56 protein-coding genes and 2 tRNA genes (1 of these 58 only partly in view) are annotated in these 57,276 nt (G+C 42.7%); 37 read left to right on the forward strand and 21 right to left on the reverse strand.

Features of this window, described 5'->3' with window-relative positions:
* Positions 1-77 precede the first annotated feature (77 nt).
* The 3 genes from ABMY45_RS20610 to ABMY45_RS20620 all read left to right on the forward strand — a co-directional run bounded on the left by ABMY45_RS20610 (position 78) and on the right by ABMY45_RS20620 (position 2,215).
* Positions 78-153: transfer RNA gene (locus tag ABMY45_RS20610), tRNA-Asp, on the forward strand.
* Positions 154-254: 101 nt separating this feature from the next.
* A tRNA-Glu gene (locus ABMY45_RS20615) sits at positions 255-330 on the forward strand.
* Between the two features lie 295 nt (positions 331-625).
* Positions 626-2,215 (forward strand): PAS domain-containing methyl-accepting chemotaxis protein, encoded by a 1,590-nt coding sequence (locus ABMY45_RS20620; RefSeq protein ID WP_349289447.1) that lies wholly within the window; start codon positions 626-628, stop codon positions 2,213-2,215.
* 121 nt (positions 2,216-2,336) lie between these two features.
* On the opposite strand, the gene folE2 is transcribed toward ABMY45_RS20620, so the two are convergent.
* The gene (gene folE2 / locus ABMY45_RS20625; RefSeq protein WP_102057492.1) at positions 2,337-3,257 is read right to left on the reverse strand and encodes a GTP cyclohydrolase FolE2; all 921 of its coding nucleotides are present in this window, start codon (positions 3,255-3,257) and stop codon (positions 2,337-2,339) included.
* A 321-nt stretch (positions 3,258-3,578) separates the two neighbouring features.
* Between folE2 and arcB the strand changes: the two genes are divergently transcribed.
* Complete coding sequence (gene arcB, locus ABMY45_RS20630; protein ID WP_010607596.1) at positions 3,579-5,900, forward strand: aerobic respiration two-component sensor histidine kinase ArcB; 2,322 nt, start codon at positions 3,579-3,581, stop codon at positions 5,898-5,900.
* Positions 5,901-5,906: 6 nt separating this feature from the next.
* Here arcB and arcA read toward each other — a convergent pair whose 3' ends face one another.
* From arcA to trmB, 5 genes are all read right to left on the reverse strand, one after another.
* Positions 5,907-6,626 (reverse strand): two-component system response regulator ArcA, encoded by a 720-nt coding sequence (gene arcA / locus ABMY45_RS20635; RefSeq protein ID WP_010379411.1) that lies wholly within the window; start codon positions 6,624-6,626, stop codon positions 5,907-5,909.
* A 107-nt stretch (positions 6,627-6,733) separates the two neighbouring features.
* Positions 6,734-7,255: a YfiR family protein gene (locus tag ABMY45_RS20640; RefSeq protein ID WP_010607597.1), complete on the reverse strand. Its 522-nt coding sequence runs from the start codon at positions 7,253-7,255 to the stop codon at positions 6,734-6,736.
* Positions 7,252-8,874 carry a HAMP domain-containing sensor histidine kinase gene (locus ABMY45_RS20645; protein ID WP_010607598.1) on the reverse strand — a complete coding sequence of 541 codons (1,623 nt, stop codon included), beginning with the start codon at positions 8,872-8,874 and terminating at the stop codon, positions 7,252-7,254. The genes ABMY45_RS20640 and ABMY45_RS20645 overlap by 4 nt, the downstream gene beginning before the upstream one ends.
* Before the next feature lie 164 nt (positions 8,875-9,038).
* Positions 9,039-10,067, reverse strand: a complete 1,029-nt coding sequence (locus tag ABMY45_RS20650; protein ID WP_174169733.1) for a methyltransferase — start codon at positions 10,065-10,067, stop codon at positions 9,039-9,041.
* 80 nt (positions 10,068-10,147) lie between these two features.
* Entirely contained in the window at positions 10,148-10,873 is a 726-nt protein-coding gene (gene trmB / locus ABMY45_RS20655) for a tRNA (guanosine(46)-N7)-methyltransferase TrmB (protein WP_174169734.1), read from the reverse strand.
* Between the two features lie 143 nt (positions 10,874-11,016).
* On the opposite strand from trmB, the gene mutY reads away from it, so the two are divergent.
* A complete protein-coding gene (gene mutY, locus ABMY45_RS20660) occupies positions 11,017-12,078 on the forward strand; it encodes an A/G-specific adenine glycosylase (protein ID WP_239422865.1) in 1,062 nt (353 codons plus the stop codon).
* A gap of 65 nt (positions 12,079-12,143) precedes the next feature.
* A complete protein-coding gene (locus tag ABMY45_RS20665; protein WP_010379401.1) occupies positions 12,144-12,416 on the forward strand; it encodes an oxidative damage protection protein in 273 nt (90 codons plus the stop codon).
* A 49-nt stretch (positions 12,417-12,465) separates the two neighbouring features.
* Here the strand turns inward: ABMY45_RS20665 and ispB are convergent, their stop codons facing one another.
* Positions 12,466-13,437 carry an octaprenyl diphosphate synthase gene (ispB, locus tag ABMY45_RS20670; protein WP_174169736.1) on the reverse strand — a complete coding sequence of 324 codons (972 nt, stop codon included), beginning with the start codon at positions 13,435-13,437 and terminating at the stop codon, positions 12,466-12,468.
* 417 nt (positions 13,438-13,854) lie between these two features.
* On the opposite strand from ispB, the gene rplU reads away from it, so the two are divergent.
* The 7 genes from rplU (at position 13,855) to glsB (ending at position 18,661) form a co-directional block, all read left to right on the forward strand.
* A complete protein-coding gene (rplU, locus tag ABMY45_RS20675) occupies positions 13,855-14,166 on the forward strand; it encodes a 50S ribosomal protein L21 (RefSeq protein WP_010374575.1) in 312 nt (103 codons plus the stop codon).
* A 19-nt stretch (positions 14,167-14,185) separates the two neighbouring features.
* Positions 14,186-14,443, forward strand: coding sequence for a 50S ribosomal protein L27 (gene rpmA / locus ABMY45_RS20680; protein WP_088529763.1), 258 nt, complete (start codon positions 14,186-14,188; stop codon positions 14,441-14,443).
* A 169-nt stretch (positions 14,444-14,612) separates the two neighbouring features.
* Positions 14,613-15,770, forward strand: a complete 1,158-nt coding sequence (gene cgtA / locus ABMY45_RS20685; RefSeq protein ID WP_349289448.1) for an Obg family GTPase CgtA — start codon at positions 14,613-14,615, stop codon at positions 15,768-15,770.
* A 380-nt stretch (positions 15,771-16,150) separates the two neighbouring features.
* Complete coding sequence (gene folA, locus ABMY45_RS20690; protein ID WP_349289449.1) at positions 16,151-16,642, forward strand: type 3 dihydrofolate reductase; 492 nt, start codon at positions 16,151-16,153, stop codon at positions 16,640-16,642.
* Positions 16,643-16,721: 79 nt separating this feature from the next.
* Positions 16,722-17,093, forward strand: coding sequence for a DUF3718 domain-containing protein (locus ABMY45_RS20695; protein WP_010607605.1), 372 nt, complete (start codon positions 16,722-16,724; stop codon positions 17,091-17,093).
* A gap of 207 nt (positions 17,094-17,300) precedes the next feature.
* On the forward strand, positions 17,301-17,657 hold the full coding sequence (gene raiA, locus ABMY45_RS20700; RefSeq protein ID WP_010374586.1) for a ribosome-associated translation inhibitor RaiA: 357 nt from the start codon (positions 17,301-17,303) through the stop codon (positions 17,655-17,657).
* Positions 17,658-17,743: 86 nt separating this feature from the next.
* On the forward strand, positions 17,744-18,661 hold the full coding sequence (glsB, locus tag ABMY45_RS20705) for a glutaminase B (RefSeq protein ID WP_102057483.1): 918 nt from the start codon (positions 17,744-17,746) through the stop codon (positions 18,659-18,661).
* 83 nt (positions 18,662-18,744) lie between these two features.
* On the opposite strand, the gene ABMY45_RS20710 is transcribed toward glsB, so the two are convergent.
* A complete protein-coding gene (locus tag ABMY45_RS20710) occupies positions 18,745-20,049 on the reverse strand; it encodes an inosine/guanosine kinase (RefSeq protein WP_349289450.1) in 1,305 nt (434 codons plus the stop codon).
* A gap of 259 nt (positions 20,050-20,308) precedes the next feature.
* On the opposite strand from ABMY45_RS20710, the gene tadA reads away from it, so the two are divergent.
* Positions 20,309-20,809, forward strand: a complete 501-nt coding sequence (gene tadA, locus ABMY45_RS20715) for a tRNA adenosine(34) deaminase TadA (protein WP_349289451.1) — start codon at positions 20,309-20,311, stop codon at positions 20,807-20,809.
* Here the strand turns inward: tadA and ABMY45_RS20720 are convergent.
* Together ABMY45_RS20720 and mltF are read right to left on the reverse strand one after the other, a co-directional pair.
* Positions 20,806-20,988 carry a hypothetical protein gene (locus ABMY45_RS20720; RefSeq protein ID WP_010374594.1) on the reverse strand — a complete coding sequence of 61 codons (183 nt, stop codon included), beginning with the start codon at positions 20,986-20,988 and terminating at the stop codon, positions 20,806-20,808. The genes tadA and ABMY45_RS20720 overlap by 4 nt on opposite strands.
* 129 nt (positions 20,989-21,117) lie before the next feature.
* Positions 21,118-22,548 (reverse strand): membrane-bound lytic murein transglycosylase MltF, encoded by a 1,431-nt coding sequence (mltF, locus tag ABMY45_RS20725; RefSeq protein ID WP_235368307.1) that lies wholly within the window; start codon positions 22,546-22,548, stop codon positions 21,118-21,120.
* A gap of 201 nt (positions 22,549-22,749) precedes the next feature.
* On the opposite strand from mltF, the gene purL reads away from it, so the two are divergent.
* The 4 genes from purL to ABMY45_RS20745 all read left to right on the forward strand — a co-directional run bounded on the left by purL (position 22,750) and on the right by ABMY45_RS20745 (position 29,804).
* On the forward strand, positions 22,750-26,634 hold the full coding sequence (purL, locus tag ABMY45_RS20730) for a phosphoribosylformylglycinamidine synthase (protein WP_349289452.1): 3,885 nt from the start codon (positions 22,750-22,752) through the stop codon (positions 26,632-26,634).
* 104 nt (positions 26,635-26,738) lie between these two features.
* Positions 26,739-29,291 carry a YdbH domain-containing protein gene (locus ABMY45_RS20735; RefSeq protein WP_227386857.1) on the forward strand — a complete coding sequence of 851 codons (2,553 nt, stop codon included), beginning with the start codon at positions 26,739-26,741 and terminating at the stop codon, positions 29,289-29,291.
* A gap of 3 nt (positions 29,292-29,294) precedes the next feature.
* Positions 29,295-29,474 carry a YnbE family lipoprotein gene (locus ABMY45_RS20740; RefSeq protein ID WP_010374602.1) on the forward strand — a complete coding sequence of 60 codons (180 nt, stop codon included), beginning with the start codon at positions 29,295-29,297 and terminating at the stop codon, positions 29,472-29,474.
* A gap of 9 nt (positions 29,475-29,483) precedes the next feature.
* A complete protein-coding gene (locus ABMY45_RS20745) occupies positions 29,484-29,804 on the forward strand; it encodes a YdbL family protein (RefSeq protein WP_010607614.1) in 321 nt (106 codons plus the stop codon).
* A 66-nt stretch (positions 29,805-29,870) separates the two neighbouring features.
* Here the strand turns inward: ABMY45_RS20745 and ABMY45_RS20750 are convergent, their stop codons facing one another.
* Both ABMY45_RS20750 and waaA read right to left on the reverse strand, forming a co-directional pair.
* Complete coding sequence (locus ABMY45_RS20750; RefSeq protein WP_174169742.1) at positions 29,871-30,413, reverse strand: DUF1415 domain-containing protein; 543 nt, start codon at positions 30,411-30,413, stop codon at positions 29,871-29,873.
* A gap of 3 nt (positions 30,414-30,416) precedes the next feature.
* Positions 30,417-31,685: a lipid IV(A) 3-deoxy-D-manno-octulosonic acid transferase gene (gene waaA / locus ABMY45_RS20755; protein WP_174169743.1), complete on the reverse strand. Its 1,269-nt coding sequence runs from the start codon at positions 31,683-31,685 to the stop codon at positions 30,417-30,419.
* A gap of 145 nt (positions 31,686-31,830) precedes the next feature.
* Between waaA and ABMY45_RS20760 the strand changes: the two genes are divergently transcribed.
* Genes ABMY45_RS20760 through hldE form a run of 3 tightly spaced genes read left to right on the forward strand, consistent with a single transcriptional unit; the run spans position 31,831 to position 35,358 of the window.
* Complete coding sequence (locus tag ABMY45_RS20760; protein ID WP_174169744.1) at positions 31,831-33,276, forward strand: capsule assembly Wzi family protein; 1,446 nt, start codon at positions 31,831-31,833, stop codon at positions 33,274-33,276.
* Between the two features lie 40 nt (positions 33,277-33,316).
* Positions 33,317-33,913: an SIS domain-containing protein gene (locus ABMY45_RS20765; RefSeq protein WP_010374612.1), complete on the forward strand. Its 597-nt coding sequence runs from the start codon at positions 33,317-33,319 to the stop codon at positions 33,911-33,913.
* The gene (gene hldE / locus ABMY45_RS20770; RefSeq protein WP_227386858.1) at positions 33,910-35,358 is read left to right on the forward strand and encodes a bifunctional D-glycero-beta-D-manno-heptose-7-phosphate kinase/D-glycero-beta-D-manno-heptose 1-phosphate adenylyltransferase HldE; all 1,449 of its coding nucleotides are present in this window, start codon (positions 33,910-33,912) and stop codon (positions 35,356-35,358) included. The genes ABMY45_RS20765 and hldE overlap by 4 nt, the downstream gene beginning before the upstream one ends.
* On the opposite strand, the gene ABMY45_RS20775 is transcribed toward hldE, so the two are convergent.
* Positions 35,355-36,068, reverse strand: coding sequence for a 3-deoxy-D-manno-octulosonic acid kinase (locus ABMY45_RS20775; protein WP_010607619.1), 714 nt, complete (start codon positions 36,066-36,068; stop codon positions 35,355-35,357). The two genes, hldE and ABMY45_RS20775, sit on opposite strands and share 4 nt — an antisense overlap.
* 107 nt (positions 36,069-36,175) lie before the next feature.
* Between ABMY45_RS20775 and ABMY45_RS20780 the strand changes: the two genes are divergently transcribed.
* The 6 genes from ABMY45_RS20780 to glpG all read left to right on the forward strand — a co-directional run bounded on the left by ABMY45_RS20780 (position 36,176) and on the right by glpG (position 41,528).
* On the forward strand, positions 36,176-37,243 hold the full coding sequence (locus ABMY45_RS20780) for a glycosyltransferase family 9 protein (RefSeq protein WP_174169747.1): 1,068 nt from the start codon (positions 36,176-36,178) through the stop codon (positions 37,241-37,243).
* The gene (gmhB, locus tag ABMY45_RS20785; protein ID WP_010607621.1) at positions 37,236-37,790 is read left to right on the forward strand and encodes a D-glycero-beta-D-manno-heptose 1,7-bisphosphate 7-phosphatase; all 555 of its coding nucleotides are present in this window, start codon (positions 37,236-37,238) and stop codon (positions 37,788-37,790) included. The genes ABMY45_RS20780 and gmhB overlap by 8 nt, the downstream gene beginning before the upstream one ends.
* 225 nt (positions 37,791-38,015) lie before the next feature.
* Complete coding sequence (locus ABMY45_RS20790; RefSeq protein WP_349289453.1) at positions 38,016-39,212, forward strand: glycine C-acetyltransferase; 1,197 nt, start codon at positions 38,016-38,018, stop codon at positions 39,210-39,212.
* Between the two features lie 44 nt (positions 39,213-39,256).
* Positions 39,257-40,282, forward strand: coding sequence for an L-threonine 3-dehydrogenase (gene tdh / locus ABMY45_RS20795; protein ID WP_010607622.1), 1,026 nt, complete (start codon positions 39,257-39,259; stop codon positions 40,280-40,282).
* Positions 40,283-40,386: 104 nt separating this feature from the next.
* On the forward strand, positions 40,387-40,704 hold the full coding sequence (gene glpE, locus ABMY45_RS20800; RefSeq protein WP_010374619.1) for a thiosulfate sulfurtransferase GlpE: 318 nt from the start codon (positions 40,387-40,389) through the stop codon (positions 40,702-40,704).
* A complete protein-coding gene (gene glpG / locus ABMY45_RS20805; RefSeq protein WP_349289454.1) occupies positions 40,701-41,528 on the forward strand; it encodes a rhomboid family intramembrane serine protease GlpG in 828 nt (275 codons plus the stop codon). The genes glpE and glpG overlap by 4 nt, the downstream gene beginning before the upstream one ends.
* A gap of 53 nt (positions 41,529-41,581) precedes the next feature.
* Here the strand turns inward: glpG and ABMY45_RS20810 are convergent, their stop codons facing one another.
* On the reverse strand, positions 41,582-41,977 hold the full coding sequence (locus ABMY45_RS20810; protein WP_010607624.1) for a flagellar basal body-associated protein FliL: 396 nt from the start codon (positions 41,975-41,977) through the stop codon (positions 41,582-41,584).
* 157 nt (positions 41,978-42,134) lie between these two features.
* Here ABMY45_RS20810 and ABMY45_RS20815 point away from each other — a divergent pair, with 157 nt between their 5' ends.
* A complete protein-coding gene (locus tag ABMY45_RS20815) occupies positions 42,135-42,662 on the forward strand; it encodes a chorismate lyase (protein ID WP_227386861.1) in 528 nt (175 codons plus the stop codon).
* Entirely contained in the window at positions 42,655-43,518 is an 864-nt protein-coding gene (gene ubiA / locus ABMY45_RS20820) for a 4-hydroxybenzoate octaprenyltransferase (protein ID WP_227386862.1), read from the forward strand. Before ABMY45_RS20815 ends, ubiA begins: the two co-directional genes overlap by 8 nt.
* An 80-nt stretch (positions 43,519-43,598) precedes the next feature.
* Here ubiA and ABMY45_RS20825 read toward each other — a convergent pair whose 3' ends face one another.
* From ABMY45_RS20825 to ABMY45_RS20835, 3 genes are all read right to left on the reverse strand, one after another.
* Positions 43,599-44,501, reverse strand: a complete 903-nt coding sequence (locus ABMY45_RS20825; protein ID WP_010607627.1) for a LysR family transcriptional regulator — start codon at positions 44,499-44,501, stop codon at positions 43,599-43,601.
* Between the two features lie 108 nt (positions 44,502-44,609).
* Complete coding sequence (locus tag ABMY45_RS20830; RefSeq protein WP_010607628.1) at positions 44,610-46,133, reverse strand: DUF3369 domain-containing protein; 1,524 nt, start codon at positions 46,131-46,133, stop codon at positions 44,610-44,612.
* Positions 46,134-46,191: 58 nt separating this feature from the next.
* Positions 46,192-46,590 (reverse strand): DUF2721 domain-containing protein, encoded by a 399-nt coding sequence (locus ABMY45_RS20835; protein WP_010374626.1) that lies wholly within the window; start codon positions 46,588-46,590, stop codon positions 46,192-46,194.
* Positions 46,591-46,699: 109 nt separating this feature from the next.
* On the opposite strand from ABMY45_RS20835, the gene ABMY45_RS20840 reads away from it, so the two are divergent.
* The 3 genes from ABMY45_RS20840 to tsaD are packed head-to-tail and all read left to right on the forward strand — an operon-like array spanning position 46,700 to position 48,687.
* Positions 46,700-47,047: a DUF2007 domain-containing protein gene (locus ABMY45_RS20840; protein ID WP_010607629.1), complete on the forward strand. Its 348-nt coding sequence runs from the start codon at positions 46,700-46,702 to the stop codon at positions 47,045-47,047.
* On the forward strand, positions 47,031-47,624 hold the full coding sequence (locus tag ABMY45_RS20845; RefSeq protein ID WP_010607630.1) for a YjaG family protein: 594 nt from the start codon (positions 47,031-47,033) through the stop codon (positions 47,622-47,624). Before ABMY45_RS20840 ends, ABMY45_RS20845 begins: the two co-directional genes overlap by 17 nt.
* A gap of 49 nt (positions 47,625-47,673) precedes the next feature.
* The gene (gene tsaD / locus ABMY45_RS20850; protein WP_010607631.1) at positions 47,674-48,687 is read left to right on the forward strand and encodes a tRNA (adenosine(37)-N6)-threonylcarbamoyltransferase complex transferase subunit TsaD; all 1,014 of its coding nucleotides are present in this window, start codon (positions 47,674-47,676) and stop codon (positions 48,685-48,687) included.
* A 261-nt stretch (positions 48,688-48,948) separates the two neighbouring features.
* Here the strand turns inward: tsaD and plsY are convergent, their stop codons facing one another.
* Positions 48,949-49,539: a glycerol-3-phosphate 1-O-acyltransferase PlsY gene (gene plsY / locus ABMY45_RS20855; RefSeq protein WP_029215929.1), complete on the reverse strand. Its 591-nt coding sequence runs from the start codon at positions 49,537-49,539 to the stop codon at positions 48,949-48,951.
* Between the two features lie 124 nt (positions 49,540-49,663).
* On the opposite strand from plsY, the gene folB reads away from it, so the two are divergent.
* The 3 genes from folB to ABMY45_RS20870 are packed head-to-tail and all read left to right on the forward strand — an operon-like array spanning position 49,664 to position 51,307.
* Positions 49,664-50,014: a dihydroneopterin aldolase gene (gene folB / locus ABMY45_RS20860; RefSeq protein ID WP_227386863.1), complete on the forward strand. Its 351-nt coding sequence runs from the start codon at positions 49,664-49,666 to the stop codon at positions 50,012-50,014.
* Between the two features lie 7 nt (positions 50,015-50,021).
* Complete coding sequence (gene folK / locus ABMY45_RS20865) at positions 50,022-50,510, forward strand: 2-amino-4-hydroxy-6-hydroxymethyldihydropteridine diphosphokinase (RefSeq protein ID WP_010607634.1); 489 nt, start codon at positions 50,022-50,024, stop codon at positions 50,508-50,510.
* Complete coding sequence (locus ABMY45_RS20870; protein ID WP_227386864.1) at positions 50,507-51,307, forward strand: undecaprenyl-diphosphate phosphatase; 801 nt, start codon at positions 50,507-50,509, stop codon at positions 51,305-51,307. The genes folK and ABMY45_RS20870 overlap by 4 nt, the downstream gene beginning before the upstream one ends.
* A gap of 67 nt (positions 51,308-51,374) precedes the next feature.
* On the opposite strand, the gene ABMY45_RS20875 is transcribed toward ABMY45_RS20870, so the two are convergent.
* A complete protein-coding gene (locus ABMY45_RS20875; protein WP_010374634.1) occupies positions 51,375-52,331 on the reverse strand; it encodes a methylenetetrahydrofolate reductase in 957 nt (318 codons plus the stop codon).
* Between the two features lie 270 nt (positions 52,332-52,601).
* On the opposite strand from ABMY45_RS20875, the gene ABMY45_RS20880 reads away from it, so the two are divergent.
* Complete coding sequence (locus tag ABMY45_RS20880) at positions 52,602-55,478, forward strand: pitrilysin family protein (RefSeq protein WP_349289455.1); 2,877 nt, start codon at positions 52,602-52,604, stop codon at positions 55,476-55,478.
* A 75-nt stretch (positions 55,479-55,553) separates the two neighbouring features.
* Here ABMY45_RS20880 and ABMY45_RS20885 read toward each other — a convergent pair whose 3' ends face one another.
* The gene (locus ABMY45_RS20885) at positions 55,554-55,961 is read right to left on the reverse strand and encodes a diacylglycerol kinase (RefSeq protein WP_010374636.1); all 408 of its coding nucleotides are present in this window, start codon (positions 55,959-55,961) and stop codon (positions 55,554-55,556) included.
* A 243-nt stretch (positions 55,962-56,204) separates the two neighbouring features.
* Here ABMY45_RS20885 and cysE point away from each other — a divergent pair, with 243 nt between their 5' ends.
* Positions 56,205-57,026 carry a serine O-acetyltransferase gene (gene cysE / locus ABMY45_RS20890; protein ID WP_010607638.1) on the forward strand — a complete coding sequence of 274 codons (822 nt, stop codon included), beginning with the start codon at positions 56,205-56,207 and terminating at the stop codon, positions 57,024-57,026.
* A gap of 48 nt (positions 57,027-57,074) precedes the next feature.
* On the opposite strand, the gene xseA is transcribed toward cysE, so the two are convergent.
* Positions 57,075-57,276 carry the final stretch of an exodeoxyribonuclease VII large subunit gene (xseA, locus tag ABMY45_RS20895; protein ID WP_349289456.1) on the reverse strand. 1,136 nt of this gene lie beyond the right edge of the window, so 202 of the gene's 1,338 nt are visible here — the last part of the coding sequence; the start codon falls outside the window, past its right edge; the stop codon is at positions 57,075-57,077.

The following is a 57,276-nucleotide window of genomic DNA, read 5'->3' on the forward strand; positions in this document are numbered from 1 at the left end:
TTAGCAAGAGTATAAACCGCTAAATCAAGTCCTAGTGACACAGAAATAGCAAGTCTGTGATTTGCAAAAAATTCTGCGTCCCCTTCGTCTAGAGGCCTAGGACACCGCCCTGTCACGGCGGTAACAGGGGTTCGAATCCCCTAGGGGACGCCACTTACATTAGTAAGTAACTCGGTTAGCAAGAGTATAAACCGCTAAATCAAGTCCTAGTGACACAGAAATAGCAAGTCTGTGATTTGCAAAAAAAATTCTGCGTCCCCTTCGTCTAGAGGCCTAGGACACCGCCCTTTCACGGCGGTAACAGGGGTTCGAATCCCCTAGGGGACGCCACTTACTTTCCATCTTCTATTCTAATCATATTCATATTGCCTTTCTTAGTTGTTTAAGTTCAGAACTCTGCTAGCTTTTATATTAACTTTCTGTTGTTCGTTAAGCATTCATACCAATTTGTCTTAGTACTTGATCCTTCAAAATAGCACACTTAATTGTGTAAATTGGTATCAAATCATATTTCACTATGATCTCAATCAGTCTTTTGGTGAAATCTCTTACGGTTTTTAAGAAAGTAATAATTTATTATCTATTGCCCTTTTTAATTATTGCCCTTTTTAATCGAGAGCGAGCTATGACAAAAGGTAGAACTGATTACACAGGAAAAGAGAATGATTATCCAAGTTCTTACAATCTACTTTCAACGACAAACGTAAAAGGTCAGATAAAGTATGCGAATTCGCAGTTTTGTGAAGTTGCAGGGTTTTCACTTAGCGAGTTAGAGGGGAAGCCTCACAATATCGTTAGGCATCCAACAATGCCTAAAGCCGCTTTCAAGAACCTATGGGATTATATTGAAGCGGGTAAACCTTGGATGGGAATGGTTAAAAACCGCTGCAAGAATGGTGATCACTATTGGGTTAATGCTTTTGTCACTCCTATTAAAGATGCATCCGGTAAGATTGTCGAATATCAATCAGTGAGGACAAAGCCAAGCCGGGAAGTTGTCAACCGTGCAGAGAGCATCTATGCCGATTTAAATAATGGTGTTTCACCAAGTAAATTTACTCGAGCCTCTTGGTCCTTATCAGCTCAAATGATGGCAATAATAATTGTTTTCTATGCCTTAACCATGTTGATCTCAGCTTTATCATCACCTTGGAATTACCTCGCTGAAACTCTACTTACTCTTGCTGTTTTATTTATTACTTATTCTCGCCTTGCTCCAGTGCGGTCGCTCAGCGAAAAAGCAAAAAAAGTATACGATAACCCTCTGATGCAAAAAGTGTATCTCAATAAGGTTAATGATGTTGCATCTATAGAGCTTGCTTTACTCGCTAGAGAATCCGAGCTTCGGGCTGTGCTTGGGCGTGTTAAAGATGCTAGTGCCACCGTTTCAGAATACGCAACCAAAACGATGCAAGAATGCAAAACGAGTTCTGATATTTTAAATCGACAGCAAGCGCAAACCGGCTCCTTAGCAACAGCAATTAATCAGATGTCTGTTTCGATTGGTGAAATAGCCTCTAATACTAACAATGCAGCGCAGCAATCCGAAGCGGCGCTTGAATCCGTTGTGAGAGGCAACAAAGCCGTTGATGACAATATGGAGAATAATTATGCTTTATCGGAAGAGCTATCTCGCACTCAAAAAGACATAGAAGATCTTAATGCGCAAACGGTTAACATCGAAGGGGTTGTTGATGTGATCCGTGGGATCTCCGAGCAAACCAACTTACTCGCTTTAAATGCTGCTATCGAGGCTGCACGTGCAGGGGAACAAGGCAGAGGGTTTGCGGTTGTTGCTGATGAGGTAAGGGCGCTTGCGCAAAGGACACAAGATTCGACAACCGAGATTAATGGTATTATTGCCGATCTGAGGCAACGAGCAGAGAGGGCAGTTACTGCAATTCAAAGTGGAGTAGAGCGTTCTTCTGAATGTGTAGTAAAGGCAGAAGGCACTAAAGTGAGCCTTGAAACGATCAACACAATAGTAAATGAAATATCAGGTTTGAACTATCAAATTGCGACATCGACAGAAGAGATGTCGAGTGTTTCTAATGAGCTAAACGCAAATGCAGTGGCAATTTCAGGCCTTGCGGATGAGTCTATGAAAAGTGCGCGCAAGACGCATGAAACGATGAAAAATACAGAGCAGGCTTTAGAAAAGCAAGAAGTGCTCGTCGAGCAGTTTATTCGCAAATTAAACCGTGCCCACCGTTGAGTGGATAACTTACGGTAATACAGCACTTACTTCGTTGTGTATGGGAGGAGATTAATCAGAGCTATCTAGCTCTGATTAATAATAGTAGTCAACGGAGTGGCTCTAATACCAATTGCTATAATTAAACGTTGTAGCCGTCTTCAACCCCTTTCACGGCATAAGCTACAGCATCATGGGCGTGAAGGGATTCGTAATGGTTGATTTTAACGTAGAAATCTAAATAAGTTTGCTGGTTTAGCAATGCTTTTAACTTCCTCGCTGCATCTTCACAAAACATTAGGTTTTGGCCGTTAAGGCGCGCAAATTCTTGTTCATCTTCTCGTTTTACTGCGGCTTGAACAGGAGTTTTTAACTCGTTTTCAACCAATTCGATCAGATCTAAAATCTCAAACTCACTACTATTATCTGTGAGCTTAACTTTTATATTTGCAATCGAGCGCTGAGAGTGGGGGGTTGCAACGATCCCTTCTGTGCTACCTAGCCAGTCATGCACACTATGGAAATCTAATTGTTTACCATCAAAAGCTTGTTGGAAAGCGTTTTGGATCAGTTGACGAGACAGTGCAGCTGAACAGGGGCAAGTAGACGAGTAAGCAACGTCAAGCGCCAGTTCTAGCTTGTAAATACCGTTTATCAACGTCGCATCAAGGGTAATTGGGTATGATTTCCATCCCATTTTTTTACTTAAAAGCGAAGGGCGTCTGATAGGCAATTCAAACTGTAGTGTTACTTTTGCACCTGTACTTAAGTCGTTATGCGTACTTAAAAAGTTATCTAACAACTGTTTTAGAGTTTTTGGTGTAAGTATTTGCTCACAAGAAAGCGTGTCAAGAGCAAGAAAGAGGCGTGACATGTGAATGCCTTTTGCGTCTTCTTTTTGCAAATTAACAAAAGCATCGGCTTTGGCTGTAACAGTAACTTGATTTAGGCCTTTGCTTTCTAATACTAAAGGCAACTCTATGTTACCCATGCCTACCCAGTCTAAAGTTCCCGTTTGTAACGCACTAGCACTGTGTGCAATGTCTGGCATGTTATTTTGCATCGACGTTCTCTTTTCTCACGACTTAAAAAACGGGCATATTACACGAAATCAGATTAAGTTGGGATGGTGAGCTTAAATCTATCCGCACTAAATTAGATGATTTGTGCATTTAGTGATACAGAGTCTCATTTCTGTTATCTATCATTCTGCTTTGCGTACATGAAATTGACTGAATGATCTGACCCTGCAATTTCTATACTCGCTTATTACTAGGGCTTTTGTATAATATTTACTTTGAGGGCTTGAAAAGCAATTCAGTCAGGCTCAAGCGGTAGAATATAAACTTGCCTGACAAGTGTTTAACAATGGTGAAGTAATAATATGACAGAAAATTCGTTTGGCTCATGGGCTCGAATTTTATCAAACTTGGTAGAAAAATACGGCAACAAGCGGGCGTTTGCCATCGCTTATGCTTTTACGCTCTTCGTTGCAGTTATTCTATCTTGCATGTTTTACTATGTTGCATTAGGTGTAGTTGAAATTGTCGATATATCGGCACTCTTTTTCTTAACTGCTGTTATTGCGCCCGCTCTCATCATGATGTCCGTCGCAGCAATGCGGGAGGTACATTCATCCAAGGCTTATTTGGAGTCGGCAACACAACAAGAAAAGATGCTGAACCAAACGCTAAAGGACAATATTAATCGTTTAAATAGTGAGATTGACGAGCGTAAAATTGCTCTGCATGCTAAACACCGCGCGATAGATGAATTAAGAAAAGAAATTGCAGAACGTAAAAAGACCCAACAAGAACTTGCGCAGCAAGGTATGTTGCTGCGGAGTATTGTTGATTCATCTCCTGATCTGTTCTATTACCGAGATGAAAACGGTGTATTCGCAGGTTGTAACAAGATGTTTGAATTAGTGATGGGCAAAAGCAGTGAAGAACTAATTGGTAAGTCAGTCGAACAGATATATTCAAAGCAATATCTTCCAAAAGTACTAGAAACAGATAGCCAGGTATCAGAAACACAGCAACCATTAACACTTGACGTTGAGTATCCTGTTGAAGGCGAGTCTCGTTGGTTTGAAATGCGTAAGCTGCCATTTATCAACGATAACGGCGAATATATAGGCTTGCTGGCCTTTGGCCGTGATATTACTAGTCGTAAAGAAGCTGAGCAGGCGTTAGAAACTGCGTATAAGGATAAAGGAAAGTTTATTGCTACGCTAAGTCATGAATTAAGAACCCCGCTTAATGGTATTGTTGGTCTGACGCGCATGATGTTAGACACTGATCTGACGGCGCAACAAAAAAGCTGGTGTAATACCGTGTTTTCAAGTGCGGAGACGCTTGGCAATATTTTTAACGACATCATTGATTTAGATAAAATTGATAGGGAGCAGCTAGATATAGCAACGGACAGTATCAATGTCTCTGATTTTATAAATGATGTGGTCAACTTTGCAGGCCTAATTGCTGATCAAAAGGGCCTAGAGTTTACTATCAATCGCTCTGGAATATTGGACGTTTACGCATTACTCGATCCGACACGTTTGCGTCAGGTACTCTGGAATCTAATTAATAATGCGGTGAAGTTTACCCACAAGGGTAATGTGACGCTGGAATGTCGCCGCGAGAATCGAGATGATGGGCCATGGCTGACAATTAGTGTTATAGATACTGGTATGGGAATATCTGGAGATCAGCTTGAGCGGATCTTTGAAATGTATTACAAGGCTCCGGATGCATCTGGTAGCAATGCAATTGGTTCAGGAATTGGCCTTGCTGTTACTAAAGCTCTCGTTCAGGCTATGAAAGGAACGATAGCGGTTACTAGCCAAGAAGGTAAGGGGAGTCGTTTTGATGTTGAGATCCCATTACAGCTATGTAATGCACCGAAAGAACAGAGCTATGCTGGTAGAAGTTTGTACATTTTACTTGTTGAGGATGTGCCGTTAAACGCGGAGATTGCGACAAACTTATTAGAGCAGCGTGGACATGAAGTTATTTGGGCTGAAACTGGCGAGGATGCACTCTCATTTGTTGAGACTGAGGATGAGCTAGACCTAATTCTATTGGATATGCAGTTACCAGATATAAATGGTGACGTAGTCGCGCGTCAAATAAGAGAAGACAGTCACTTCGATCACTTACCGATTGTAGCCTTAACCGCGAATGTTAGAAGCGCTGAGCAGGAGTTAGAGGGGATCAGTGTTCAGGGGGCTTTGGCCAAACCAATAAATACCACTAAACTCGACAAAATGCTCGCAGAATTATTTGGAATTGAGGCACAGAAAAACAAACAAAGCATTGATATTCGAGAAGCATTGTCACAGCCCGAATACTCAGATTTAGATATAGAGACCATTTGCGATTTTGTTGAGTCTATGGGGGCTGCTGCATTCCAAAGAAGCTGTGACCTATTTACCAAGCTCAATCCTAAGTACTGTCAAGAACTCAGAGAGGCTGTTGCACAAAATGATATTGAGGAATACGGTGCGGTTGCACATAAAGTTAAAGGTGCTGCTGGCTCTGTAGGGTTGCAACTTGCCCAATTACAAGCAAAGAAAATGGAATTAGAGTCAGAGGGTAAAGAGGAAGCGACACTATTGGATTGGGTATCTGAGTTAGAGGTTAAAATAGAAGAAGGGCAAGAAGCCCTTCATCCATTAATTGCAAAACTCGCTGAAGATCAGTAAAAACGATTATTGAGCGTCGAGTTTACCAATGAAACGGTAACCTTCACCGTGAATTGTACTGATTAATTCAGGCGTGTTGTTATCAGTTTCGAAATGCTTACGAATTCGACGAATAGTAACGTCAACAGTGCGGTCATTTGCGCGAAGTTCACGACCTGTCATGTGCTTGATAAGCTGTTCACGGCTAAAAATACGGCCTGGAGAATCTAGCATTAGACGGAGTGCTCGATATTCACCTTTTGGTAGGCGCTTTGAATCACCTGTTGGGGATGTTAAACAGCGACTGTTTTCATCTAGCTCCCAACCATTAAAAGTAATAACGCCGTTGCTATCAATTGTTGACTCTTCTGCAGACGTGCCAGTACGAGAGATCAGGTTGCGAGCACGAATCGTTAGTTCACGCGGGTTAAATGGTTTTGTGATGTAATCATCAGCACCAATCTCAAGACCAAGAATGCGGTCAACATCATTGTCACGACCTGTTAGGAAAATAAGGCCGATGTTTTTCTTCTGGCGTAATTCACGCGCCAAAATTAAACCATTTTTACCAGGAAGGTTGATATCCATGATTACAAGGTTTACATCATCATTTGATGTCAACTTGTCATGCATGTCATCGCCATCAATGGCTTCGATTACTTTGTAACCTTCCGCTTCAAATAAACTAACGAGGTTCAGTCGAGTTACGTCTTCATCCTCTACAATTAGAATGACTGGCGTTTGCATTATTAATTAACCTTTTCGGAATATATAATTTACAATGTGTCCGGACTTATATAATAAATCCGAATATTTACGATTATAGGAGCTTATCCAATTGTTAACAAGTAAAATCAGTTGGGATGAAACTTGGATACGGCAAGCAGCCTTGAGCGCACGATGAAGTACTGTTTTTCTAGGGCTTGCTTATTTATATACAGTCGAATTTTGCTCCCTTCTTGGACCAAAGAAGCAATCCCGCCTCTTTCTAAAAACTCAATACTTTCGCCCACGGTCAACATGTTTGACTCTATTGTATCGGTCCAAGCGGACAGTATATCATTTTCGTTAGTTTCATCAATGTATGTGATATCGCAAGCGCTGGAAAGTTCCTTATAGCTCCACGTTTTTTTTGCTTCTACGAGTTTAATCGGTTTTCCTCGCACGTTCAGCTTTGTTGCACTTTTTAGTTCAGAAGCGGGTCCTGATTCGAGAGAATAAAAACAGAATTGGAAACTGGACTTTGTGTTTTCGTCGGGAAACTCGACGAATTTTGCCATCTGATAGAGAAAAGCTGAGCGAACCTGATCTGGGGATTTTGCAGCTGAATATAAGGAAACAAATAAAAGCAAAATAGTCAGATTAATCAACCTCATTTTAGATCACCTGAAAGTGGGAGCGTTATAATAAATTTGGCACCTTGGCTAAATTCTTCATCTAAGGTGATTGTTCCCCCAAGTGCTTGAGTTACTAAGTTATAAACTAAATGCATACCTAGACCGCTTCCACCCTCACCTCTACGAGTGGTTACAAACGGATCGAAGATACGCTTTTTAATTGCTTTGGGAACACCCATCCCGTTGTCTGCATATTCAATCGCGAGTTGCCCCATTGATGACTTTACTGTAATTGAAATGCTGTTGTTTTGTTGGTCTTTAAAGCCATGGAGTAAGGAATTAGATATAAGCTGCTCTAGCACTTGTTGTAATGGCCCTGCTTTACTCTCGATGGCAAGTCCAGTGTCACAGTCAATGGTCACTTCAGGCTGTTTCGTGGAGAGTTCAGCTCGCATAGATGCTACGACTTCAGTAAGCAGGTTTGACAAATCTATTCGTGAGTTCACTTCTAGATCCTGGCTTACGGCAAGGCGCTTAAAGCTAGAAACCAACTCAGCCGCTCGGTTTAGGTTGCGGTAGATGAGATCAAGGTTTTCAATTCCATCGTTAACAAAGCGCTCTAACTGCTTGGAGGTTAAAGACTTTGTTTGAAACGCTTCGCGAATATCAGATAATTTATCTCTTAATAGCGTAGATCCTGTAATACCCAAGCCGATAGGGGTATTTACCTCGTGCGCAACGCCAGCCACCATCTGCCCCAGCGAAGCCATTTTTTCGTTCTCGATGATTTGGTTTTGATATTGATGCATACGCTCTAAAGCGTTCAGCAGTTCTTGGTTAGCCTCTCTTAGCGCAATTGTGCGTTGATTAACTTTTTCCTCCAAGCTCTGATTGAGTTGTTTTATTTCTTGCTTGTCAGCTTTATGACGCTCTAGTTGATTTTCGGTGCGAGCTAACATGATATTTAAATTATTCGCCAGCACGTTTAGTTCTGCGATATTGCTGCCAGGAGCTCTTGCACTGTAATTATGGTTCTTCGAAACGTCTTGCAATAGCGTTGAGAGTTCTTCAATTGGCGTCGCTATACGCTTTTGGATCCCTCTTGAAACTAGCAATACAAGGAGCAGGACGAATAAGGTGAGTGCAATATCTACCAGTATTTTTTTATTAATATAGTTAGAAAGTCGCTCAAGACCCCCGCGAACATACACATAACCTTCAATATTGCCTTCATAAACAACAGGTTTGATTAGTTCAATGTAATCTTCTGAAACCTTAGGGGTCTTCAACTCCTCTATTTGATTAACTTTTAGCGGTACCGGTGGTGTTCGACTAGCGTTGTAACTGGTAAAAAATACAGGGGTGTTGGTTACGTCATCCATAGCATATATATGGATGTTTTTAATTATGTCTACTTGCTGAAAAGATTTGAGGCGTGCATCTTCGGTCTTTCGATCATCGAACAAAATAGTGATCTGAGAATTAAAAGCAACGATGTCAGCTATCATCTCTATCTTATTGATGATTAATTGCTTTTGTTCTTTTACATCAAGGTAAGTGGAAATAGAAATGGATAAAGAGAGACACAGCGCAGTTACAAGCATCACTGCGCTGATCAATACTTTTCTAATGCTTGTTTTTGTTAATTGCTTACTCATTCTTATTCCAGCTGTATGATCAGCCTTGGCTGCGGCTACAGAGCTTTTGAGATTCAGTAACTCATTATAATAAAGTAGAGCAAATCTTTGAAAATGAAAAGATAAAAGGTCGGTTTGAGTGAAGGTTTACTTGATATATGCAAGTAAACCTTAGAGCTAGTAAACTACTGCGCTTTATAGATGGCAAATTTAGTGTTTTTAGTGACAACTTCAAACTGTTCAAATTGAGCTTCTAAAATAGGAGGATATTTTAGGAAGCTATTTGCAACCAACTGAATATTAGACTTGGTATCCATATGACGCTTGATGTTATGTAGAAATTGTTCAGCGATATCATAGTCTGTTGAAAGGCCCGTATGAAATGGTGGGTTGCTCAATATAAGGTTGAATTTACCGTTTAGCTCACTTAAACCATCGCTAAGCAGCAAAGTTGCACCGAGGTTGTTCAAAGCCAAAGTTTGCTGCGTAGCATATAGCGCAAGTGCATTGACATCTAAACAGGTGAATTTAAGTGTTGGGCTGTTCAATAAGGCGTAGCAGGCGATAAGCCCGGCACCACAGCCAAAATCTAACACTTTGCCTTTATAGGGAAGGATGACATTTTCCAGTAATAGCTGAGTCCCAGCGTCGAGCTTCCCATGATTAAATACACCGGGCAAACTCGCGGCGGTGAACTCGGTCTTGGCGATACGCACTGAAAATGTCTGTATGTAATGGCTTACGTCAAAATTTGGGTTAGTAGTAAGCTGATCAAACTCATATAAAATACAGTGTTTTGCGCTTTCTAATTTATAACAGTGTGCAGCGTGCTCTTTAAGTTGCTTTTCTGCACTTTTAACCCCACTTTTGTTTTCGCCAACAACGAGTAACCTAGTTTCAGCCGTGCTCAAGTGGCGGATGTTATCAAATACCATTTGCGCTTCAGGTTTTGATTTAGGGTAATAATAAATAACTAAATCAATATCTTGCAATTGCGGTAGTTGATGGTCTACATAACTCTTAACATCGGCGATTTTATCGGCGTGAAGGTGGTCTGCAAAATCGAAACTAAACGCATGAATTGCCGAACTTGGATTGAGCGCTTTTAATTCACGTAGGAAGCCATCGCGCTGATGGTTAATAACCAGAATATTGTTGGCAATAAGCTCTTCTTCATTACGAAGTAGTAATAAACTCGGGTTGGTAAACTGCAACGCTAACTCCTAGTGAATGTACTCAAATAGATGGGCGATGAAGCAGCCTGTTGAGCCGCTCCATTATAAAGCGGGGTTGTTTAGCTAATACGCTTGAACATTAAATCCCAAACGCCATGTCCTAAACGATGGCCTCGTTGCTCAAACTTAGTCAGCGGTCTAAAGTCTGGACGAGGAACATAGTCATTGCTTTGCGACTGGTTTTTATAACCAGGTGCTGCACTCATCACTTCAAGCATATGCTCGGCATAGTTTTCCCAGTCAGTTGCCATATGGAACACACCACCGACTTTAAGCTTTTGGCGTATTTTTTCAGCAAACTCAAGTTGTACAATGCGACGTTTGTGGTGACGCTTTTTATGCCACGGATCAGGGAAGAATAACTGTAATTTAGCAAGGCTGCCATCAGCGATACAATCTGCTAAGATTTCAACAGCATCATGTTCAAAAACACGTAAGTTAGTGATGCCTTGTTCATCTGCATCCATCAAGCAGGCACCTACACCTGGACGGTGTACTTCTATGCCAATAAAGTTTTGTTGTGGGTTATTTCTTGCCATCTCAACGAGAGACTTACCCATACCAAATCCAATCTCAAGAACGACATCATTGCTGTTACCAAATACTTCAGTAAAGTCTAGCAAACCTTGTTGGTGTTCCAGTCCCATTGTTGGCCAGCATTTTTCTAGCGATGCTGCTTGGCCTTTAGTAAGACGTCCTTCACGCTTAACAAAGCTACGCACTTTTCTGATGTACTTGCCTTCTTCCTGCGCCTGTTCGAGCGCACTTTTGCTTGATTCGTTCATGGTCATTTCTATGCTCGTGAAAATGGTCGCATATTATCGTCATTCAGTTGGCAATAAACAAGTATAGAGTGAAACTTTACGTGGTGACTATTAAAGCGATTGTGATTACACTGGCGGCTTTGTAACAAGTACTAGTCAAGTTTATGAAAGTTAGCCAGCAACAAGCTAAGTGGTTTGGTGAGCAAGTTGTGTCTTGGTATCACCTTCATGGTAGAAAAACACTGCCGTGGCAACTCGGAAAAACGCCGTATAAAGTATGGGTTTCAGAGGTGATGTTACAGCAGACTCAAGTAACCACAGTTATTCCTTATTTTGAGCGCTTTATGGCGCGCTTCCCAACGGTAATTGCGTTGGCCGATGCACCGGAAGATGAAGTGTTACACCATTGGACTGGGCTTGGTTATTACGCCAGAGCAAGAAATCTTCATAAAGCTGCAAAGGTGATCAGAGATAGTTATAAGGGTAAATTCCCACAAACATTAGAAGCGGTGATGGACTTACCGGGCATTGGTCGCTCTACCGCAGGTGCGATACTCTCTCTTGCGCTTGGTCAGCATCATCCAATACTCGATGGTAATGTTAAGCGGGTCTTAGCTAGGTTTTATATGGTTGAGGGCTGGTACGGAGTAAAAAAGGTCGAAAATCAGTTATGGTCTTTGAGTGATGCCGTCACGCCAAGCGGTGATGTAAGAGCATTTAATCAGGCGATGATGGATTTAGGCTCAGGCGTATGTACCAGAAGCAAGCCAAACTGTGATGTTTGCCCACTTGCTGAGGAATGTTCAGCGTTCAAAAATAATCGGGTTAAAGAATTTCCAAACCCTAAACCCAAAAAGGAGAAGCCAAAAAAACGTACTCACCACTTAATAATTAAATGTGATGATAAAGTTTTGATGGAGAAGCGTCCTTCGAGTGGAATATGGGGTGGGTTGTTCGGCTTTTTTGAGTTTGCAGAGCAAGATGAATTAGACGCGTTTGTTAAGCAGCAAGAACTTAAACTTGAATGTACAAATACACTTGAACCTTTTGTGCATATTTTTACGCATTTTGAGTTAACTATTACCCCCGTGGTTGTAGAAGTAAAAAACATGCCAGATTGTGTGCATGATCAGCAATTACTGTGGTTCGATACTCATAATCCACCAGAGGTTGGGCTCGCTGCGCCGACTAAAAAGTTGGTTAAAGTATTAACCGCAATAGGGTAAACTGACGCTATCACTGGTGCTGACTCTCATTGAGTGCACGATTAAAATTGAAGAGGTAGATACTCATGGCACGTACGGTATTTTGTCAAAAGTTACAAAAGGAAGCGCCTGGACTGGATTTTCAACTGTATCCAGGAGAAGTTGGTGAACGTATATTTAATAACATCTCCAAAGAAGCTTGGCAGCAATGGCAGCATAAGCAAACTATGCTAATTAACGAAAAGCATCTTAATATGATGGATCCTGAGCACAGGCAAATGCTTGAAGAGCAGATGGTCGGCTTTTTGTTTGAAGATAAAGAAGTCGAAATTGAAGGCTACAGGCCACCAGAAAAATAAAGGTCGCATCAACGACCTTTTTATAGCTCATAAACTGGTTAGGAGACGATTAATACTCTCTATCCACAGAAAGTTTAGCAAGTCCTATAAGCGCTTCTTTGTGCACTGAGTCAGGTAAAACGCTCAATTGTGCAATCGCTTTTTGGGCTTCTTCTTGGGCTTTAGCCATCGTGAAGTCAAGTGCTTTGGTCTCGGCTAGTGTTGCTAAAATATCTTCAAGATAATCAAGTCCATTACCACTTTCTATCGCTGTTCTGATCTGAGATGATTGCTGAGCATTTGCATACTGCATTGCATAAATAAGCGGAAGCGTAGGTTTACCCTCGGCGAGATCATCGCCAATATTCTTGCCAAGTAATTCTGCGTTAGCACTGTAATCAAGAATATCGTCTACAAGTTGGAAGGCAGTGCCTAAATGCATACCGTAAAGCTTAAGCGCAGTTTTAATTTCGTCGGATTGCTCTAGCACTACAGCGGGTAGTAAAGTTGCAGCTTCAAATAGCTTTGCCGTTTTGCTGTAGATAACCTGCATATAACTCTTTTCAGTTGTATCTGGGTCATTACAGTTCATTAACTGTAACACCTCGCCTTCTGCGATGATATTAGTCGCATCGGCCAAAATCTGCATGACTTCCATATTACCAAGACCAACCATCAACTGGAATGAGCGAGTGTAGATAAAGTCACCGACTAATACGCTTGCCGCATTTCCAAATTCAGCATTTGCAGTCGGTTCTCCACGGCGCAGCAATGACTCATCAACCACGTCATCGTGGAGTAAGGTTGCTGTGTGAATAAACTCTACAATTGTCGCTAGTGTGATGTGTTTATCACCTTCGTAACCTAATGCTCGTGCAGCCAAAAGGGCCAACATTGGGCGGATGCGTTTTCCTCCGCTATTTACAATGTATAAACCTAGCTGTTTTACAAGTGCAACATCAGATTGCATTTGTTGATGTATAAGTTGGTTGACGTCAAGCATATCTTGCTCAACCAAATTTTGGATAGTTTTTATATCCATTGCGCTCCGAGCCAATCTATTAACCGAAAATGAATAAACTCGGCGATTGTACTACAAAAAAATCATCGACTCGATAAATTGTCGTAGTTGCTTATAAAAAAACGTTTTTATGCTTACTTTTTGTGCTTTCAATGGTTTCGCAAGGGGTGAAATAGGTACGGTGAAATCTCATTTGGTACTGTATTAGGTAAACTATAGAGTCGCCTTTTGTCTGATGAATTGAGAGAAAAAAGAGCTTGGCTTTGACATTTTTTTGACTAGAATAGGGGAAAATATTTGATTGCCCTCATACGAGCTAAATTTTATTCACTTTCTTCAAATTTGCTCTTGCGCCAAGATACGCATTAGCGTAAACTTCGCGCCCTATTGAAGAATATTAAGTTGCGTCGATTTGAGGGCGCACAGACGGAGTTAATTATGTACGCGGTTTTCCAAAGTGGTGGTAAACAGCACCGTGTGACTGAAGGTCAAACAATTCGTTTAGAAAAGCTAAACGTTGAAACTGGTGCAGCAGTTGAATTTGATTCAGTACTTCTAATTGCTGATGGTGAAAAGATCGAGATCGGTGCACCGTTTGTTAACGGTGGTAAAATTACAGCTGAAGTTGTATCTCACGGTCGTGGCGAGAAGATTAAGATTGTTAAATTTAGACGTCGTAAGCATTCTCGTAAGCAGATGGGCCACCGTCAGTGGTTCACTGAAGTTAAAATCACTGGCATTAGCGCTTAATTTTTAGAGGTACAGAGAGATGGCACATAAGAAGGCAGCTGGTAGTACTCGTAACGGTCGCGATTCAGAAAGTAAACGCTTAGGTGTTAAACGTTTTGGTGGCGAATCAGTTTTAGCGGGTAGCATCATCGTTCGTCAACGTGGTACACGTTTCCACGCTGGTTCTAACGCAGGTATCGGTAAAGACCACACAATCTTCGCAAAAGCAGACGGTAAAGTTGTTTTTGAGCAGAAAGGTCCTTTAAACCGTAAATACGTTAGCATCGTTGCTGAGTAATCGGTATTAAATACTAAAAAACCCCGCTTAGGCGGGGTTTTTTGTTTTCAGCACATCAATTACCAAATTAGCTATACCAAGGTGTATTAATACAATTGGTATTAGGAGCGATTTGTCGCTGCTGCTATAATGGTGTAGTGAATTCAGACAGAGTTAAAGAGTTTAAACCATGAAGTTTGTCGATGAAGTAGAGATTAGAGCGGAAGCCGGAGATGGGGGCAGTGGTGTCGTTTCATTCCGCCGCGAAAAGTTTGTGCCAGATGGTGGCCCAGACGGTGGTGATGGTGGCGATGGCGGTAGTGTATTCCTGCAGGCTGATGAAAATTTAAATACGCTTATCGACTATCAGTTTGAACGCTTTCACAGGGCTGAACGTGGTACCAATGGCCAAGGCCGTAATTGTACAGGTAAAAAAGGTCAGGACTTAGTACTTAAGGTACCAGTTGGTACAAGAGTTACAGATGTCGATACTGAAGAGTGTTTGGGTGATTTGACCAAAAATGGACAAAAGCTGATCGTAGCGAAAGGTGGGTATCATGGTCTTGGTAATACGCGTTTTAAGTCAAGTACTAATCGCGCACCAAGACAGAAAACGCTGGGTACTCAAGGTGAAGTTCGTAACCTTCGCTTAGAATTAATGCTGCTTGCGGACGTTGGCTTATTAGGTCTGCCCAATGCAGGTAAATCTACGTTTATCCGCAGTGTATCTGCCGCTAAACCAAAAGTCGCTGACTATCCATTTACCACGCTAGTACCTAATTTAGGTGTTGTGAGACCTGAAGCGAGCAAGTCATTTGTAATTGCTGATATCCCAGGCCTAATTGAAGGTGCTGCGGATGGTGCAGGTCTTGGCATTCGTTTCTTAAAGCACTTAGAGCGCTGTCGGGTGTTATTACACATTATTGACGTGATGCCGGTTGACGGTAGTGATCCTGTCGAGAATGGTTTCGCTATTATTAACGAACTGCATCAATACAGCCCTAAATTATCGGAAAAGCCTCGCTGGTTAGTGCTAAATAAAGTGGATTTATTGCTTGAAGAAGAAAGAGAAGAAGTATGCGCCCGTATTGCTGAAGAGCTAGACGCAGAAAACTTTTATATGATCTCTGCTGCAAACAAGTTAAATACGCAACCTTTGTGCTTTGATATCATGAACCTTCTCGAAAGCATGCCAAAAGATAAATTCGAAGAAGAGCAGCAAGAAGAAGTTGAATTTAAGTGGGACACATACCACAGACATGCAACTAAAAATGATAAAGACGATGATGATGACTGGGATGATTGGGATGACGACGACTACGATGTGGAAGTTATTTACGAGCGTTAAGTTACATTGAGTTTACTCTAAGAGGCCCATTATATGGGCCTTTTTTATGCCTATTTGAACAGTGTAATACTTCAACTCAGTATTCTCGCCGCAATTCTGTTGAAGATGATATACTAATCAACCTGAACTCGGGATAACAACTTGTTCTCTAGCAGCTGTTATCCCTTACTACTGCGTTAAATTTGTTTGCAATAGGCCAGCCATTGACGCACAAATTTGCCTTGTATTAAGAAATAACTTCTGGCTAGAGTGATACTACGCTTTTGAGCTTAGTGATTTTAGTGGATTAACTTACTTCTTATCCCGAGTTCAGGTTAATCAAACATCTTGCATGCTAATTGTGTGTATAAACTAATACTAAAATACTATAAAGGTGCGTTGTGGTAATTTCAATGATAGCTGCGATGGCAAATAACCGTGTTATCGGAAAAGATAACGATATGCCGTGGCACTTACCTGCAGATCTTCAACATTTCAAAAAGGTTACGCTAGGTAAACCTGTGATCATGGGTCGAAAAACATTTGAGTCTATTGGTAGGCCTCTGCCGGGTCGTAGAAACATAGTGATATCCAGAAATATTGACTACACTCAGGAAGGTATAGAGGTCGTCGCTTCGCCTGAAGCCGCATTGAGTACTGTTGAAGGGTGTGACGAAATTATGATAATTGGTGGTGGTCATATATATGACATATTTCTGCCTTATGCTCAGCGGCTCTATTTGACCTTCATCGATTTAGAGGTTGAAGGGGATACTCAATTTCCTGACTATGAGCAAGTTGCTGAATGGGAAGTGCTTGAAACTGAGTGTAACGAACCTGATGAGAGAAATAACCATAGTTATAAATTCGTAACTCTGAACAAAAAACTATGAGTTTCTTGCTAACAATTGTTTAGGTTGCTAAAATATAGCCAGTTATATGCTACGAATAAAGTATTAAAGGGTCTGTGTAATGAAATTAACTACCGTGCTACTGTCAGCTTCCATCGCTGTTGCTGCTTTTTCTTTCAGCAAACCGGTAAGTGCAAACGATCAGTTGGCGCTTTCTATATGTGAATATATCGCTGCGGACGATAAAAATCGCATTCGTAACGCTTTGAAAACATCACGCCTTAAAATGCGTAATGTTTACGATGCAATTCAGTGCAACGGTAATAACTTACTAAGACATGCAATTGCTAGCAACGCAAACGATGCTGGGGAATACATTATTAAAAGTATTCCAAAAAGCGCGTTAGAAGACGGTAAAGATTTAGCATGGGCTGAGTCAAACCACGGTGGTTCAGCATTGATTGCTGTCATTAAAGAGCGTGCAGGCCTTTAATTGTAAAGTTTACGCAATATGAAAAGAGCCCTTACTAGGGCTTTTTTTATGCCTGGATTTATTATCGCGTAATTTTTCTAGAAATGTTTTTTTGATTAGAATCAGCTTCCTTCCAATTTTTGTAATAAATTTTTGCTAAGGCTCTTGAGAAATCGAGTAATCGTGCCAATACTATTGTTAAGGGTAAACGCAAAAGAAGGATTGCATATGAAGATTAATTTATCTGGCCATCACGTAGATGTAACCGATGCTGTTAAAAACCACGTTCATGAAAAGTTTGCCAAGATCGCTAACCATTTTCCGTCGTTGTTATCCCTAGACATCATCGTCAGCAAAGAACACAAACAATTTTACACGGAGATAAGTACAAACTACGCTGGTAGCCGAATATCGGTAAAAGGTGAAGACGAAGTGATGTATCCTGCTATTGCCAAAGCGTCTAAAAAGTTGGATGCAGCTTTGAAGCACCGAAAAGGTCAGTTAAAAGCCAATAAACATCAGAAGCCGGTGAGTACAACGCCACCTATTGCGCACGAGATCATTCAAGAAATGGAACTGAAATAACCTTAGTTTCAGATAAACATCAGGCCCTACGGGGCCTTTTTTGATACACTTCCCCAATCATCCTAGCTAGCCTTAATTACGAGCATATGCCAAATTACCAAGAAATTTTAGAACAGGCTGTGCAGCGAGTTCAACCGTTGTTACGCCAAGGCAAAGTTGCTAACTATATTCCTGCTTTAGCTGAGCAGCCATTAGAACAATTTTCTGTTTCACTGCATACGGTAGATGGCGAAACTTATAGTGCCGGAGACACTGAAGCCAGATTTACGATTCAATCAGTATCCAAAGTAATGACATTGACGTTAGCGCTGCAGCGCTATGGTGACGAGCTTTGGAGTCGGGTAGGGAAAGAGCCTTCGGGTACAGCTTTTAACTCCTTAACTCAGCTTGAGTTCGAAAATGGCATTCCAAGAAATCCATTTATAAATGCAGGTGCCATTGTAACTTGTGATGCGCTGTACTCTCGTTTATCTGCTCCAATTCATACCATGCTAGAAAGCTATAGAGCGATGTCTGGTAACGACAAGCTGTGTATTAATAAGATTGTGGCGCAGTCTGAATATGATCACAGGTATAGAAATGCAGCGATGGCTTATTTGATGAAGTCATTTGGCAATTTTAATAATGAAGTCGAGGATGTGTTATGGTCATATTTCAATTTTTGCGCAATTGAAATGAATACCACTGAGTTGGCGAAGTCATTTTCCTATCTGTCTAGTCAGGGTTACTGTAACTTATCAAAACAGCGGATACTTACCAAAAAACAAACCAAGCAAATGAACTCGCTGTTGTTTACGAGTGGTCTTTACGATGCAGCTGGTGACTTCGGTTATCGAGTGGGGATGCCTGGCAAGTCTGGTGTCGGGGGGGCGATAATCGCCATCGTACCCAATCGTTTTACGGTTTCGGTATGGTCGCCAGGGCTTGATAAAGTTGGTAACTCTTTGGCTGGGATCGCGGCATTAGAATACCTATCCAACGAACTTGGTACTGCTATTTTTTGATGCCAAGTTATATACAAACTAGATGATATAAAAATAGCGACCAAAGTCGCTATTTTTACCAATCCTAAACAAGCTAAGAACCGTTATTGTTCCCAGTATGATTGCTCTAGTGAGTCTTCACGCTCAGGTAGGCCTCGAGATAACCTTGGAGAGTGCTGAACGAGTACCTCGTAGCTTGCACGGTTTGCATACTTGCTTATCTGTGCCAGCGATGAATAGGTAATTGCACTTTGCTCATGTTTTGCTGAGTTTGGTACATTCAGTTTATGGTATTCATTGGCACAAATATCATGCAAAACAGCGGCAAGAGCGCAGTCACCTGCACCATTAGTATTCTTGATGATGTCTGGTCCACCCATATAAGGAGCGGTATGGCTGTATGCTCTGATAGGCTGTTCACACTGGGCTTTTTTCATTGCGCGTGAGAATTCGTAGCGATTAAATTCAGGAATAGCACCGGGAAGTAATGGGTATTCAGTCACACGCTTACAGCAGTCATCAACATAACCCGCCATAAACAACCCTTTAGGTCCCGCAGTACAGATGACCAGATCAACCCAGTCCAGTGCTTTATCCGCAGCGAGAAGTGGATCGCTAAAGCCTGTTATCGCTTCCCCTTCTTCTTCGTTCATCGCAAGGATATCAACATGTTTAGCAACGAAGTCAGCCCACCATTTTGGGTCTTGTTCAATTAAGAACTTAGTGCCAAGTGTTAATACTACGGGTACGCCAGCATTATTGGCATACTCAACCGCCTGCATCGTCGCTTGTGTCATGGTTTCGTCGCCACTCGTACGCATCAAGTAAGCGCTGATCACTAATGCCGAGGACTCTTCGATAAGCGTTTGGCAAATAGACTCAGGACGTAGGTGGTTCATTAATCCTGCGCTGATAGCAAAAGTACGCTCACCACTGTCATCAATAAGTGTAAAGCAACGACCAATGGGACCATCAACTGGCTGCAAGTAGTCCAGATCCACTCGGCTTGAGGTGTTGCATAAAAATTTATAGGCGTAGCTGCCAATCTTTATGTTTTCACTCATCACCCCAAGTAGGACTGAGCGATCATCTGCTAGCACCGAATAGTTGTGCATGGTGTTACCTATGGTACCGCCGGCAAATTCATAGTCGATCATGTCATCACGTTTTAGCCTATCATAAAGGGCGTTGGTGACATCATTGTCTATCACTTGTGACATACCACGCTGTAAGTGGAATTCATCAAGAAAAGCTTGATCCACTTTCGCTTCGATATCAACGACGATTTGATCTATACCACAGATATAGCTCCTTTTTAGCCGATCATCAGCGTGTAACTGGTTAATAAGCGGATCTTTATCTTCCACCGGAAAATAGTGTTTATGCCTACGGCGTCCCGGAAATTTCATATTCTACCCGTGTGTTTTTGAGCTTACGAAATAAAAAAAGCGGCGAATTATAGCGTAAATCCAACCCTGTGAGCCACGGCAAAATTGCGAAAATTATCAATAATCTCCGCAAAATATTAAAAAGATGTTGGTAACATCCTGAGTTTGCTTATAAAAGCAGCTGTATTGGTGACTATGATTATTTAAGAATAGCAGCTTAACCAGAGCTCTGCTGGAGGTGATATACTCCATTTTAGGTGAGGACGACAATAAAATTACCATGTCAGAAGTAAAAGATGATCAATATTGGATGGAAGTGGCGTTAGCATTTGCTGACAAAGCTGAAGCCGAAAACGAAATTCCAGTCGGTGCTGTTGTAGTGAAAGATGGTGAAATGATAGCTGCGGGTTGGAACCGTTCAATTACCTGTCATGATCCTTCGGCTCACGCTGAAATGATGGCTATTAGAGAAGCTGGCAAAGTCGTTGAAAATTATCGGCTGATTGATTGCACTTTATATGTGACGCTTGAGCCATGTCCTATGTGTGCCGGTTTACTGGTTCATAGCCGCTTGAGTCGGGTGGTGTTTGGTGCCTCTGATGCAAAAACGGGTGCGGCTGGTTCGATAATGAACTTGTTACAGCACGAAAAGCTGAATCACCACCTAGAAGTTACATCGGGCGTATTGGGTGAAGTATGTGGCGAAAAGCTGTCTGCATTTTTTAAGCGCAGACGCCAAGAGATTAAAGCAGCAAAAAAGTTGAAAAACGGTAGTACTTAAGGCTGTACTACCGCTGTGGCTGTTTTTGCGTCCCTTTGCTCTTCCATTTGAATTAGCGCAAAAATACGATGGCGCAAGAGCATTTTACGGTGTGCATTTTTCATCATTACACGACGGCGATTTGGCGACGTGTATTTGGTGTTACGTTTAAATTGATGATTCCGACGTCTTCTCAACATAGAACCTCCGAATGTGAGAGATTAGGTGGGGGTAATGCCCCCAAATATTAATTTAGTATAAATACGCTATGTCTATGACAGATTTATGACCTTTTGAAGCATTTATCAAGCCAGTTTAGTAAATATAAATTACTGCTGCTTCTCGACTTCACTTGCTTTGTCTGGATTATCAACCGGAGTAGTTTGCGAAGAGGCTTTACTGCTGTCAGGTAGGAGTGCACCGTTGTCTTCCAACCATACAAGTGCATCATAATAGCGGCGAATATTATCTACATACGTTACCGCAACATCACCACGAGCATATCCATATCTTGTATTTCGATAGTAGCGCTTTTTAGTAAGTAGTGGTAGTCGTTTTTTAACGTCTGCCCAGTTATTCGGATCGCCTCCTTGATCCGCAGTAATGTTACGCGCATCTCGCACATGGCCCCAGCCCACATTGTAGGAAGCAAGGGCAAACCAGGTACTATCGGGCTGCTGTATTTCTTCAGGCATACGGTCGAATAAAATACGTAGGTATTTGGCACCACCTTCAATATTTTGTTGGGCATTGAGGCGGTTTGTCACGCCAACTTTTTTAGCCGTGGGTTGTGTTAGCATCATGATGCCACGAACCCCAGTTGGAGACTTAGCTCTGGGATCCCACATCGATTCTTGATAGCTGACCGCAGCAAGTAGACGCCAATCGATATTGTGCTGTTTCGAATAACTTTTAAACCACTTGAGATAGGTGGGTAAGGTACTATGTACAGCTTCGACAAAGGCTAAGGTGTTTACATAGTTAAACTCTTCGATATGACCAAAATACTTCTCTTCGAGCGTGGCCAAAAAGTTGTTTTGTTGTACTCGGGCGAAAAATGCAGGCAGCAACGCATATAACGAATCGTCTTTTTCGTTACGCATCATCCACGCCACATGTTCATCTTTTGTAACTGAAAACGCAATACTGACGGTTGGGTGGTAGCGTCTAAATAGGGCCAGTGAATGTGAGTCTGTGATGGTGTAGTCAATCTCTCCGTCAATGATGGCCTGAAGCAGCTCTTCTTCACCTTTATCTGAGACAACTTCCCAACTCAAATGAGGATGGCTTGTTTTTGCTTCTTCGAGGGCAATAACATGGTTGCTGTGTGCTAGTACGGTAATTGGCGCTTTAATATCATCAAAGTCTCTTGGCCATTCTCTCCCTTGTTTGTACACGAGCTTTTGACTGATCATTCTATACGTCGGGCCAAAACGATATTGCGCTGTTCTTGATGGGTGAAAGCTTACTGCGGAGGCAACGATATCTAAGTCCCCGGCATCTAGCCTTGCAAATAACTCATCTAGATTAAAGTAAGGAACGATGTGTAATTCAACACCAAGCTCATTGGCAAATTCACTCGCCAGTTCATATTCGAACCCTTGTTCTCCAGTGGTGCCTTGGTAGTAGTTTCCCGGGCCCGCGAGCGTGCCAACACGTAATACCTTATTTTGTTTTACATGTTGCAACTGATTAAGAGGGGCTTTGTCGCACCCAACTAAACAGATGACAACAAAGCACATAAAGATGTATTTAAACATGACCTAGGTTCTCTTTTGCGCTCGAAATCCCAACTTACCGCAGCAAAATCATAATTGCAAAAGCCGAATTAACTTAAGGTAATGATAGATTTGCATGATATTTTCTAGTTTTGACAAATTAGTGTTAATTCCGCGCGCTATTTCCACTATAATGAGCGCCCAAAGATATCGTTCAATCCTTAACCCCGGATGAAAATACCTATGTTAATCCTACGTGGTGCACCTGCACTTTCAGATTTCAAAGTCCAAAAGATCCTTAAAACCTGCGCTGCAGCTCAATTACCAGTTACCAATGTTTATGCCGAGTTTATGCATTTTGCTGATTTAACGGCTGAGCTTTCAGAGGCTGAGTTAACTAAGCTAAACAGCCTGTTAAAGTATGGACCGACTATTACGGAGCACACGCCAGAGGGCAAACTGATCTTGGTAACACCAAGGATCGGAACTATCTCTCCTTGGGCTTCTAAAGCGACAGATATTGCAAACAACTGTGGTCTTACGCAAGTACACCGTGTTGAGCGTGGTATTGCTTATTATGTTGAGGGTGAACTTACACAAGCTCAGTTCGAAGAAGTTGCACAGTTACTTCATGACCGCATGACCGAATCTGTTCATGCAGAGCTTGATGATGCTGCTAAATTATTCCGCACGGAAACGCCTCGCCCGATGTCTTCAGTGGATATTCTTGGCGGCGGCCGTGAAGCACTTGCGGTTGCGAACGTTGAGCAGGGCTTTGCACTAGCTGATGACGAAATTGACTACTTAGTCGAAAGCTTTGAAAAGCTAGGTCGTAACCCTAATGACATCGAACTGTTCATGTTCGCTCAAGCAAACTCTGAGCACTGTCGTCACAAAATTTTCAACGCTGATTGGACTATCGATGGTGTAGAGCAGCCTAAGTCGCTGTTTAAAATGATTAAGAACACCTACGAAACCAATAGCGACAATGTATTGTCGGCTTATAAGGATAACGCGGCAGTAATGACTGGCTCTAAAGCGGGTCGTTTCTTCCCAAATACTGACGGCGAATACGCTTACCACGAGGAAGATATCCACATTCTGATGAAAGTGGAAACGCACAACCACCCAACGGCGATTGCTCCATTTTCTGGCGCATCAACAGGTTCAGGTGGCGAAATCCGCGATGAAGGTGCAACCGGTCGTGGTTCTAAGCCAAAAGCAGGTTTAGTTGGCTTCACGGTTTCTAACCTTCGTATTCCAGGTTTTGAGCAACCTTGGGAAACTAACTTTGGTAAACCAGGACGCATTGTTAATGCATTAGACATCATGCTTGATGGACCACTTGGTGGTGCTGCATTTAACAACGAGTTTGGTCGTCCAAACCTATTGGGTTACTTCCGTACTTACGAAGAAAAAGTAGAAAGCCATAATGGCGCTGAAGTACGTGGTTACCACAAGCCAATCATGATCGCTGGTGGTTTAGGTAACATCCGTGAAGATCACGTGCAAAAAGGCTCAATCCCTGTAGGTGCTAAGCTAATCGCACTTGGTGGTCCTGCAATGAACATCGGTCTTGGCGGTGGGGCTGCTTCATCAATGGCATCTGGCCAATCAAACGAAGATTTAGACTTTGCTTCTGTTCAGCGTGAAAACCCTGAGATGGAACGTCGTTGTCAGGAAGTGATCGATAAATGTTGGCAGCTTGGTGATGATAACCCAATCGCGTTTATTCATGATGTGGGCGCGGGTGGTTTATCAAATGCATTTCCTGAGCTTGTCGACGACGGCGGCCGTGGTGGTAAATTCCAGCTGCGTAACATCCCGAACGATGAACCAGGTATGGCACCACACGAAATCTGGTGTAACGAGTCGCAAGAGCGCTATGTATTGGCTGTTGCAGCGGAAGACTTTGCTCGCTTTGAAGCAATTTGTAAGCGTGAGCGCGCACAATATGCGGTAATCGGTGAAGCGACGGAAGAGCGTCATCTAACAGTAGCTGATAGCCACTTTGATAATAATCCTGTGGACCTGCCACTAGACGTATTACTTGGCAAGCCACCTAAAATGCATCGTGACGTTGAGTCAAAGCGTGTAGTGGGTACAGCATTAGATACAGCTGGTATTGAACTTGAAGATGCAGCTAAGCGTTTACTTCGCCTACCTACGATTGCTGAGAAAACATTCCTTATCACGATTGGTGACAGAACCGTAACGGGTCTGGTTGCACGTGACCAAATGGTTGGCCCTTGGCAAGTACCAGTCGCTAACTGCGCGGTAACTGCGGCAACTTACGATACTTACCACGGTGAAGCGATGTCGATGGGTGAGCGCACCCCTGCGGCACTACTTAACTATGGAGCATCAGCGCGTCTAGCAGTAGCAGAAGCGTTAACCAATATCGCTGGTGCTAATATCGGTAGCCTAAACAACATTAAGCTTTCTGCAAACTGGATGGCGGCTGCGGGTCACCCAGGCGAAGATGCGGGTCTGTACGAAGCGGTTAAAGCGGTTGGTGAAGAATTATGTCCGGCATTAGGCCTTACAATCCCAGTTGGTAAAGACTCAATGTCGATGAAGACAAAGTGGGATGAAAATGGCGAAGAAAAGTCAGTGACTGCGCCATTATCGCTTATCATCACTGCATTTGGTCGTGTTGAGGATATTCGCAAAACAGTCACGCCTGAGCTTCGTACTGATAAGGGTGAAACCAGCCTATTCCTACTTGACTTAGGTGCTGGTCAAAACCGTCTTGGCGCGTCAAGCTTAGCGCAAGTGTACAAGCAACTTGGCGACAAGACACCTGACGTTGACAGCCCTGAGCTGTTAAAAGGCTTCTACAATGCGGTACAAACATTAGTTGAGTCTGGCAAGCTTATCGCTTACCACGACCGCTCTGACGGTGGTCTATTCACCACTGCCGCGGAAATGGCGTTTGCAGGCCATACAGGTGTGAGCATTGAATTAGATGCGCTGCAAGGTACAGACTTAGAAGTGCTATTCAATGAAGAACTTGGCGCAGTATTGCAAGTTCGCAATGATGACATTGCAGCGGTTGAAGCGGTATTTGCCGAACACGGTATTGCTGATATTGCACATCGCATCGGTACGCTAAATAGCGAAGATAAAATTATCTTTACTCGTGGCGGTCAGGCAGTACTTGAAAATACTCGCACAGAGCTTCGCACTACCTGGGCTGAGACAACTTACCAGATGCAAGCGCTACGTGATAACCCTGATTGCGCGAAGCAAGAGTTTGACGCTAAGTTCGATGACAAAGATCCGGGCCTTAACGTTAAACTAAGCTTTGATCTAAACGAAGATATCGCAGCGCCTTACATTGCAAAAGGGGTAAAGCCTCAAGTTGCCATCTTGCGTGAACAAGGCGTTAACTCACATATCGAAATGGCGGCTGCATTTAATCGTGCTGGTTTTGCGGCAATCGACGTACACATGAGCGATATCCTTGAAGGTCGCTTAACACTAGAGCAATTCAAAGGCCTAGTGGCATGTGGTGGCTTCTCATACGGTGACGTATTAGGTGCTGGTGAAGGCTGGGCGAAATCAATCCTATTCCATGACTCAGCACGTGAGCAATTCCAAGGCTTCTTCCAACGCCAAGATACTTTCAGCTTAGGTGTTTGTAATGGTTGTCAGATGCTTTCTACATTAAAAGAGCTGATCCCAGGCACGGAAAACTGGCCACGTTTTGTCACCAACAAGTCAGAGCGTTTTGAAGCGCGTTTCAGCTTAGTTGAAGTACAGCAAAGCCCGTCAATCTTCTTTGATGGTATGGCTGGCTCTCGCATGCCAATCGCGGTATCACATGGTGAAGGTCATGCTGAGTTTGCAAGCGAAGCGGCGGTACAAACGGCACTGAATTCAGGTTCAGTTGCTGTGAAGTTTGTTGATAACTACGGTGATCCAACCACTCAGTATCCAGCTAACCCGAATGGCTCACCTGCTGGTATTACAGGCATGACGTCAACAGACGGTCGTGCAACTGTGATGATGCCGCACCCTGAGCGTGTATTCAGAGCAGTTGCAAACTCTTGGCACCCAGATGAGTGGCAAGAAGATAGCCCTTGGATGCGTATGTTCCGCAATGCGCGTAAGCTAGTAGGCTAACATATTTGAAAAAGGTCACTTCGGTGACCTTTTTTATTCATGGCTCGATAATTATCTATCGGGTACACTGAAAGGGAAATAGCAATCATATTTTAGGGATACGAATGAAAAAATGGCTTTGGAGCTTAGCGTTGATACTCAGTGTTTTAGTGGGTGTTTACCTTGCCAGAGTTCCTTTGTCGCTCTGGGCCATTAAACATTTTATACCAGTTAATGAACTTCAGGTCAGTTGTCTTGACTGGCGCTTGTCGGGCTTCAATCGTATCCATATTACAAAAGCATGTGTGCAGACAGATGCGTTTAATGCCCAGCTTTATGATGCGCAACTAAGCATGCGCCAAGTCAATATTGAAAAAGCGAACATTCAACTTCTTCCGTCCAAAAATTCAGATGCAACTCAGCCACAGCGCCTTACATTGCCACTCGACATCACCAGACCCAAAATGCATGTTGCCAAGCTCTCTATATCTGGTGAGCCATTACCAAAGCCATTAGTCGTGTCGATTTCGGAGTCCGAGCTGAATCAATTTGTAGTTTCAGGTGACATCGCTGCTGAAGTTACATTGCAGCCAGAGCGTATTGCTGCAAATGTTGACCTTAGTGGCGAGTACCTCAGCGCTTTGTTACCTCCTCAGATCCAAGCACTTTCAGGAACTAGCCAGCTTGAATTCGATGGTCTGGCTATAGACGCAGAGCTAGAACTTGAAACTCTAGTGGCGCTTGAACAGGCTGAGTGTAAAGGTACCTTTGCGTATATAGGTGCTGTGTCTGGGCGGTATGATTTTGCCACGCAGCAGGGGAAGATAGCACTTGCCGAACCGATTTCAGCGAAATCAATGCTTGATTGTCTTACTTCTGAATATAGCAAACTGTTACCGACCACTTGGCAGCTTCGTTTACCGAGTGAAATCACTATTTCTGCGGATTCAATCGCGACAGGTTTACTTGAAGTGGCAGGTAAAGATAAACCGTTACAGCTTGAAGTTAATGAGTTAGCAGTCGACTTAACTGAGCTTTTCGTCAATGGTGGTATTCACCTTGAATTTTCCGATGAAAAGTGGGGCGCGCATACACTGGTGGGAGCGCTTAGTGCGCGGCCAAATTTTGTTAATATGAGTGGGGAAATCACAAGTGACCTTCAAAAGCTTACACTGCAAGATGTTATTGCTGAGAATCTCGAGCTCAATAGCCGCTTCAAAATATCGGGTGATCCAACCGAGCTAATTACAGTTGAGGCTAAGCCGGCCATATTCTCAACCCAGTTGTCGACATCAGATTTGGTGATTGATAATCCATCTCTGACGTTTGACTTACATGCGCAGCTAGATGTGCCAAAGCTCAAAAGTGGACATCTACTACACAGAGTCTTACCTGAAGGAATGAGTTTTGCGATAACGCTTGATTCAAAACTGCAAAACCTGAGTGTTGAGAATGTAACAGCAAAACAGAGTGCGTTGAGCGGGCGAGTTGTGCTTGAGCCTACACATGATTTTGATATCAACCTCACCTTAACCAGTGCACAGATACAACAGCAGAGTTATAAACTGAATGAGTTTGCACAGACACTGCACTGGCAAGGCTCAGTCGCGACCGGAGAAATCTTTTCAACCTTGTCGGGCAATACTAAGGTAGCAGAAGTTAACTTAGCTGATCTCAGTTTGAAAAACGTGAGCATTGACAGCAAAGGGCAGCAAAGCCGCGGATTGATGGCGTCACATGTGGTTAATATTGATGGTGTAAAGGCGTTGCTTGAGCATCAATATTCAAGCTTAAAACATCCAGCACAAATACACGTGCCCACGCAGCAGCTCACTCAACTTCAGCCATATATTGACGCATTTTTACCGAACTTAAAAATTACCCATGGTAACTTCTATGCAGTACTCGAAGGGGATTTATCCACGCGCATATTTACCTTAGACGGGAGCGTTCAAAACGGCTCTGCGTTATTTAATGAACGGCTTATTCAAAATGCAGCGATTGATGTCTTTGGTCTAATAAGTTCAGCTAATATTCAACTCAAGCCAACCACACTGAGTGTTGAAGAGTTGAGAGCTGGTGTTATCGTTCAAGCAATAACAGGCCAACTATTCAGCGAAGCAGGCGTGGCTAAACTAAAAGATATTAACGCACAGGTTTTTGCCGGTAACGTGGGGATTGATGAAGTTAGTTTGGTCTCAACGCCGCAGGTCGTTCAGGTGTCGCTAGATAAACTGAGTTTAGATCTTATTGCCGCCTCTGGGCATGATGCAGGCGTTGAGCTCAGAGGGCTGATCTCAGGCAAGTTACCAGTACAAGTATCTTCATCTGGGGTGCGTATTGATTCTGGCCATATCCATAATGTTGGTGAAGGGCTATTAAAGGTTGAAAACAATGCATCAATTAATGCGCTAAAAGAGCAGCAACCTAGCTTACAAACGGTGATTGGTGTACTTGACGAGTTGACCATTGAGCAATTGAGTAGTGGCGTAAATTTAAGTGAAGACGGCTGGTTGGACTTAGATGTTAAAATTACAGGAATTAACAAACTCCAACAACAACCAGTAAACTTTAACTATACACACTCAGAAAATGTGTTTACCTTATTACGAGCCCTACGCTTGAGCGACGAGATTACGCGCGAAGTGGAAAATGCGTTAAATAAAGAGGAGCGTTAGTGAATGAAATGGATGCTAGTGATATCAGCTTTATTGGTATTGAGTGCTTGTACTCATAAGGTGCAAGTAGAAACCAAAGAGCCTATTACGATTAACTTAAATGTAAAAGTAGATCATGAGATCCGCGTGAAAGTGGATAAAGAACTCGACAATTTATTCAGCGAAGACAGCGAGCTATTCTAAGGAGGATTTATGAAGCTAAAAGCAATCTCTACCCTAATTATTGGGCTCAGTATGAGCTTCGCCGCATTCGCAATTTCCATTGACGATGCTAAATCACAGGGTTTAGTTGGCGAAACTACATCGGGCTATCTTGGCGTGGTTAAAAATGGCCAAGGTGTACAGCAGCTAGTTGATGAAGTGAATGAAAAGCGCAAACAGAAATACCAGCAATTAGCGAAAAAGAACGGTATCACGCTTGAGCAAGTAGAGGCTTTAGCGGCTAAAAAAGCGTATAACAAAACGCAATCAGGTCATTATATTCAAGTCAATGGCAGCTGGGTGAAAAAGTAGTAATTCAAAACCTTACAAGAAAAGGCTGGCTAAACCAGCCTTTTGACTATTTAACCGTAGCTTAGGTTATTTAACCTTGTGGCATTGCTGCAGCAAATGCTGCCAAAACGCTTCCCCTTTACGTCTTGCGAGGCGGATATTATTTTCTGGGATCTGTTCAGGATCGATATAGTCTTCTAATGCTTGGGCCATACTTTCTTCGCGGATCAAGTGGAGTGTTGGGTAGGGCGCGCGGTTAGTATAGTTTGCTGCGTCATGCTCATCGCTATCAGCAAACACATAATCTGGATGAAAAGTGGCAATTTGATAAGTGCCTTCAAACCCTTGCGCTACTAATAAAGCGTTTGCTAGGTCGACGAGATCCAAAAAGTCATCAAAATTACTAAAACCCTTATCAAATATAACTAGTGTTGTTTCTCGCTCTGGCTCATGGTTTAACTCTGAGCACTGCTCTAACATATCCATTACGGCATCGTCGTGGCTTATCGCTTGAGACACGAAATAATGAATGCTGTTACTTTCAACTTCCTGTCGAGCAAACGGGCAAAAGTTGTATTTTACAATGACTTGGCTAACCCAGTTTTGCATTGTAGAGATGACTGTATTCATGAATTATTCCAAGCTCTTATTGATTAGTGTCATGGTTTTAGAAATAGCCCCAGTATTTTCAACTAGTACCGATTGAGCGTTAGCACCGATTTGCGTTCGAAGCGATTTATCTTCAAATAGCGTAATAATTTGAGCGGCAAGCTTGTCCTCATCATCAACTACGATGGCACCTTGTTGCGCGATAAGTTGAGGGTATATATGCGCAAAATTATAGGTATGTGGGCCGGTTAATATTGGCACACCATGAGCCGCCGCTTCTAGTGGGTTATGACCGCCGCGCTCAATCAAGCTACCTCCAATATAGGCGATATCAGCACCACCAAATAGCCACTTTAATTCCCCTAAAGTATCCGCTAACAAGACCGAAGCTTCTGCGTCTATACCGTTACTACTCTTTCTGGTAAAAGCGATCTCTTGTTCACTGAGGTAGTCAGCAACCGCTTGAAACTGCTCGGGATGGCGAGGCGCGATAATAAGTAACGCATTACTTATCTGCTCTAATACTCGTTGATGGGCAGCAATGACTTGCTCATGCTCCTTAGGATGCGTAGATCCTGCAAGCCAAATTAACCGCTCGGGGTAATTTTCTTGAAACTGTCTTGCCTTTGCAATTTCTTCTTCGGTGATTGAGATATCAAACTTGATTGAGCCAGTAATGTGAAGCTTAGATTGAACAAGCCCGAGCTTGATGAAACGCTTGCCGTCTTCTTCATTATGGGCTGCAAGCAGATCTATGTTGCTCATCAAGCCTTTCGTTAACCAAGCATGCTTTTTATAACCTTGGTATGATTTTTCAGAGAGTCTGGCATTGACTACCAAGGTTTTACATTGGTTTTGTTTGGCGTAATAAAAAAGATTAGGCCACAGCTCAGTTTCCATCACAATAAGGAGTTTGGGCTTCAAGGAATTGAAAAATTTTCTGACCGCAAAAGCAAAATCTATAGGTAAATAACAAACATGTACCTGAACCTGAGCGCGAAAAGCTTTTGTTATCTCTTCTCTACCTGTTGGGGTGTTACAGGTGATAATGATTGATGTGTTCTCAGAAGCATTCAATATTGACTTTATAAGCGGGGTTGCTGCAAGCACTTCACCAACAGAAGCACAATGGATCATAATACTGTGTTGTGGCAGCTTGCTAATATTTCGGCCAAAGCGCTCATTAAAATGCACTCGATAACCTTGGTTTTTTCTACCTCGAATAAAATAGAGATAGCTCAATAACAAAGGGGCTAACACTAGCAACAGCAGGGAATATAAATGGCGTGCCATAGAAATTGCTTCAGCTCAAAAATCAGTATTTTACCTTGTTCCAGGGCGAAATTGAATGAACAACACAATTTTACACAGTTCAACAGATGCCTAGGGGCTTTTGGTTTGGTAGTATTTAGCGCATTAAAAGTAATGGAATAACAAAATGAATTTAGCTCGAGTACTCGCTTGCTGTAGTTTATTAGCTTCGAATCTCGCTTTAGCGAGCCCAACAGCCTATTTACCCATTGGGCAAGATCCGCTGTTGGAATATCAAATCGATAAAATGTTTGCGTTGACCGTTGGTACGCCTATGGCAAAGCCTTACCGTATCAGTGAAATCAAGATGCATTTGATGAAGCTTAGGCATATTGACGCCACATTACAACAGAGTATTAGTCAGGGAATTGCACCTTACTTACAAGATGACGCACTAACGCAAAGATCTGTCACATTGCGTGTTGATAGTGGTGAGGAAAAACAAATCGCCAACGACAGAGGTAATTATAGTGGTGAATATGCCGAATTGGGATTCGCTGGAGTATGGCGAGGCGGTGACTCGAGTATTCTACAAATAGGTGCTGAGTATCGAGTAGAAGCAGACAAGCTGGTGGCGTATAACACTTTTTACGGGCTATCTTATGGCAATTTACAGCTTAACCTAGGTTATAAAGAACATTGGTTCTCGCCATTTAAGCATTCGGCTCAGGTCTACTCTAATAACGCTAAAAACCGGCCTTCTATTTCATTGGGGTTAGTTGTTCCACTTAAAAACTGGTGGAATTTTGATGTTGAATTGTTTTATTCAGAGTTAGATAAAGTCGAAAAGGGAATTCGTTTTCAAAATACATTGCATGATGGTACACCGAAAATTGCTGGTACACACTTTAGTATTGAACCAATCGATGGTTGGAAAATTGGTCTAAATCGAGTACTACAATTTGGTGGAGGCCCTAGGAAGGTGGATTTTGAGGACTTTATTAAGGCCTATATAGATCCTGCTGGCAATGACAATAAAATCGGCGACCTGACTCAAGATGATGAACTTGGCGACCAATGGGCAACGATCACCACGAGCTTCACTACAAATTACGGTACCAGAGCACAATGGTATCTAGAGTATGGTGGGGAAGATACTAATAACCATAAGAACTATTTGTTTGGTAATACAGCGACTAGCGTAGGCATTTTCCTACCGAATGTAAGTTCAACCACCTCATTACGCTATGAATTTACCGACATGGAAAGTCTTTGGTACGTCAATGAAATTTATCAAACTAAAGGCAATACGATTGATGGGTTTGGTGTGGGACACTTTGCTGCCAACCATCGCCAGTTCGATGATGGTGCACCGACGCAGATCCATGTACTAGAAGGTACTTATCAAGCAGATTACCGTTCTTTGTGGCGAGCTAAGCTGTCGGTTATTGATAACGAAAGTAAATACTTCAACGAATTAAATGAGCTTGGTGCTGAATATGAAACTGGTTATGAATTTGAGCTGGCGCATATTGGTGAAGCTTACAGCAAGCAAGTCGAAACTAAATTAACCTTGGGTAAAGATGTCTTCGGTGAGAATTACACTTGGTTATCAGTCCATGTATACTGGTAGGTATCACGCGGGACAAGCATAGAATAGTTTAGGAACAAATATGTCATTGAATGAACAAGTAGCACAAAGCTACTTCGCAAGCTTACAGCGCCATGTTGATGTTTTTGAAACAATGGCAAACTATCACCAAGAATGTGTTGAGCTACTTGAAGCATGCCAAAGTACATTAGCAGCAGGTGGTAAGGTCATTTGGTTTGGTAATGGTGGCAGCGCGGCAGATGCGCAGCACCTAGCTGCAGAATTTGTGGTGCGTTACAAATTAGAGCGTGGTCCTTTGGCTTCGATTGCACTGACTACCGACACCTCAATTTTGACCGCGCACAGCAATGACTATCACTTTGACTCCGTATTTGAACGTCAAGTTCAGGCACTTTGTAAACCGGAAGATATGGTGATTGGTTTAACCACATCAGGTACGAGCCCTAATATCAATTTGGCACTTCAAGCCGCGAATGAAATTGGCGCGTTTACCGTGGCATTGACTGGCAGAACTGGTGGCAAAGTTAAGGATATTGCTAAATTACCGATTATTATCGCAAACGACGAGACGGCGCGTATTCAAGAAGCGCATATGTTTATTGGTCACTGGCTATGCGAAGCGGTCGATATGCTCGTTGCGGCGGAGCAAGAGGCATGAAGTTAGCGGCGCTTCAACAGCTAAATCAAGCCAAGGTATTGGTGGTTGGCGATGTGATGTTGGATAGGTACTGGCATGGAGATACCGGGCGCATTTCTCCTGAGGCTCCAGTACCTGTGGTTAAAGTCAGCGCGTTGGAAGACAAAGCTGGTGGTGCGGCGAACGTTGCCAAAAACATCGCTCACCTAGATGGTAAAGTGGGTTTGCTTGGGCTTATCGGCGAAGATGACAATGGCAAAACGCTTGAGGCTATTCTTACCAAAGAAAACATTGAATCTAGCCTAGTTAACGTCGTTGCGCTGCCGACTATCGCAAAAATGCGTGTGATCAGCCGTCATCAGCAAGTAGTCCGACTCGATTTAGAAGAACCCTTTCAGTTATCTCACAGTCAACTACTGCTTGAGCGTCTAAAGCAAGAAGTTGATAAGTATGACTTTGTGTTGTTTAGCGACTACAACAAAGGCGCTTTATGCGCCATTTCAGATATGATTGCGGTGGCTAAAGCTGCTGGTAAAACGGTACTTATTGATCCCAAAAATAGTGACTTGAGCCTTTATCAAGGTGCTGATTTTATCACGCCTAACTTAAACGAATTTAAACTCGCAGGTGGAGATACAAGCAGCGAAGAGGCACTCACCTCTAGTGCGCGCGAGCTCCTGAAAACGTCAGGGATCGGCGCTATGTTGCTGACGCGCTCCGAGCAAGGTATGTCTTTGATAACCAATACTGAAAAGTTTGATTTCCCAGCTCAAGTACAGGAAGTAAGTGACGTTACGGGAGCTGGCGATACCGTGATCGCCACACTGACGACGATGTTAGGCGCAGGAATGTCTGCTAAAGACGCGGTGGAGGTTGCAAATATTGCCGCAGGCATTGCCGTGAGTAAGTTAGGTGCTGCAACGGTGTCACCGGAAGAGTTGAGTCGCAAACTGGGTCAATATCTTAGAGAAACGGGCGAGCACTACCAAACGCCGTTTGAAGAAGTGCTTAAGCACATTACTTTTGCCAAGCAAAACGGCGAAACCATTGTGTTTACCAACGGCTGCTTTGATATTCTCCATGCAGGCCATGTGCGTTATTTAGCGCAAGCTAAAGCGATGGGAGATAGACTCGTCGTTGGGTTAAATAATGATGAATCAATCTCGCGTCTCAAAGGGCCTGAACGTCCAATCAATCCATTGAAAGAGCGGGCAATGGTGTTATCTGCACTCGCTTCTGTGGATTGGGTTATTCCGTTTGGCAGTATTGAAGAAAATGACACACCAGCTAAGCTGATAGAAATGGTCAGCCCTGACATTTTGGTCAAAGGTGGTGACTATAAAGTGGAAGAGATTGCAGGTGCAGAGCATGTGCTTAATCAAGGTGGAAAAGTCGAGGTGTTAGCATTTTTGGATGGCTGCTCGACTTCCAATGTGATTAAAAAGGCACAGCTACAAAAAAGTTAACGTGCGCTGTGATAGGCTTGCATCAATACTTGCCATTGATTTTCATCAAAATAAAAGGTCGGCCATTTGCCGGCCTCTTTTTTAAATGAACGTTGCAAACGCTCCATGTTTGCGTGCTGCCAACTTGAGTTTGGCTGCATGATTTTGCCCTTATCAAAATCAATTAGAAATACTTTGCCGTTGGCATCAAACAAAATATTGTTGATGTTCAAATCATCGTGATAGGCACCTGCTTGGTGAAACTGAGCAATGGTGTGGCCGATACTTTCCAGTTCATTTGTACTAAGCGTTCTTGCTTGCAAAATTTCGCAAACACTGGTGGCATCAGACACCGCTTCGGTCAAAATATCTGCACGATAAATACCAAAATGAAGCGATATTCTTGCGCCAAGTGGTGTTGGGACTGGTAAACCTTGTAGTTGTAGTTGCTCTAGCAAAGCAAACTCTTGATATACGCGAGTATTTTCTAGTTTGGTAAAAATATATTGATCACTCAACAGCTTGCCGATTAAGCCACCACGATAATAGTGCTTGAGTACCGCTATGCCTTGATTAAACCGCACGAACCACGCCGTTGCTCGGCCTTCTTTCGAGCCGACAATCGCATTATTTTTCTGCCAATATTCAGGGTCAAACATTTCTTCTGAAACATCATAATCTAGGGTTGAAGGCGTTAGTAAATAGCTATGCGGCTGTTTGGTGATTTGCACAATATAGGATTCTTAAGAGTCAATTGTGGCATTCTAACGATTTTTCATCCTCAGTGAAACTTGCAAACTTGTTTGATTAATTTAAGATCAAGCGCTTGTTACTTTCCATGAGAACTATTGTTTTGAGCAAATCCTTGACCTCTATTTGTATTTTGCGACTTTCTGCGATTGGCGACGTGTGCCATGCAGTGAGTGCTGTACAGGCGATCCAACGCGCACATCCGCAAGCGAAAATAACGTGGGTGATAGGTAAAGTGGAAGCCATGTTACTGGCTGACCTACCCGGTGTTGAGCTCGTCGTATTTGACAAAAAGCAGGGTAAAGCCGCGCTCAAGGCGTTAAAGGCAAAGTTCAAAGGGCAAAAGTTTGACGTATTACTACATATGCAGGTTGCGTTAAGAGCCAACCTTGTTGCGCGAGTTATTCCTGCAAAGCAAAAAATAGGCTTTGATAAAGGGCGCTCAAAAGAGTTACACAGCTTGTTTATTAATAAGCGGATCGCACCTCAAAAGTCGCCACATGTGCTCGAAGGTTTCCAAAACTTTGCCCGTGCAATTGGTGCTGAGTGCGGTGAGCCAACATGGCAGATGCCAGTGACGGCAGCTCATCGAGCTGCGGCAAAATCGCTATTACCTGAAGGCAAGGTTTTTGTGATATCGCCTGCGGCAAGTAAAGCCGAGCGCAATTGGCTTCCTGAGCGTTATGCTAGGGTTGCAGATCATGCTGCTGCATTGGGGTTTCATGTGGTGATAACGGGTGGCCCAACGGAGCTTGAGCAAAGCTTAGCAGCCGAAATTCAAAAACACAGTCAAGCTGAGTTATTAAACTTAGTGGGAAAAACTGATTTGAAAACCCTACTTTGTGTGTTGGATCAAGCCGAATTGGTGCTAGCACCTGATACTGGGCCTGCTCATATGGCTGTGACAGTTGGAACGCCGGTGATCGGTTTGTATGCTCACTCCAACCCAACTCGCACAGGGCCATATCTGTATCAAGACTATGTAGTTGAGGTTTATCATCAAAACCTCATTGCGCAAAAGGGTAAAACTGCTGAGCAATTACCCTGGGGAACACGGGTAAAAGGTAGCGAACTCATGTCTCAAATTTCTGTTGATGCAGTAATTACGATGTTTGAGCGAGTAATAAAAGAGCAGGAGATCGTGACCAATGCATAAGGCAGTATTTTTAGACAGAGACGGCGTTGTTAATAAAGATCACGCCTATGTTCATAAAATCGCGGATTTTGAGTTTATCGATGGGGTATTCAGTGCCTGCCAAGCATTTAGCAAAGCCGGTTATAAAATTGTGGTCGTGACGAATCAGTCGGGCATTGGCCGAGGTTACTACGATGAAGCACAATTTCACGCGTTAAGCGAGTGGATGTGCGCGCAGTTTATGGCGCATGGTGTTGACATCGCTGGTGTTTATTTTTGTCCTCACCACCCTGAAAAGGCACAAGGCCCATATAAAGTAGAGTGTGACTGTCGTAAACCAGAACCCGGGATGCTGCTGCAAGCGATAGCCGAGCATGACTTGGATCCTACGCATAGTATTATGATTGGTGACAAAGTCTCAGACATCAAGGCTGCCCGCGCTGCTGGCGTAAAAACAGCCATTTTAGTTGAGTCTGGGCAGAGTTTTAGTCAAGAGCAACAACAGCTCGCGGATAAAGTATGTGCGTCGTTGGCGGAGGTACCAGCCGCACTATGTTTGTCTGAGTAAAATAAAGTTTGCTGCCAGTTGTCGCAAATCGTGCATTTATTGTGTGAACCTTTTAAAATAAAGATATCTTTTAATGTACCAGGTATGATTGAATTGGTACGTTCCAATTAACTTGAGCTAATTAATATAGAATAAGCCCAAGCGTTAACTTCTGATAGTGAGAATGACAACCGCCTATGGCGATGCGTAGCTTACTATCACCGTGCAAAAAATGGAGACTCCCAGATGAGAGCATCGGCCTTCTACAGCCAGCTTCAGCAACAAATTGAAGAAGTAAAAGCTGAAGGATTATATAAAAAAGAGCGTATTATCACTTCTCAGCAGCAAGCTGAAATTGCAGTATCGACTGGCGAAAGTGTAATTAACTTCTGTGCAAACAACTATCTAGGTTTGGCGAATCACCCAGAGCTAATTAAAGCGGCGCAAGGCGGCCTTGATGACCATGGTTTTGGTGTCGCGTCGGTGCGCTTTATCTGTGGTACGCAAGATATTCACAAAACGCTTGAAGCAAAGATCAGTGAATTTTTAGAAACAGAAGATACTATCCTTTACTCTTCATGCTTTGATGCCAATGCTGGTTTATTCGAAACTATCTTAGGCCCTGAAGATGCAATTATCTCGGACTCATTAAATCACGCTTCCATCATTGATGGTGTGCGTTTATGTAAAGCTAAGCGTTTCCGCTATGCTAACAACGATATGGCTGATCTTGAGCAGCAGTTAATTGCTGCTGATGAAGCTGGTGTGAAAACCAAGCTTATCGCGACCGATGGCGTATTCTCAATGGATGGCGTTATTTGTAACTTAAAAGCGGTTTGTGACTTAGCGGATAAGTACGACGCATTAGTGATGGTTGATGATTCACACGCGGTGGGCTTTGTTGGTGAAAATGGCCGAGGAACACCGGAATACTGTGGTGTATTAGACCGAGTGGATATTATTACAGGAACGCTTGGTAAAGCACTTGGCGGTGCATCTGGCGGTTATACCTCTGGTAAGAAAGAAATCGTAGAGTGGTTACGTCAGCGTTCACGTCCTTATTTATTCTCAAACTCGCTAGCGCCTTCAATTGTTACAGCTTCAATAAAAGTGCTAGACATGATGAAAGAAGGCGATGTCCTACGTGCTAAACTATGGGATAACGCAGCTTACTTCCGTACTAAGATGGAAGCTGTTGGCTTTACTTGTGCCGGTAAAGATCACGCTATTATTCCGGTTATGTTAGGCGATGCCAAAGTAGCCTCAGAAATGGCTGACAGATTGCTAGCTGAAGGGATCTATGTGATCGGTTTCTCTTATCCTGTCGTGCCAAAAGGTCAAGCTAGGATCAGAACACAAATTTCAGCTGCGCATACTACTGAGCAGCTAGACAAAGCAATCGAAGCCTTTACCCGTATTGGTAAAGAGCTAGGCGTCATTTAATTTTGCCACCGGCATTAAGCCGGTGCAGCTAACGAGCGAATACTATGAAAGCATTATCCAAGTTGAAAGCTGAAGAAGGAATTTGGATGGCGGATGTGCCAAAACCGGAAGTAGGGCACAACGATCTATTGATCAAAATCCGTAAAACAGCAATTTGTGGTACCGACGTACACATCTACAAATGGGATGAGTGGGCACAAAACACGATCCCAACTCCAATGGTTGTGGGACACGAATACGTAGGTGAAGTGGTCGATATGGGCCAAGAGGTGCGTGGTTTTAGCATTGGCGACCGAGTGTCTGGTGAAGGTCATATCACATGTGGTCACTGTCGTAATTGTCGTGCTGGTCGTGTTCACCTATGTCGTAACACCATTGGGGTAGGCGTTAACCGCGAAGGTTCATTTGCAGAATACTTGGTTATTCCTGCTTATAATGCGTTTAAGATCCCTGACAATATTTCTGACGAACTCGCTTCTATCTTCGACCCATTCGGTAATGCAGTGCACACCGCATTGTCGTTTGACTTAGTTGGTGAAGATGTCCTCATTACAGGTGCGGGTCCAATTGGTATTATGGCTGCGGCAGTGGCGAAGCACGTCGGTGCGCGTCATGTGGTGATCACAGATGTAAACGAATATCGCCTTGAACTTGCCACTAAAATGGGTGCTACGCGAGCAGTAAATGTTGCCAACGAAAGCCTCGAAACGGTTATGAAAGATCTTGGTATGACAGAAGGGTTCGATGTTGGGCTTGAAATGTCAGGTGTTCCTTCTGCATTTAAGGGCATGTTAAACAGCATGAACCATGGTGGTAAGATTGCAATGCTGGGCATTCCTCCTTCTGACATGGCGGTGGATTGGAACCAAGTGATCTTCAAGGGTCTAGTGATCAAGGGGATTTACGGCCGTGAAATGTTTGAAACTTGGTACAAAATGGCAAGTTTGATCCAGTCAGGCTTAAACCTTGACCCAATCATTACACATCAGTTCCATGTTGATGACTTCCAGACTGGCTTTGATACGATGATTTCAGGGCAATCAGGTAAAGTGATTCTGAATTGGGATTAATGCTCAACTTTGCTTAGTGCATGAATGAGTAGTTATAATAGAAAGACGGCTAGGTCGATAAGGCTTAAGCCGTCTTTTATTTTTTAGTTTTAAATGGGTAACACATGTCTTTTAAACATATTTCAGTAGCAGACACACAAGCGCTTTTAGGCAATGATGATGTAGTGGTAGCAGACATCCGCGATGAAAATACTTTTGCACAAGGGCATATCCCAGGCGCTGAGCATTTATCTAACGCTAATCTTGCGCATTTTATGCAGGAAAAAGAGTTTGACCAACCTATTGTTGTGGTGTGTTATCACGGGATCTCCTCACAAGGCGCTGCTAACTACCTAGTTGAGCAAGGCTTTGAAGATGTTTACAGTATGGATGGCGGTTTTACGCAGTGGGCGAGTGAATTGCCAAACGAGATTGAAAAGTGAAGTTAATAGCCCATTATCACAATGCACGACTAGCACAAGGTGCGGTCGATTATTTTAAGACGCAAGGGGTTTATTGTGTTTTGCAAAGTCACGATGGGCAACAAGTTGAAGTTTGGCTAGAGCGTGGTGATGAAGCGCTTGCTATGCGTCTTTGGCAAACGTTTTTGGAGCAACCTGAGGCTGAACTATATCAAGCGGCTTCTTGGCAAACCGGAAGTACACAGGGGTTATTTAGCTACCAAGGCCAAAACTTAAACTTAGTAAAGCGCTTTTTGGGATTGAACTGGTTATTACAGGGCGTTTTTGGTGTCAGTATTATTATTTTTGTCGCCATGTTATTTGGTGACGCTAATGGCATCTTTTCTGCGCTACGTTTCTCCCTAGATAAACTTTGGACTTGGATAGCGCCTACACTGATACATTTTAGCGCCATACATTTGATTTTTAATTTAAGCTGGTGGTTACACCTTGGCGCGCAAATTTCAGAGAAACTAGGGCTCTGGGCGTTAGTTTGCATCTACTTTGTAACCGGCTTAACCAGTAATTTTATGCAGTACCTATTTGTTGACGCTAATTTTGGTGGACTAAGTGGCGTGGTCTACGGACTACTAGGCTTTTGCTGGATAATTGGTCATCGAAATCCTGCCGGAGCCGCTTTGGTCTCTAAGCCTGTTATTGGTTTTATGCTGCTTTGGATGCTGTTTGGATTTACGGATATGTTTTTCATCAACATGGCTAACTGGGCACATTTGTTCGGACTGCTATCAGGTATGTTGGTTGCGGTATTTTGGCCTATCAACAGGCAACTCAAAGAGAATAGCTAGTTACTTCGAACTCGGAATCTAGCGCTTCCGAGTTCTTGTATGAGTTGATTCGGTTAGTGATATAAATATTTGGTAAAAAGCACATCTCGAACAATTTCCTGCCCAGTTTCTTCTTTTAGCAATGTCTTTAGCTTTTCAGCACAGCGCTTTCTGATTTCTTCTCTGCCAGTTAATGACTTAATGGTTTCTTCGTTTTCTTTACTCAGGATCTGTACAATTGCATCTCTTAGTAAAGGTGTATGGTGCTCAACCACGGCAATATTCGCAACGTCATTCAGCATTAGGTCAACGGTGACTCGGACATAGCCAAGCTTTTTATTAGATTGGCCTATGTAGTTCGTGATGATATCTGGCTCAAACCCGAAATACCCAATAGTTGAATCCGCTTTTACAGGGGAAGCCGCGGTTAATGCAATGCACAAAGTGAGTACAACAGCCAACAGTCTCATGTTTTATCAGGTATCCTAATGCAAGTTACTTTTTACTTAGTTTATACATAATTGCGTTGATTTTACAGTTGGCTTCAGCACAAACATAAACTTTTTAGAAAGCCTCTGCTCTGCTATTATGACCGCGGATTTTTAAAACGGAAATAGAACGTTGCCTTTGCAATTACCCTTAGAGCTCCCCTGGCTGAAGAGCACACAGTTGGTGGATGTTGAGCCAGCACTTTCTTCTTATTTACTAGAGACCCAATCTCTAACCGCAAAATTGAAAGAAACTTGTGATAAATTTTCTGTGACTGTGCTTGCTAATGAGTTCAGGAGCGCTCCAGATGCGTTACGTACAGATCTTTCTGAACAGGTTTGGTGCCGAGAAGTAACGCTAAATTGTAACGGTAAAGCAGCTGTATTTGGACAAAGTTGGCTCAATGAGGACGCATGTACTGTCGGAATGGATGCAATTGGTGAGACGCCGTTAGGTGAGTTACTGTTTACTGATTCAAATTGGCAGCGCGGAACCCTTGAGTATCTTCGTTTAGCTACTTCAGACTATCCAGCGCTGATTGAGCTTATTGCACCCACCACTGGCGTCGTCCCAGAGCGTTTATTTGCCAGAAGAAGCTGGTTTAAAAACGGTAAAGCAAAGATTTTAGTTTGTGAAGTCTTTATATCGGAAAGCTTTTATGATTGAACACCAGAAATGGCAGGCTTACAGCCAACTTATGCGATTAGATAAGCCAATCGGAACTTTACTATTATTGTGGCCAACACTTTGGTCACTGTGGTTTGCAGCTGAAGGTATTCCAAGTATCTGGCTTATTGTTACTTTTGCACTTGGTGTATTTCTAATGCGAAGTGCGGGCTGTGTTATCAACGATTTCGCCGATCGCAAGGTTGATGGGGCTGTAAAGCGTACGGCGACAAGACCGCTTGCAAGGGGGGCCGTGACGAGTAAAGAAGCGCTAGGACTATTTTCTATTTTGGTAACGCTAGCTTTTATTCTGGTGCTTTTTTTAAACTGGCAGACTATTGCATTATCGTTTGGTGCACTTGTGTTGGCTTCTGTCTATCCTTTCATGAAGCGTTATACAAACTTACCTCAAATCGTACTTGGGGCTGCTTTTAGCTGGGCGATACCGATGGCCTTTATGGCAGTAAATCAGAATGTGCCAGTACTTGCTTGGGTGTTGTTTGCTGCGAATTTAATTTGGACGGTCGCTTATGACACCATGTACGCCATGGTAGATAGGGATGATGATTTGAAGATTGGGGTAAAGTCTACTGCGATTTTATTCGGAAAATGGGATCTCCACATTATTGCGTTGCTCAACATCACATTTATCGCGATGATGGCGGCAGTTGGTGTAACGTTTGATTTAAACCTCGCTTTTTGGTGTGGCTTACTCGCAGCCTCTGTGCTGCTTGTTAAGCAACAATATGCCATACGCAATAGAGATAGAGACAGATGTTTTTGGGCTTTTTTAAACAATAATTATGTTGGCTTGGCGATTTTTGTAGGGGTCATGTTGGGGTTTTTACCGCTCTAAAGCCGGTTATTAAAAACGGGCAAGTAATACAGATTATTTGCCCGTTTTTTTGCAACTAATAAGTTACTGTTTTTTTGCAACTAATAAGTTACTGTTTTTTTGCTAGATGAAGATGCTGCATCTTCGATTAGCTCAAGCAAGTGATTTATATGTGCATTTGAACCAATTTGATGATTGGTTTGTACAATCAATTGCTCTCTATCCAATGCCTTATTGGTTTTTAAGAAAACTAAGTTAGGATCTTGTGCGATGGTTTTGGAATGCTCAATGCTAGCAATTGCGAAACTGTTGCTATTCTTTAAGCCATCAATTACTTGCTCAATATTACCAATTTTAACGCTGGTTGATTTGTTTAGCGAATCAACGGCTTCATTAAGCATACCTTGAACTTGCTTTGATTGGGAAAAGCACCCATACATAGGATATTGCGTTAATTCAGCTTTTCTAATGCTGTCTTGGTTTGCTAGAGGGTGGTTTCTAGAAACAAACAAAACTAGCTGATCGGGTAGGTGAATATCGCTCACTATGCTATTTGCGCTTTGTAAATATACGCTAATATCAATTTCACCAAGTTGCAGCTTGCGAGTAAGCTCCAACTCATCTTGTAACTGCATCTCGATTTTTACATTAGGATACTGAGCTAAAAACTGACCGCAAGAAACTGGCACAATGCTACTTGCTTGTGTTGTATAACCAATAATTAACTTCTGGTTATCGCGACCAAACAAACTTTGCTTGATGGTTTTCTTGGTTAGGTCGAGTTCTGATAGCGTCGTTTTACAATACTTTAAGAACAGTTCACCTTGCTCAGTTAATTTTACTGAACGCGTTGAACGTTTAACGAGTTCACAACCTATTTCATCTTCAAGGGTTTGGATGCTTCGGGTAAGCGCTGAAGTACTGATCTGGGTTTGTTCTGCGGCTTGTCTAAAATGTCTTAAATTACCTAATGCTACGAACTGCTCGAGTTGTTCAAATCTCATGTGAAATTCCTTTTAATTTCAACTAAAACACATTTACTACGTCTTTTCCCAATAGTAATACACAAAACGAGAAAAAGAAAGTGAAGTTTTTACATTCTGATTACAAAGTTAGTCAGGATACCTGTCACGTATCTCAATAAATTGTTCCAGATTATTTAGAAAAAGGTCAACTAATTTGGGGTCAAATTGTTTTCCTCTTTCTTTATTGAGTAATTCAATTATCTTTTCCAGCGGCCAAGCGGGCTTATAACAACGCTCGCTGCCCAGTGCATCAAAGACATCCGCCAGTGCTGTGATCCTCCCGACAATGTTTATTTGCTCAGCTTTCAAGCCGTTTGGATACCCAGAGCCATCCCACTTTTCGTGATGTTGATGCGCAATTAACGCACCACATTGCAGAATCTCATTTGTTGAATTTTTTAAGATTTCAAACCCTTGCTGTGCGTGAGTTTGCATAATTATCCATTCTTCATCAGTGAGTTTTCCGGGTTTATTCAGGATTTGATCTGGAATACTGATTTTGCCAATATCATGGAGCGGAGAGGCGAGTTTGATGATTTCTGCATGGTAGTGAGAAAGTCCATAAAGCTGGGCTAAAAGCATACTATAATGTGCCACGCGTTTTACGTGGGAGCCTGTTTCTTTCGAGCGTTTTTCGACGGCTTCACCCAAAATATAAGAAAGCTCTTTTTGAGAGTCTTTGACGGTTTCACGCAACTTTAAGTTGTCGTAGGCTAGCGCTATATTGTTTGCAAAAAATTCAAGTAGCTGGAAATCCATGCTATGAAGATCGCTATCCTTACTCACATAAATCATCGTTTCACTGCCTTCTCGGGAAGGGAAGTAGCCGATATATTCATTGCGGGTCTTCATAGATGATTTTTTGTTGTGCGTTTCTATAAATAAATTTTGTACATTCTCTGGCAAAGTTACATTACTTGGCTCTACGCCTGCACCAGAGGCTGCTAGTAACTTAAATTTTGTGGGCTCATTAGCTTGATGATTTACTGCTGCTGCACAGTATATTTCCGAATCTGATAATCCCATTACAGCGGATACATGGGATAATATAGTTGATGCAAAATCCTGAATATTGCTACACTTTAAAAAATTCGAAGATGCATCAATAATGCGTTCGAGTCCCATTTTGTGCTTTTCGATGGTTTGAATATCCCGGTGAGCGCGTAAAGCAGAATAGAGCAGCGTTTTTAACTTGACGGCAGTGAGCTCGGTTTTGTTCTTATAGTCATTAATATCGTAATCGCGAATAACCGATTCTTCCGGTGCTTCACCTGGCTGCCCTGTGCGCAGCACAAGGCGAATATCAAAGTTTTCTAAGTCATCACGGATATATCGCACTAAATCAAGCCCTGCATGATTACTTTCCATCACGACATCAATAAGGCCTACAGAAATATTCTGCTCCGTGTCCAAGATGACTTTTGCTTCTTGTGCTGAGTAGGCATGATGAAATCTCAATGCTTTATTCTCAAACTTAAAGCCGGACAACACCAGCTTAGTCACTTGGTGAATGTCTTCTTCATCGTCTACAACCAGAATATCCCAGTAGGTATCGGCCATTTGATTTATTGGGCTTTCTAGCACTTCATCTGAGAACAAAAATCCGCTCACAGATTGCTCCTCTTTTTATGCTGACTCAACGTTAGTATAGTCGGCAGTAACAAGGCCGCTAATCTTGTTGAGGTTTTTTCTCGATATTTTGCAATTCTAGTTCGATTGCATCGCAAGAAATGTGGATTTCATAAAGAGAAAGTAGCAATGATAAGGTTAGGCTACAGAGACTCGCACCAAATAATGTTACGCCAAGTAAGGATATTTCAAGGAACAAGGCAAACATTGAAGACGTACAAAGTAAAAACGCAATTACGCCCCATACTTGCATTCGTCTGATTAATCTAATTCGTTTCCTTAAGTTTTCGATTTGCGCTTTAACCAAGGATCTTATGGTGTCGCCTTCTCGAGCGTTTAATTCACGGATCAATTGTGCGAGTACCAAAAAGCGATTGGTGTAAGCGAGCAGTAATAAAGAAATTGCTGGGAATAATAGGCCCGGTGTTGTTAGAGTCATAGTCGTATTTTAATGGAATAGCTTGATGTTTAAGTGTGATGATAATGAATGATTTTATCAAGAAACAAATGAGCACATTGAGTGCTAATTCAATAGTGAAGATAATGCAATGAGTGAACAATCTTTTCATTGGGTGCAATTGTGCGCTATCAGCGGCTTTGTTGAAGCGCATTTACTCAAAGGTCAACTAGAACAAGCGAATATTCAGGTTCGCTTACAAGGTGAGCATTTGTCAGGTGCTATTGGTGAAATTCCAGCAGAGCAAGCTGCCATCAAGCTCTTTGTTTATGCAATAAAGTTACCCGAGGCTCAGGAAATATTGGTAAACTATAACAAATCACGTCATCGCAGTGCCGCCGAGCTGTCGGATTGGCTATGTAACCACTGTGCAGAATTAAATGGACCAGCGTTTGAATATTGCTGGCAATGTGGAAATAAGCATGAGCAAAGCAAATAACTTTCAAAGAATTAGAGAGTTAAATTATCTTCAAAAGGCAGTCTTAGGTGCTGCTATTATTGAGCGTATGTTGCCAAATTATTCATTATTTAGTGAGGCTACGGGTTTTGGCGACGAGCAAGTTCTCAGAAATGCGCTGAATTTAATCTGGGAGAAAATATTACTGCCAAAGAGCAAAATTAGCTTAGAAAAGCTGGTTGAAAAGGTTGAACCAAATGTACCTGAGCTCAGTGAGTTCGATATGTTTGGTACCTATCCCGCAATCGATGTAGCGACAGCGCTGTTAGGCATGTTGCAAGGCCTAATGACAAAAGATGAACATGAGTTTGTAAGCGTTGCCAAAATTTCTCAGGCAACGGTAGCTAAATACATCGAGTTTATGTTGATGGCGGAAGATATATCTCCAACGAATGAGTTAGTGCGTGAACACCCGCAGATGCAGTATGAAATTGAGATCCTCGCTGAGCTTATCGAACACGTGGAAAATATGGGGCGTATTAGCAGCGACTCGGTGAAGTCGCTAAAGGCCTTGGCACTAGCTGACGGCCAAACAAATATTGGTTTGGAACTTGAGTAGCTGATTTCGTATAATCAGCGGCTGCAGTAAAGAGTTTGGAGAAAGTAACTTGCGTATTTTGGGTATAGAATCCTCATGTGATGAGACGGGTATTGCTATTTATGATGATGAGCAAGGGCTGTTGGCACATCAATTATATTCTCAGGTAAAAGTACACGCCGATTATGGTGGGGTAGTGCCTGAACTTGCTTCTCGTGATCATGTACGCAAAACGATCCCTCTTATTGAAGCTGCTTTCGCGCAAGCGGGTTGCGGTCCTGAAGACCTTGATGGCATTGCTTATACCGCAGGGCCAGGTTTGGTCGGTGCTTTGTTAGTTGGCACCTCAATTGGTCGCTCGTTAGCATTTGGTTGGGGGATCCCAGCCGTTGCCGTACATCATATGGAAGGCCATTTGCTTGCCCCTATGCTTGAAGACGATAAACCAGAGTTCCCATTCGTCGCGCTGCTAGTCTCTGGTGGTCATACCATGATGGTCAAAGTCTCAGGTATCGGTGAGTATGAGGTACTTGGTGAGTCAGTGGATGATGCCGCTGGTGAAGCATTTGATAAAACTGCCAAGCTACTCGGCCTTGATTATCCTGGCGGCCCAATGCTTGCGAAAATGGCGACACAGGGTCAAGCAGGGCGATTTACTTTTCCAAAACCGATGACAGACAGACCCGGTCTGGATTTTAGTTTCAGTGGATTAAAAACCGCAGCGGCAAACACGATTCGTAATGAAGGCGATGATGAGCAAACGAAAGCAGATATCGCTCATGCCTTTCAAACTGCGGTCGTAGAAACACTAGCGATTAAGTGCAAGCGGGCACTGAAAGAAACAGGCATTAAAAGCCTGGTGATTGCAGGTGGCGTCAGCGCCAATACAGAGCTTAGGCAAAAGCTTGAGCGCATGATGCTTGGTATGAAAGGGCGAGTTTATTATCCGCGCACTGAATTTTGTACAGACAATGGGGCGATGATAGCTTATGCAGGAATGCAGCGCCTAAAAGCAGGTCAACATGCGCCACTTGATATGAAAACTAAGCCACGTTGGCCGCTGGATAGTCTAGAAAAAGTCTAGGGTCTGTTGATCTTTGCTGTTTGATTTTTGTTCTCCTGAGTGTGTTTTGGTCGCGACGCTCGACTTGCCGCCTAGTAATCTAGGCAAAAGTTGAGCAACAATGAACAAAGCGCACTCAGGTGAACCCAAAGGGCAGCGCTTGATTAGCATTTCTACTGTGTTCTCGCCTGACTCACATAGAATAACTATGCTACGCAGGCTCTGCCTTGTACAAATACCAATCAAACTGCTGCAAAAACAAACTTGAAAGGTAAACAGGCCCTAGTCTTTAGACTTTTTCCCCACCTTGGGCTCTTTACCACTCAAGAGCCTTTTAATATTTGCCCTATGACGAATAATAATCACCACAGTTAAAAAGCTTACCGGCACCGTATAAAGCGGTTTTATCCACCATGTGTAAAGTGGAGCTGCTGCGACTGCGACAATCGCTGCGAGTGAAGAATAGCGTGTTAGCGCTAGCACCACGAGCCACGTACTAATCAATAGCCCACCCAATGACAAGCCGATGGGTAATAGCGCACCAAATGCCGTTGCTACCGCTTTACCACCGTTAAAGTGGAAGAAAATAGGATAAATGTGACCAAGGCATGCGCTTACGGCTATTGCACCTAACCACACAGGTTCTATTTTCAGAAAGTAGGCTCCCCACACCGGGATGGTTCCCTTTAAAATATCGAAGACGAGCACCAGCGCAGCTGGGATCTTTCCTCCCAATCTTAATACATTGGTTGCGCCTGGATTATTAGAACCATTAAAGCGTGGATCTGGTAGATTGAATAACCGACAAACCAGAATCGCTGAGGAAATCGATCCCAATAAATAAGCACATACGCACATTAAACTGATTAACACTGTCTTCCTTATTTTTTATTGCGTTGTTTTGGGCTATGATCGGCGGTCTTAAGTCCTGCACAGATCGCGAATTGCGATTAGAAAATGCGGGTGAATTACAGCGATAAACATGTTTGGAGTTTACATGGATAAAGTCTATATCTCACAGCTACACGTCGAAGCCATAATAGGAGTGTACGACTTTGAAAAAGAAAGTAAACAAAGCCTTTACTTTGATGTTGAGATGTTGACCGATATTAGCGCTGCCGCTCGCCATGACGATATTAGTTTGGCGGTTGATTATGCCAAAGTGAGTGAGCGTATTATTGCGTATACCCAAGCAAAACCAGTAGAGCTATTAGAAACGTTAGTTGAACAGCTTGCCGCAATGATCCTAAATGAATTTAATGTACAACAAGTGCTTATAAAAGTGAGTAAACCTGCTGCCGTGCCACAAGCACAAACGGTTGGTGTAGAAATTGTGCGTAAGAAGTAGAATTATCATGGCACAAATTTTTATCAGTCTCGGCTCAAACATAGAAAAAGAAAAAAATTTGCTGAGTGGCTTGAGGGTATTGATAAAACACTTTCCGGATTTTCAACATTCGAGTGTGTTTGAGAGTGAAGCCGTCGGATTTGCAGGAAATAACTTTTATAATTCGGTCTTTGCTGCACAAACACAGCTGTCTTTAGACGAAGTATATAAACTGCTCAAGTCGATAGAATACGATCATGGTCGTCGCTGTAGTGAAAAGAAGTTTAGTCCACGCACGTTAGATCTCGATATTCTCTTTTATGACCACCTTATTTGTTCATCACCCGCTCAGTTGCCTCGGGATGAAATAACCAAAAATGCCTTCGTGCTTCAGCCATTAGCTGAACTAGCTCCTGATTTTATCCATCCTGTTGAGGGTAAAAGCATTGCTCAGTTATGGCAGGAGTATCACAACCCAACTCAAAAATTATGGAAAGTGGAGTTTCCCAAGCAATGAGCTTTATTGAGATTGTCGTCCTTGCAATTATTCAAGGTCTCACTGAATTTTTACCTATTTCGAGTTCTGCCCACTTACTGCTACCTTCACAGGTACTAGGTTGGCAAGATCAGGGTCTTGCCTTTGATGTTGCTGTTCATGTTGGTACTTTGCTGGCTGTCGTTATTTATTTTCGACAAGACATTGTCAGCCTACTGGCAGGATGGTTCAAATCATTCTCAGGTACGCACTCGAAAGAAAGCCGGCTGACTTGGTGTATTGTGGTTGCCACTATTCCATTCGTGATCTTAGCTCCACTGCTTAAGGATATCGTAGAAGTTTATTTACGTAGTGCTTGGGTGATTGCAACATCGACGATAGTATTTGGTTTACTGCTTTGGTATGCCGACGTGAAAGCGAGACAAATCAAAGACGAATTTGCCTTAAACTGGAAAAGCGCATTGATACTGGGGCTTGCGCAAATTACCGCTGTTATTCCCGGCACATCGCGTTCAGGTATTACCATCACCGCAGGTTTATTACTCGGGCTTGATAAGAAAAGTGCGGCGCGCTTTTCGTTTTTAATGTCTATTCCAATCATTTCGATGATGGGATTGTATTACAGTTTAGAGCTTGCTACCGGCGATGAAGTGGTTGATTGGAATGCGTTATTAAGTGGTGCAGCACTGTCGTTTATCTCAGCTTATGCCTGTATCTTCTTTTTCCTGAAAATCATAGAGCGCATGGGCATGATGCCATTTGTCATTTACCGATTGTTACTAGGGGTGGGATTAATCGCTTTCTTGAGCCTAAGTTAATCTGGGCTTTGGATAATTCAGCAAGGTTAACAGAAAAGCCAGCTTGATGAAGCTGGCTTAGACTGCATTAAGCAATTTGCTTTTCCGCAAGGCATAATTCCATGGTCGCCTTCAACAGTCGATAAAGGTTTATAGATGCATCTATTTCTTCTTTACGGTTTGTTAAGCTCTCAATATTTAAGCCAAGAGAAATATCTAGATGTGAGCAGCTTTTTAAGATTTGATCTAGATTTTCTCTACAAATACGAATTGACTCACTTAGTGTATTGTCTGCATCTAACATGCGCCATTTGGTTGCTTCTGGTACTGAAATCCCCAGCCACTCCATAAACTGCAAGGTTTTTTCTCCACCACATGGAGTAAAGGTAAGAATAATGCGTTTTGGTGTTTGCCCTTGCTGTTTACAGGTGCGAGCATAGCTCGTAATAAGATCTATGGTTGCTTGAGCGTCATACACTGCTTGGGAAACAAAGAATTGGCAGCCTTGCTCTGTTTTATCAATTAACCTTTCGTGTTCATTACGCTTACTGGCGTGGCGCTCTGCGATAGTTACACCACCTAAGAAAAAGTCATCTTGATGATGCTTCAATACCTTATAGGCTTCAGAAAGCGGCAACTTAATATCGCCTTGTGAAGACGGACTGCCCACTAATACTAGATTGTTTAACCCATATTGCTGTTTTGTGCTGCTTAACCAATCGCCAAAAGCTTCACTATCGCGCTGTGCCACACTTTTATACGTAATTACATCAAGGTGTGATAATTCGCGGATCAACTGACTATATTCACACGGATCAACGGTGTGCTTAAAAGGAAATGGACGTGGTACTTGAGTACGGCTGCTTTCATCTTGAATGTCATAGATGATCACGCCGTCGTATTCAATCTCATGTAAACGGCCCAAAAGCTTAGCGGCAATTGATTTTAGCTGCTCTGGGTCGGTGCCAATCTTAGGTGGTGTGGTACCAATTAAATATACCCCTTGGTTAGGGTCAATGATTTTCTCTTGAAGCGTTAAAGCCATAATCCTCATTCCACAAAAGCATTTCTGTATCTCTTTACTAATATAGCAGCCATTTAGACGTCTAGATAGATTTTTTTAATGAAAGAATTTCAATAATTATGAATTTATCTCAAGTGCTCAAACCAAAATTTCATATTTGTTTACACATTAGGATGGTAAATCACCTTGGAAATTAGCGAATTAGTATGGCTTTGGGGCATAATCTGGAGGTTTACTAACGTAAGTGAACACGACTTACTTAGAATAAAAAATATGATTAGGACCAAATTCATGAAATTCAAATTACTAGCAACCAGCTTTGCCGTAAGCTTAGCGCTTAGTGGCTGCGCAGCGACGAATTCAGACCAAGCCCAACAGTCAGCTGAAAGTACTCAAGCTGCCCAATCCAATAAAGTATTCGCCCAAGATTATGTTTTGGAAGAGCTAGAAAATGGCCTTCGCGTCATGGTAGTTAAAACTAACTATCCTGATGTGGTATCGCTACAGATCCCGGTTTCTGTTGGTTCGCGTAATGAAGTCGAAGCGGGTAAAACCGGCTTCGCTCACTTCTTTGAGCATATGATGTTCAAAGGCTCAGAAAAGTATCCACAAGACGTTTATTCAGACATTCTAAAAAATTCAGGTGTTGATAATCGCGCCTACACCACCAATGACTACACGAACTATCACCTAAATTTCTCGAAGCAGCATTTAGATAAAGTATTAGAAATCGAAGCGGATATCTTTCAGAACCTGACTTACAGTGAAGAACAGTTTCGTACTGAAGCACTAACCGTGAAAGGTGAATACCTTAAAAATAATGCCAGCCCAGTTCGAAAACTGCTTTCTGCGGTAAGAAAAGAAGCATTTGATAAACATACCTATAAACACACAACGATGGGCTTTTTTGAAGACATCGAAGCAATGCCAGATCAAATGGCCTATGGTAAAACCTTCTTTGAACGTTTTTACAAGCCAGAATACGTATCGCTTGTCATTGTGGGTGACGTAGATCCAAAAGAAACCATGGCTATGGTGAAAAAGCACTGGGGTAATTGGAAAAAGGGTGATTATCAAGCTGATATTCCAGTTGAGCCTAAACAAGAGAAAGCACGTTACGTCCATGAAAAATATGATGGCTTACCAGGTCACTGGTTGCTTGTTTCATATAAAGGCACTGCATGGGAGCCGAAGAAAAAAGATCGAGCTGCGCTTGATTTGATCTCGCAGTTATACTTCTCTCAAAACTCTGAGTTATATCAAGAGCTGGTGGTAGACAAACAGCTTGCAAGCCAAATGTTTACCTACAACCCTGAAACCAAAGACCCTGGTCTTCTGCATGTTTTCGTTAAAGTTGAAGATGAAAAAGATCTGGCGACAGTGCGTGATGCAATCAATAACACTTACGCAAAAGCACGCACAGAGCTGGTAGATGAAAATAAACTTGCTGCACTTAAATCAAACCTAAAGTACAGCTTTATTAACGGCCTTGACTCATCACAATCTATTGCTTCGACACTCGCAAGCTACATGCATTTTGAGCGTGACCCTGAAGTGGTGAATGCGCTTTATGCAAGTGCAGATAAAGTCACTGCGAAAGACATTCGTGATATTGCCAATAAATACTTTGTGGACAGCAGCCGCACAACGGTGACTATGTCTGCACTTGAGTCTGTGCCTGGTTTTGATAAGGAAGTTAACTTAGACAAGTTAGTAGCAAAAATGGACAAGCCAGTAACGCGTCATTTCAACGTATTAGACAAGACCAATAATTCACCGCTGGTGGATGTGAACTTTCTTTTTTACACAGGTGCTGCCGCAGATCCTGCAGGTAAAAAAGGTCTTGCTGCGCTTACTGCGGCTATGATTGCCAAAGGCGGAAGTGAGTCGCAATCATACAAAGAAATTCAAAAGGCGCTGTATCCTATTGCTGGTAGCTTCGGTTATCAAATCGATAAAGAAATGATTTCTTTACGTGGTCGTATTCATAAAGATAATGCAGATCAATGGTATGGCATTGTGAGTCAGCAGCTTTTGAGCCCAGGGTTCAGAGAAGATGATTTTAAACGTCTGAAAAAAGAGCTAATCGACGGCATTAAGGCTGGTTTGAAAGCGTCAAATGATGAAGAACTAGGTAAAGAAGTGCTTTATCACGAGCTGTACAAAGGCCACCCATACGAAAGCTATAACTTTGGTGATTTATCAGACTTAGAAGCAATCACACTGGATGACGTTAAGGTTTTTTACGCTCAGCAATTTACTCAAGCTAAACTTAACGTGGGTATCACAGGTGCACTCGATAAACAGCTAAAAGAAGCGATGTTTAACGATCTTGCGGCTTTACCTAAAGGCGAAGAAGCGCGTTTACAAGTGCCAGATGCCCCTAAACTATCTGGTCATCACGCAACCATCGTAGAAAAGAATGCAAAATCAACAGCGGTCTCTTTTGGTTTCCCAATCGACACGGTTCGTAGCAGCAAAGACTGGGCTGCGCTTTGGTTAGTGCGTTCATACTTTGGTGAGCATCGCAGTTCAAACAGCCACTTGTACCAGCGTATCCGTCAGGTACGTGGTATGAACTATGGTGATTATGCATACATCGAATACTTCCCTCGTGGTATGTTCCAAACTAAGCCGGATGCAAACTTAGGTCGTAGTGAGCAAATTTTCCAAGTGTGGTTACGCCCACTTCGTTCTAATAACGACGCCCATTTTGCAACGCGTACTGCATTGTTTGAACTCGATAAGCTGATCAAAGAAGGGATGAGCAAAGCAGACTTTGAAGCAACACGTAACTTCTTAATCAACTTTGTGCCGCAAATGGTGGCGAGCCAAGATAGACAGCTAGGTTATGCACTTGATAGCCAGTTCTACAACACCGATGAGTTTGTTGCCTATGTGACAAAGCAGCTAGCGTCGCTGTCTGTTGAAGATATCAATCGAGTTATCAAAAAGAACTTGCAGACCGAAGATATTCACTATGTGTTTATCACTGGTGATGCAAAAGATATGGCGAAGCGCCTAAGTGCTGAGCAGCCATCTCCTATGACTTATAACACGAAAAAGCCTGATGTATTGCTGGCAGAAGATGCTGAAATTGCTACATACCCGCTAAATATTCCAAGTAAGAATATTAAAACGTTGGATGTAGAAAAAGTGTTTGAATAACGATTATTCAGCTTAATAAAAAATGGCGGCTAAAAATTTAGCCGCCATTTTTTTGTATCAAAACCACGCGTAATTTTAGGTTATGGTGTTGAACCACTCCACTGCGGCAGCTATCCAAATTAACGAGCTAATTAATAATGTCAGCGTAACGGCCGCTGATGCCATATCTTTTGCACGACCAGATAGTAAGTGATGCTCGGTACTCACTCTATCTGTCAGCGCTTCGATTGCCGAGTTGATAAGTTCTATGACCAATATCAACAGTACACTACCGACCAATAAGGCCCACTGAGCAATACTTTGCGCCAATATGATTGATAAAGGAAGACTTGCCACCAGTAACCACGTTTCTTGTCTAAATGCCGACTCTTCTTTATAAGCCGCTTTCATTCCTTTCGCCGAGCAATGCGTTGCTTTGATTATCCGCGCAAGCCCTGTGCCATTTGGTTTGTTGGTATCCGTTGTCTTGATCTTTATCGACATATTAGCGATCCCGCGTTGGTAGTATTCAATGGGGCGTTATTATACGAAGATCTACTCAGTTCGACAGTGCTAAATTGTAAGAATCTTTGGTCCAGCTGAGGGTATTTAAAACCAGGCTAAAATATGTTGGTTGGTTATTAGATATAACCAAGTGTTTGAAGCCTGATTTTTTATAATACATGACACTCAATGACTCTAAGCGTTACACTATGAGAAGTATCAGTATTATCGGAAGTTCGTCACATGAGACATGAGATTTGGAATAAGTTACGCGAAGAAGCCAATGAGTTGGTTGCTCGCGAACCATTGCTTGCTAGTCACGTTTACTCGAGTATTTTAAATCACGAGTGTCTTGGTTCTGCATTAAGCTTTATCGTTGCAAATAAGTTGGCGGATGCCGTGGTGTCAGCATTTACAATCCGCGAGTTGTTCGATCAGGCCTTTGTGCACTGCGATACTATGCTGACTCATGTTGCACATGATATAAAAGCTGTTAAAGATCGTGACCCAGCTGCCGATAGTTATCTTAACGTAATTTTGAATCTGAAAGGTTTTCATGCAATCCAAGCACATCGATTGGCATACTGCTTATGGCGTCAAGACAGAAAAGAGCTGGCTCGCTTTATACAGAGCAGAACCTCTGAAGTATTCGGTGTTGACATCCATCCTGCTTGTAAAGTCGGTCATGGTATTATGTTTGACCATGCGACTGGTATAGTCATTGGTGAAACCGCGGTTATTGAAGATAATGTTTCTATTCTGCAATCAGTCACACTTGGTGGTACGGGTAACGAGCAGGGTGACCGTCACCCGAAAATCCGCGCCGGTGTATTGATTGGTGCTGGTGCCAAAGTACTTGGCAACATTGAAGTAGGAGAGGGTGCTCGAATTGGAGCAGGTTCCGTTGTACTTAGCCCTGTAGCACCGCACACTACGGTAGTGGGGATCCCTGCTAAGGTGGTTGGTAAGCCATCATGCCCATGTCCTGCAGAGAGTATGAACCAAAACTTCCTAGAAGACGATGATAGGCTCGAAAATGAGTCTATCACTTCTGCGATGTTGTAGGTTATTAGATTAAAAATGGGGAAATCACTTCCCCATTTTTATATCCGCTTACTGGGTTGCTTTTACCATAGACACCACCTCCCCATCAGCCAGTTGCGTAATTATCGGCTTTTCTGGGTCGACATCCGCCACTGACTTAATCACTTTATCTTCCTGCTTGGCAATACTATAGCCCCGAGCTAATACCGCCAGTGGGCTGACACTGTCTAGTTTTGCGCTTGATACCGCGAGTTGATGTCTTTGTGTATTA

Source organism: Pseudoalteromonas sp. XMcav11-Q (genome assembly GCF_040104525.1).
GTDB lineage: Bacteria > Pseudomonadota > Gammaproteobacteria > Enterobacterales > Alteromonadaceae > Pseudoalteromonas.

Excerpts from the sequence above, each read along its gene's own strand:
- ABMY45_RS20620 (WP_349289447.1), top strand. The coding sequence starts at position 626 with ATGACAAAAGGTAGAACTGATTACACAGGAAAAGAGAATGATTATCCA.
- folE2 (WP_102057492.1), bottom strand. The coding sequence starts at position 3,257 with ATGCAAAATAACATGCCAGACATTGCACACAGTGCTAGTGCGTTACAA.
- arcB (WP_010607596.1), top strand. The coding sequence starts at position 3,579 with ATGACAGAAAATTCGTTTGGCTCATGGGCTCGAATTTTATCAAACTTG.
- arcA (WP_010379411.1), bottom strand. The coding sequence starts at position 6,626 with ATGCAAACGCCAGTCATTCTAATTGTAGAGGATGAAGACGTAACTCGA.
- ABMY45_RS20640 (WP_010607597.1), bottom strand. The coding sequence starts at position 7,255 with ATGAGGTTGATTAATCTGACTATTTTGCTTTTATTTGTTTCCTTATAT.
- ABMY45_RS20645 (WP_010607598.1), bottom strand. The coding sequence starts at position 8,874 with ATGAGTAAGCAATTAACAAAAACAAGCATTAGAAAAGTATTGATCAGC.
- trmB (WP_174169734.1), bottom strand. The coding sequence starts at position 10,873 with ATGAACGAATCAAGCAAAAGTGCGCTCGAACAGGCGCAGGAAGAAGGC.
- mutY (WP_239422865.1), top strand. The coding sequence starts at position 11,017 with ATGAAAGTTAGCCAGCAACAAGCTAAGTGGTTTGGTGAGCAAGTTGTG.
- ABMY45_RS20665 (WP_010379401.1), top strand. The coding sequence starts at position 12,144 with ATGGCACGTACGGTATTTTGTCAAAAGTTACAAAAGGAAGCGCCTGGA.
- ispB (WP_174169736.1), bottom strand. The coding sequence starts at position 13,437 with ATGGATATAAAAACTATCCAAAATTTGGTTGAGCAAGATATGCTTGAC.
- rplU (WP_010374575.1), top strand. The coding sequence starts at position 13,855 with ATGTACGCGGTTTTCCAAAGTGGTGGTAAACAGCACCGTGTGACTGAA.
- rpmA (WP_088529763.1), top strand. The coding sequence starts at position 14,186 with ATGGCACATAAGAAGGCAGCTGGTAGTACTCGTAACGGTCGCGATTCA.
- cgtA (WP_349289448.1), top strand. The coding sequence starts at position 14,613 with ATGAAGTTTGTCGATGAAGTAGAGATTAGAGCGGAAGCCGGAGATGGG.
- ABMY45_RS20695 (WP_010607605.1), top strand. The coding sequence starts at position 16,722 with ATGAAATTAACTACCGTGCTACTGTCAGCTTCCATCGCTGTTGCTGCT.
- raiA (WP_010374586.1), top strand. The coding sequence starts at position 17,301 with ATGAAGATTAATTTATCTGGCCATCACGTAGATGTAACCGATGCTGTT.
- glsB (WP_102057483.1), top strand. The coding sequence starts at position 17,744 with ATGCCAAATTACCAAGAAATTTTAGAACAGGCTGTGCAGCGAGTTCAA.
- ABMY45_RS20710 (WP_349289450.1), bottom strand. The coding sequence starts at position 20,049 with ATGAAATTTCCGGGACGCCGTAGGCATAAACACTATTTTCCGGTGGAA.
- tadA (WP_349289451.1), top strand. The coding sequence starts at position 20,309 with ATGTCAGAAGTAAAAGATGATCAATATTGGATGGAAGTGGCGTTAGCA.
- ABMY45_RS20720 (WP_010374594.1), bottom strand. The coding sequence starts at position 20,988 with ATGTTGAGAAGACGTCGGAATCATCAATTTAAACGTAACACCAAATAC.
- mltF (WP_235368307.1), bottom strand. The coding sequence starts at position 22,548 with ATGTTTAAATACATCTTTATGTGCTTTGTTGTCATCTGTTTAGTTGGG.
- purL (WP_349289452.1), top strand. The coding sequence starts at position 22,750 with ATGTTAATCCTACGTGGTGCACCTGCACTTTCAGATTTCAAAGTCCAA.
- ABMY45_RS20735 (WP_227386857.1), top strand. The coding sequence starts at position 26,739 with ATGAAAAAATGGCTTTGGAGCTTAGCGTTGATACTCAGTGTTTTAGTG.
- ABMY45_RS20740 (WP_010374602.1), top strand. The coding sequence starts at position 29,295 with ATGAAATGGATGCTAGTGATATCAGCTTTATTGGTATTGAGTGCTTGT.
- ABMY45_RS20745 (WP_010607614.1), top strand. The coding sequence starts at position 29,484 with ATGAAGCTAAAAGCAATCTCTACCCTAATTATTGGGCTCAGTATGAGC.
- ABMY45_RS20750 (WP_174169742.1), bottom strand. The coding sequence starts at position 30,413 with ATGAATACAGTCATCTCTACAATGCAAAACTGGGTTAGCCAAGTCATT.
- waaA (WP_174169743.1), bottom strand. The coding sequence starts at position 31,685 with ATGGCACGCCATTTATATTCCCTGCTGTTGCTAGTGTTAGCCCCTTTG.
- ABMY45_RS20760 (WP_174169744.1), top strand. The coding sequence starts at position 31,831 with ATGAATTTAGCTCGAGTACTCGCTTGCTGTAGTTTATTAGCTTCGAAT.
- ABMY45_RS20765 (WP_010374612.1), top strand. The coding sequence starts at position 33,317 with ATGTCATTGAATGAACAAGTAGCACAAAGCTACTTCGCAAGCTTACAG.
- hldE (WP_227386858.1), top strand. The coding sequence starts at position 33,910 with ATGAAGTTAGCGGCGCTTCAACAGCTAAATCAAGCCAAGGTATTGGTG.
- ABMY45_RS20780 (WP_174169747.1), top strand. The coding sequence starts at position 36,176 with ATGAGAACTATTGTTTTGAGCAAATCCTTGACCTCTATTTGTATTTTG.
- gmhB (WP_010607621.1), top strand. The coding sequence starts at position 37,236 with ATGCATAAGGCAGTATTTTTAGACAGAGACGGCGTTGTTAATAAAGAT.
- ABMY45_RS20790 (WP_349289453.1), top strand. The coding sequence starts at position 38,016 with ATGAGAGCATCGGCCTTCTACAGCCAGCTTCAGCAACAAATTGAAGAA.
- tdh (WP_010607622.1), top strand. The coding sequence starts at position 39,257 with ATGAAAGCATTATCCAAGTTGAAAGCTGAAGAAGGAATTTGGATGGCG.
- glpE (WP_010374619.1), top strand. The coding sequence starts at position 40,387 with ATGTCTTTTAAACATATTTCAGTAGCAGACACACAAGCGCTTTTAGGC.
- ABMY45_RS20810 (WP_010607624.1), bottom strand. The coding sequence starts at position 41,977 with ATGAGACTGTTGGCTGTTGTACTCACTTTGTGCATTGCATTAACCGCG.
- ubiA (WP_227386862.1), top strand. The coding sequence starts at position 42,655 with ATGATTGAACACCAGAAATGGCAGGCTTACAGCCAACTTATGCGATTA.
- ABMY45_RS20825 (WP_010607627.1), bottom strand. The coding sequence starts at position 44,501 with ATGAGATTTGAACAACTCGAGCAGTTCGTAGCATTAGGTAATTTAAGA.
- ABMY45_RS20835 (WP_010374626.1), bottom strand. The coding sequence starts at position 46,590 with ATGACTCTAACAACACCGGGCCTATTATTCCCAGCAATTTCTTTATTA.
- ABMY45_RS20840 (WP_010607629.1), top strand. The coding sequence starts at position 46,700 with ATGAGTGAACAATCTTTTCATTGGGTGCAATTGTGCGCTATCAGCGGC.
- ABMY45_RS20845 (WP_010607630.1), top strand. The coding sequence starts at position 47,031 with ATGAGCAAAGCAAATAACTTTCAAAGAATTAGAGAGTTAAATTATCTT.
- folB (WP_227386863.1), top strand. The coding sequence starts at position 49,664 with ATGGATAAAGTCTATATCTCACAGCTACACGTCGAAGCCATAATAGGA.
- folK (WP_010607634.1), top strand. The coding sequence starts at position 50,022 with ATGGCACAAATTTTTATCAGTCTCGGCTCAAACATAGAAAAAGAAAAA.
- ABMY45_RS20870 (WP_227386864.1), top strand. The coding sequence starts at position 50,507 with ATGAGCTTTATTGAGATTGTCGTCCTTGCAATTATTCAAGGTCTCACT.
- ABMY45_RS20875 (WP_010374634.1), bottom strand. The coding sequence starts at position 52,331 with ATGGCTTTAACGCTTCAAGAGAAAATCATTGACCCTAACCAAGGGGTA.
- ABMY45_RS20880 (WP_349289455.1), top strand. The coding sequence starts at position 52,602 with ATGAAATTCAAATTACTAGCAACCAGCTTTGCCGTAAGCTTAGCGCTT.
- ABMY45_RS20885 (WP_010374636.1), bottom strand. The coding sequence starts at position 55,961 with ATGTCGATAAAGATCAAGACAACGGATACCAACAAACCAAATGGCACA.
- cysE (WP_010607638.1), top strand. The coding sequence starts at position 56,205 with ATGAGACATGAGATTTGGAATAAGTTACGCGAAGAAGCCAATGAGTTG.